Below are 50,225 nucleotides of genomic sequence, written 5' to 3'. Positions count from 1 at the left end.
GCGTTGACTTTTGGCACGCTGTTGAGTTCTCAAGGAACGGACGCTTCCTTCGTACTCACCCCGACCATCCGGTCCAGGCTTTCCTCCGGGCTTTTCCCTTCGGTCTTGCGTTTCCGACTCTATCAGACTCTTTCGCGTCCGATTCCCGGTCGAAACGGGCCCCCTGCGAAGCAGAAGAATTTTCACTCGACTTCCAGATCCACGCTTTCGCGTTTCCCTTTCCGTCGAGCCCAACCGTACCAGATTCTTTTTCCGTTCCGTTTCCGGTTCGAATTCCAATTCCGGTGGCCGTTGGAATGCCTTCGCCTTTCGGCAGCCCGACTTTATCAGAGGCTCTGAGTCGGAATTCCGCCCCGCTGCGGGACCGCGGGCACAAGTGCTCGCGGCGGCGCTGCGCGGTCGGGCGGAGCCGTAAACGTACTGGAGCGGGGTGCCCCGATGCAAATCGGGGCACCCCGCTCCGGACCGACGCGTGCGCCGGGGTCAGACCTCGACGACGACGGGGAGGATCATCGGGCGCCGACGGTAGGTGTCCGAGACCCACTTGCCCACCGAGCGGCGGATGAGCTGCTGGAGCTGATGCGGCTCCACCACCCCGTCCTGCGCGGACTTGTTGAGCGCGTCCTCGACCTTCGGGATGACGGCGTCGAAGGCGGAGTCGTCGATGCCGGATCCGCGGGCCTGGATGTGGGGGCCGCCCGTGATCTTGCCGGTGGTGCTGTCGACGACGACGAAGACCGAGATGATGCCCTCCTCGCCGAGGATGCGGCGGTCCTTGAGGGAGGTCTCGGTGACATCACCGACGGAGAGGCCGTCGACGTACACGTAACCTGCCTGGACCTTGCCGGCGATCTTGGCCCTGCCGTCGACGAGGTCGACGACGACACCGTCCTCCGCGATGACGATGTGGTCCTTGGGTACACCGGTGAGGGCGCCGAGTTCGGCGTTGGCCCGCAGATGGCGCCACTCGCCGTGCACCGGCATCAGGTTCTTCGGCCGGCAGATGTTGTAGAAGTACAGCAGCTCGCCGGCCGAGGCGTGCCCGGAGACGTGGACCTTGGCATTGCCCTTGTGGACCACATTGGCACCCCAGCGGCTCAGGCCGTTGATCACGCGGTAGACCGCGTTCTCGTTGCCCGGGATCAGCGACGACGCCAGGATCACGGTGTCGCCCTGGACGATCCGGATCTGGTGGTCACGGTTGGCCATGCGGGACAGCGCGGCCATCGGCTCGCCCTGGGAACCCGTGCAGACCAGCACCACCTCGTCGTCGGGGAGGTCGTCGAGCGTCTTGACATCGACCACCAGGCCCGCGGGGACCTTCAGATAGCCGAGATCGCGGGCGATGCCCATGTTGCGCACCATCGAGCGCCCGACGAAGGCGACCCTGCGGCCGTACTCGTGGGCCGCGTCCAGGATCTGCTGGATGCGGTGGACGTGGCTGGCGAAGCTCGCCACGATGATGCGCTTGTGGGCGTTGGCGAAGACCGTGCGCAGGACGTTGGAGATGTCCCGCTCCGGCGGTACGAAACCGGGCACCTCCGCGTTGGTCGAGTCCGAGAGCAGAAGGTCGATGCCCTCCTCGCTCAGCCGGGCGAACGCGTGCAGGTCGGTGAGCCGGCCGTCCAGCGGGAGCTGGTCCATCTTGAAGTCGCCGGTCGCGACGACCATGCCCGCGGGAGTGCGGATGGCGACCGCGAGGGCGTCCGGGATGGAGTGGTTGACCGCGATGAACTCGCAGTCGAAGACACCGACGCGCTCGCGCTTGCCCTCCTCAACCTCAAGGGTGTACGGGCGGATGCGGTGCTCCTGGAGCTTCGCCTCGATCAGCGCGAGGGTCAGCTTGGAACCGATGAGCGGGATGTCCGGCTTCAGACGCAGCAGATACGGGACACCACCGATGTGGTCCTCGTGCCCGTGCGTGAGGATGATGCCTTCGACGTCGTCGAGGCGGTCCCGGATCGTGGTGAAGTCGGGCAGGATCAGATCGACTCCGGGCTGCTCCTCCTCGGGGAAGAGAACACCGCAGTCGACGATGAGCAGACGGCCGTCGTACTCGAAGACCGTCATGTTCCGGCCGATCTCGCCCAGGCCACCGAGCGGGGTGACGCGGAGGCCGCCCTTGGGCAGCTTCGGCGGAGCGCCGAGTTCAGGGTGCGGATGACTCAAAAGACTCTCCTTACCACGCGCGCCACGTGCCGCTTGGGCACGTGGCGCACATGTCATTCGTGCACTTGCTGTTGTCCGTCGTGTCGCTGTCGAAGATTTTTCTTCTTTTATTCAGTTGTGAAGTCCGTGGTCACAGCTCTACCCCGCCGGCGGCGAGGTCGATCTCGAGCTGTGCCGTCTCCTGGGCGGTGAGTTCGACCAGGGGGAGGCGCAGCGGGCCCGCGGGAAGACCCTGGAGCGCCAGGGCGGCCTTGGTAGTGATCACACCCTGGGTGCGGAACATTCCGGTGAAGACCGGCAGGAGCTTCTGGTGGATCTCCGTGGCCTTCTGGACGTCGCCGCCGAGGTACGCCTCGATGAGGGCGCGCAGCTCGGGGGTGACGATGTGGCCGACGACGGAGACGAAGCCGACGGCGCCGACGGAGAGGAGCGGCAGGTTGAGCATGTCGTCGCCGGAGTACCAGGCGAGACCGGACCGGGAGATGGCCCAACTCGCGCGGCCGAGGTCGCCCTTGGCGTCCTTGTTGGCGACGATGCGCGGATGCTCGGAGAGCCGGACCAGCGTCTCCGTCTCGATGGGCACACCGCTGCGGCCGGGGATGTCGTAGAGCATCACCGGCAGTTCGGTGGCGTCCGCGATGGCCGAGAAGTGGCGGAAGAGGCCCTCCTGCGGGGGCTTGTTGTAGTACGGCGTGACCGCGAGCAAGCCATGCGCACCGGAGCGCTCCGCTGTGCGGGCGAGTTCGACGCTGTGCCGGGTGTCGTTGGTGCCGATGCCGGCGACGACGTGGGCCCGGTCCCCCACCGCTTCCAGTACCGCCCTGACGAGCTGGTCTTTCTCCGCGTCGCTGGTGGTCGGGGACTCGCCGGTGGTGCCGTTGATGATCAGGCCGTCGTTGCCTGCGTCCACCAGATGGGTGGCGAGCCGCTGGGCGCCGTCGAGGTCGAGTGCGCCGTCCGCCGTGAAGGGCGTGACCATGGCGGTGAGGACCCGCCCGAAGGGGGTCTGCGGAGTGGAGATCGGAGCCATGGGTAACACGCTACTCGCTGCTTAGGGCCTGCGGACCCCTCGGGGGCACACACCATAGGAGCCCGACACTGCCTGCTCGGGGGTTCAAGCAGTGCCGGGTCCGTTTGATCAGCCTAGATGAACTTCACGAAACGCCGCAATATGGACACCGCTTACGGGGCAACGCGTCCGTTTTTGTTGAAGGCTGCATGGGTGAGCGGCATGAGCCGGGCCCAGTGCTCCTCCATCCGCTGGCCCACCATCTCGATCTCCCGCTGGGGGAAGGACGGCACCTTCGCCAGTTCGTGCTGGGTGCGCAGGCCGAGGAAGTGCATCAGCGAACGGGCGTTGCACGTGGCGTACATCGAGGAGTACAGGCCGACGGGGAGCACCGAGCGGGCGACCTCGCGGGCCACCCCGGCGGCGAGCATCTCCTGGTACGCCTCGTACGCATGGCGGTAGGAGTCCTCCATGACCCGGCCGGTGAGCTCGTGCTGGGCCTGCGTGCCCTCGACGAACTCGTACTTGCCGGGACGACCCTGCTGGACGAGCTTGCGGGACTCGTCCGGGACGTAGAAGACCGGCTCCAGCTCGCGGTAGCGACCCGATTCCTCGTTGTACGACCAGCCCACGCGGTGACGCATGAACTCGCGGAACACGAAGATCGGGGCGCTGATGAAGAAGGTCATCGAGTTGTGCTCGAACGGGCTGCCGTGGCGGTCGCGCATCAGGAAGTTGATGAGCCCCTTGGAGCGCTCGGGGTCCTTCGTGACCTCCTCCAGAGACTGCTCACCGGCCGTGGAGACGCGCGCCGCGAACAGGACGTCGGCGTCGCCCGCGCTGTGTTTCACCAGCTCGACCGTGACATCGCTGCGGAAACTGGGCTTTGCGGGCTCGGGGGTGTCGGTCACCGGCGGGGTCCTTCCAATCGCGTCGCTCGGGCGGCGCCCACTCTACGGGCCGCCACCGACAACGCGGCCGGGAAGGCCCGCCGGAGGACTTCTTCGACGTATTCGGCGATTCGGGGCACCAAACGGGCCGTTCGTGCGTCTGTCTCAATAACAGCAGTAACCAGAGAGTTCAAGGAGATCTTCGCCATGTTCCGCCGGCGTGAGTCCGTCCCGTTCGCGTTCGTGGCCGAGGCCGACCAGTTCCGCAGCAACGTCACGCCGCCCCCGCGGGAACGTGCCAGCGCCTCCCAGCTGGCCGCCCGCTCGCTCGTCGGGCTCACGGTCGTCGCAGGGCTCGTGGGGTCCCTGGTGCTCGGCATCCCGGCGCTGAGTCCGCAGAGCGCATCACACCCCCAGCAGACCGAGGCCGCGGACGGCCACTGAGCGCCGCCTCCCCGGACCGCCCCCTGGGGTGGTCGCGCCGGTGATCTCCTCGGTAGCCTCACCGGGCACAGCAATCGAGCGTGCTTGTGAGTGAGGATCAGTCGTGCCCCTGCCCTTCCTGACGGCCGACCGCGCGTTTGACGCGGACGCCGAGGACGTAGCGCTGCCGTTCGACGACCACGACGGCTGGCGACGCCCGTACCGCCCCGGACCCTGGCGGGTCGGGGCCGCGGCCGGGCTGCTGCTGCTCGCGTCGTTCGTCCTTCTCGCGGGGATGATCACCGCGTTCGCCGGGGCCTTGCCCGGTGCGGCCGTGTGCCTGGGGCTGGCCGCCGCGATCATCGCCAGCGCCCTGCGGATGCTTCGGATGGGCGCCTGGGTGAGCCGCCACGGGGTGCGCCGGGTGGGCTTCCTCTCGACGACGACCCTGCCCTGGGGCCAGGTATCGGCGGTCCGCACGGTGCAGCAGCCGGTGCGGTGGCTCGGGTTCCCGCGCACGGTGCAGGGCCAGGCGCTGGTCGTCGTCGGCCGGAGCGGCGAGAACATGGAGCTGCTGCTCACCGACAACAACGCGGACTTCCTCTCGCGGCCCGAGGCGTTCGACCGTGCCGCCGACACGGTCGAGGTGTGGGCGGACGAGTACCGGCGGGGCTGAGGCGGCCGATCGCCGCAGGGGCCCGGAAGCCGTGGACGGCGGCTGCCGGGCCCCTGCCCGTTCGAGAAGCCCGCTCAGAGGCCGGAGGAGCGGGAACCGGCGCGCTCCGCCCCCTTGCCGGACCCGGAGGACGCCACCGACGCGTGCAGGGCGATGGCACGCTGCATGGCCTTCCGGGCCCTGGGGGTGTCCCTCGCGTCCTGATAGGCGACGGCCAGCCGGAACCAGCAGCGCCAGTCGTCCGGAGAATCCTCGGTCTCCGCGCGGCGCCGGGCGAACACCTCGTCGGCCGAGTCGCGGTCGATACGGCCGGAGGGGGTGCGGACCAGCTCGTCGACGGGCAGGCCGCCCTCAGCGTCGAGTTCCGCCGCCAGCGCGTTGGCTCGCGCCACGAACTGGGTGTTCTTCCAGAGGAACCAGGCCCCGATCACCGGCAGGATCAGCACCGCGACCCCGAAGACCACCGTCAGCGGGGTCCCGTGCTTGATGAGCAGGACGCCACGGCTGCCGACCAGGACGAAGTAGAAGACCAGGACGGCGGCGGTGACGAAATACGTGATCTTTGCGCGCATGGCGGGCCCGGTCAGTCCAGGTCGAGGAAGTGTTCCAGGCCGAACGTGAGCCCGGGAGCGGCCACCACGCGGCGCACGCCGAGCAGGATGCCCGGCATGAAGCTGCTGTGGTGCAGGGAGTCGTGCCGGATCGTGAGCGTCTCGCCCTCGCCGCCGAGCAGCACCTCCTGATGGGCGAGGAGGCCGCGGAGCCGGACCGCGTGCACCGGTACCCCGTCGACGTCCGCGCCGCGCGCGCCGTCCAGGGCCGTGACGGTGGCGTCCGGCTGCGGGGCCAGGCCGGCCTTGCGCCGGGCCTCGGCGATCAGCTGGGCGGTGCGGGTCGCCGTCCCCGAGGGCGCGTCGGCCTTGCCCGGGTGGTGCAGCTCCACCACCTCGACGGACTCGAAGTAGCGGGCGGCCTGCTGCGCGAACCGCATCGTGAGGACGGCGCCGATGGAGAAGTTCGGCGCGATGAGCACCCCGGTCTCCGGGGAGGCGGCCAGCCCGGTCTCCAGCCGCGCGAGCCGTTCGTCGGTCCAGCCCGTCGTGCCGACGACGGCGTGGATGCCGTGCCGTACGCAGAAGTCGAGGTTGCCCATCACCGACGCGGGGGTGGTGAGTTCGACGGCGACCTGGGCGCCGGAGTCCACGAGGGTCTCCAGCCTGTCGCCGCGGCCCAGGGCCGCCACCAGCTCCATGTCGTCGGCGGCCTCGACGGCTCGTACCGCCTCGGACCCGATGCGGCCCTTGGCGCCGAGAACGGCCACGCGCAGCTTGCTCATGTGCTCTGCTTCCTTACAGGTGGTTAGGAGACCGCTTCTTCGAGGCGGTCGGCCTGCTTGTCCTTGAGCGGGCCGATGACGGAGAGCGAGGGGCGGTGTCCGAGGACCTCGCCCGCGACCGCGCGGACGTCATCGGGGGTGACCCGGGCCATCCGGGCCAGCATGTCGTCGACCGACATCTGGTGGCCCCAGCACAGTTCGCTCTTGCCTATGCGGTTCATCAGCGCTCCGGTGTCCTCCAGGCCGAGGACCGTGGAGCCGGAGAGCTGCCCGATCGCCCGACCGACCTCCTCGTCGCTCAGCCCCTCGGACGCTACCCGGTCCAACTCGTCGCGGCAGATCTTGAGGACGTCGTGGACCTGGCCGGGCCGGCAGCCCGCGTAGACGCCGAACAGCCCGCAGTCGGCAAAGCCGGAGGTGTACGAGTAGACGCTGTAGGCGAGGCCGCGCTTCTCCCGCACCTCCTGGAAGAGACGCGAGCTCATGCCGCCGCCGAGCGCGGCGCTGAGGACTCCCAGGGCCCAGCGGCGTTCGTCGGCGCGGGACAGACCGGGCATGCCGAGGACGACGTGGGCCTGCTCCGTCCTGCGGTCGAGCAGCTCGACCCGGCCCGCGGTGCGCAGGGCGCGGGAACCGGCGCGCGGGCCCACGGGCACGGCATCGGTGCGGGACAGGGCACCGGCGCGTTCGAACGCCTTGCGGACGTGGCGTACGACCGTGGCGTGGTCGACGTTGCCCGCGGCGGCGACGACCAGCCGGGTGGGGTCGTAGTGCCTCTTGTAGAAGCGGACGATCCGGTCGCGGTCGAGCGCGTTGACGGTGTCGACGGTACCGAGGACCGGGCGGCCGAGCGGGGTGTCGCCGAGCAGCGTGTGCGCGAACAGGTCGTGCACGCAGTCGCCCGGGTCGTCCTCCGTCATGGCGATCTCCTCAAGGATGACGCCGCGCTCGGCATCGACGTCCTCGGGGGTGATCAGCGAGCCGGTCAGCATGTCGCAGACGACGTCGATGGCCAGCGGCAGGTCGGTGTCGAGGACCCGCGCGTAGTAGCAGGTGTACTCCTTCGCCGTGAAGGCGTTCATCTCGCCGCCGACCGCCTCGATCGCGGCGGAGATGTCGAGGGCGCTGCGCCGGGCCGTGCCCTTGAACAGGAGATGTTCGAGGTAGTGCGTCGCGCCGTTCAGGGTGGGGGTCTCGTCGCGGGAACCGACGCCGGCCCAGATCCCGAAAGTGGCGGAGCGGACGGTGGGCAGGGTCTCGGTGACGACGCGCAGACCACCGGGGAGGACGGTGCGCCGGACCGTGCCGGTGCCGTCGGTCCCCTTGAGAAGCGTTTGGGTACGGGCGACGGCCCGCGCCTTCGAGGAGGCACGGGCCGTCGTCGCTGAGCTACGGGCCGTCACTTGTCGGCGTCGTCCTTCTTGTCGTCGTCCTCGCCCTCGATCACGGGGACGAGGGACAGCTTGCCGCGCGAGTCGATCTCGGCGATCTCGACCTGGACCTTGCTCCCGACGCCGAGCACGTCCTCGACGTTCTCCACACGCTTGCCGCCGGCGAGCTTGCGGATCTGCGAGATGTGCAGCAGACCGTCCTTGCCGGGCATGAGGGAGACGAACGCTCCGAAGGTGGTGGTCTTCACGACCGTGCCCAGGTAGCGCTCACCGACCTCCGGCATGGTCGGGTTGGCGATCGAGTTGATCGTGGCGCGGGCGGCCTCGGCGGCCGGTCCGTCGGCGGCACCGATGTAGATCGTGCCGTCGTCCTCGATCGTGATGTCGGCGCCGGTGTCCTCCTGGATCTGGTTGATCATCTTGCCCTTGGGGCCGATGACCTCGCCGATCTTGTCCACCGGGATCTTGACGGTGATGATCCGCGGGGCGTTCGGGGACATCTCGTCCGGGACGTCGATGGCCTCGTTCATCACGTCGAGGATGTGGAGGCGGGCGTCGCGGGCCTGCTTCAGCGCGGCGGCCAGGACCGAGGCGGGAATGCCGTCGAGCTTGGTGTCGAGCTGGAGCGCGGTGACGAACTGCCTCGTCCCGGCGACCTTGAAGTCCATGTCGCCGAAGGCGTCCTCCGCACCGAGGATGTCGGTGAGGGCGACGTAGTGGGTCTTGCCGTCGATCTCCTGGGAGATCAGGCCCATGGCGATACCGGCGACGGCGGCCTTGAGGGGCACACCGGCGTTCAGCAGCGACATGGTGGAGGCGCAGACCGAGCCCATGGACGTCGAGCCGTTGGAGCCCAGCGCCTCGGAGACCTGGCGGATCGCGTACGGGAACTCCTCGCGCGACGGCAGCACCGGCACGATGGCGCGCTCGGCGAGGGCGCCGTGGCCGATCTCGCGGCGCTTGGGCGAGCCCACGCGGCCGGTCTCGCCGACCGAGTACGGCGGGAAGTTGTAGTTGTGCATGTAGCGCTTGCGGGTCACCGGGGAGAGGGTGTCCAGCTGCTGCTCCATGCGCAGCATGTTGAGGGTGGTGACGCCCAGGATCTGGGTCTCGCCGCGCTCGAACAGGGCCGAACCGTGCACCCGCGGGATGGCCTCGACCTCGGCGGCGAGCGTACGGATGTCCGTGACGCCGCGGCCGTCGATGCGGACCTTGTCCTTGATGATGCGCTCGCGGACCAGCTTCTTGGTCAGCGCGCGGTACGCGGCGGAGACCTCCTTCTCGCGGCCCTCGAAGGCCGGGAGGAGCTTCTCGGCGGCGAGCTCCTTGACGCGGTCCAGCTCGGCCTCGCGGTCCTGCTTGCCCGCGACGGTGAGCGCCTGGGCCAGCTCGGCGGTCACGGAGTCGGCGAGGGCCGCGTAGACGTCGTCCTCGTAGTCCAGGAAGACCGGGAATTCGCCGGTGGGCTTGGCGGCCTTGGCGGCGAGGTCCGACTGGGCCTTGCACAGGACCTTGATGAACGGCTTCGCGGCCTCGAGACCGGCGGCGACGACCTCCTCGGTCGGGGCCTCGGCGCCGTCCTTGACGAGCTGGATGGTCTTCTCGGTGGCCTCGGCCTCGACCATCATGATCGCGACGTCGCCGTCCTCAAGGACGCGGCCGGCGACGACCATGTCGAAGACGGCCTCCTCCAGCTCGGTGTGCGTCGGGAAGGCGACCCACTGGCCCCGGATCAGGGCGACGCGGGTGCCGCCGACCGGGCCGGAGAAGGGCAGGCCGGCCAGCTGCGTGGAGCAGGAGGCGGCGTTGATCGCGACCACGTCGTACAGGTGGTCGGGGTTGAGGGCCATGATCGTCTCGACGATCTGGACCTCGTTGCGCAGGCCCTTCTTGAAGGAGGGGCGCAGCGGGCGGTCGATCAGACGGCAGGTGAGGATGGCGTCCTCGGAGGGACGGCCCTCGCGGCGGAAGAAGGAGCCGGGGATCTTGCCGGCGGCGTACTGCCGCTCCTCGACGTCCACCGTCAGGGGGAAGAAGTCGAGCTGGTCCTTGGGCTTCTTGGAGGCGGTGGTGGCCGACAGCACCATGGTGTCGTCGTCCAGGTACGCCACGGCGGAGCCGGCGGCCTGCTTGGCCAGGCGGCCCGTCTCGAAGCGGATGGTACGGGTGCCGAAGGTGCCGTTGTCGATGACGGCCTCGGCGTAGTGGGTCTCGTTCTCCACTAGCGTTCTCTCCGATACATATCGTCTTTTCGCCCACGCGCCCGTGTGGCGGTGGGCGGTTGCGGAGAAGCGCTCCTTCGACGGGCCGGTCTTCGATCGAAGCACCCGGTCGTTGGGCCGGGGGCCACTACCGAGGACCGGCGGCGGGGAGTCCGCTTCTCGCTCGTCCACGGGATGTTTCTGCGACCAGGTTACTGAGATCCGGGTCGGCTTGGCATTCCGGTCGCACGGATCGGCCCGCTGCGACCCGCACGGATACTGTGCGTACAGATGTGCGTACGGCGAAGGGAGCGGCCCCCTCGGTGGCGGGAACCGCTCCCTTCACGGCGTCTTACTTGGCGCCGGCCGCGCCGCGGCGGATGCCGAGGCGGTCGACCAGCGCACGGAAGCGCTGGATGTCCTTCTTGGCCAGGTACTGCAGCAGGCGGCGGCGCTGGCCGACGAGGATCAGCAGACCACGGCGGGAGTGGTGGTCGTGCTTGTGGGTCTTGAGGTGCTCCGTCAGGTCCGAGATGCGGCGGGAGAGCATCGCGACCTGGACCTCGGGGGAACCGGTGTCACCCTCCTTGGTGGCGAACTCGGCCATGATCTGCTTCTTCGTGGCGGCGTCGAGCGACACGCGGTACTCCTCATTGGGTGTTCGATGCGCCCGCGAGTGCCCCTGGTCTGGTCTCAGGGGGGCTTCCGTTACTCGGGGGCGAGGGTCCGATGGGCGCTGCCCCCAGGATGATCCGGGAGCGCGTACACAAACGGCCGTCACACAGCGTACCAGTCCCCCGTGCGGGGGACGCACGCCGGTGACGGCCGCGGGTCCGGCGGGGGTCAGCCGGTGAGCGAGCGGATCGAGTGGTAGAGGTCGAAGACGGCGAGGCACAGGGGCATCAGCGTCAGCAGCACACACGCTTCGGCGATCTCCAGAAAGCGCCCCCAGAAGGGGGTGACGCCCTTGCGCGGCACGATCAGCCCGATGGCGATGACCAGGGCGGCGGCACCCGCGACGGCGGCGGCGAGCCAGATCGTGCGGATGTCGAGCGCGGTGCCGTCGCCGGCAAGGGCCTCGCGCAGCACGGCGGTCGGCGGATTGAGGGCCAGACCGACCCCCAGGAGCACCAGTGAGCCGAGTCCCGCCGCCAGGACGCAACCGACCTGGGCGGTGTAGCGGAACAGATGGGACCGCATCAGCATGGCGATCCCGGTGGCGAGCGCCAGCAACTGGCCCCAGCCGTTGTCCGAGAATCCCAGGAGGGTCGAGGCGCCCACGGCCACCAGCGCGCATCCGCCGACCAGACCGACGAGCAGTTCGTGGCCGCGTCGCGCCTGGACGGCGATGCGGTCGGCGTCGACCGGGCCCTGCGGTTCCGGTTCGGACGCCCCGTAGTCACCGACGGTGGTGCGGGGCGGTTCAAAGCCGATCGGGAGGCGCGCGAAACGGGTGGAGAGCCCCGGCAGGAAGGCGAGCACCCCCACGGAGAGCGGGGCGCACACCGCGGCCGCCTCGACCGATTCCATCCCTGTCAGGATCTCGACGAAGGTCACCAGCAGGCCGATGGCGGCGGCGAACACGAACGCGACGAAGGGGCCGTCCCCGCTCGGGGCGGCGATCATGAGAATGACCGACACCACCAGGACGGCGGCGCAGGCGAGCAGGAACTGGAGCCTGCCGACGCCCTGTCCCCCGCCGGGCGGCAGCAGCCCGGCACCGGCGACTGCGGCGTTCGCCAGCGCGCCGATGCCCAGGGCCATGGCCGATCCCCGGTCGTCGTACACCCGCGCGCGTACGCAGGCGAGCGCGAGGGAGAGCACGCCGACGACGGCGGCCAGGATGCCCGGCAGGCCGTGCGTGTCGTGGCGGGGAGCGGAGGCCCACAGCACGAAACCGAGCAGGACCAGCAGGAGCGACCCGCCGAAGAGTCCGGCCCCGCGCATGAGGCCGTCCCCCCAGAGCGCGCGGTCCCGGACCACGGCGGTGGCGACGGCGTCCGAGACATCGTCGAAGACCGCAGGGGGGAGCGACTCGGAGAAGGGCCGCAGGGACAGCAGTTCGCCGTCGAGGACGCGCTGGCCGATCAGGGTGCGCCCGCCGTCGAGGACGGTGCCGTCGCGGCGCACCAGGTGATAGCCGACCGGGGCGCCCGGAGCGGGGCTCTGTCCCGACAGCCGGAGGATCTCCGGGTAGAGATCGGCTACGGGCATGTCCTCGGGCAGCGCCACGTCGACGCGGCTGTCGGGCGCGACGACCGTGACCCGGCAGAATCCGGTTCCTTTGCCGGCCGGAACTCCGGGGCCCGTCCGGCCCTGTCCGGTGGCCGCCGTCTGGGCCGTCATGGTCACCTGCTGCTCCCCCTCGTCATCGAACTGATCCGCCCCGGGGCCGCGGGCCTCGCTCGCGCCCCGAATGACCGTTTCCTTGCGGTAGTCGGCGGATGCTCACGCGCATCGCGACACCTTATCGCTCCTGGGTGATCGGTACGCCAGTAGGATCCTGCCGCGGATGGAGTCCGTCGCCACGGGGGCGCCGATACGAACAGCTCTGTCCGTCAAGGGAATTGGTGATCCGTGAGTCAGATCGTCGTCAAGCGCCCACCGCGGGTACTGCCTTCGGAAGTGCCGGACGAGCAGGTGCAGTTGCAACCTCCGCCCGAGCTTCCTCGCGGTCAGCAGGAGGGGGTGATGATGCAACTGCTGCCGATGCTCGGCATGGGCGGTTCCGTCGTCTTCTTCTTCATGACGCCGAACCCGGTCATGCGGATCATGGGCGTCATCATGATCGCATCGACGGTCGCCATGACCATCGCGATGGTCGTCCGCTTCCGGCGGGGCGCCCAGGGGCAGCTCGCCGACATGCGGCGGGACTATCTCAAATACCTCACGCAGACCAGACGCGCCGTTCTCCGGACGGCCCACGAGCAGCGCGACGCGCAGTTCTATCTCCACCCGTCCCCCGAGCAGTTGTGGGCGCTCGTCGCCGAGGGCAGCCGGGTCTGGGAGCGCCGCGTCGGCGACGCCGACTTCGCGCAGGTACGCGTCGGTCTGGGCACCCAGGAACTCGCCACGCCCCTCGTCGCGCCCGAGACCGCACCGGTCGACGAGTTGGAGCCGTTGACCGCCGGGGCGATGCAGCAGTTCCTGAACGCCCACGGCTCGGTGGACGGCCTTCCGATGGCGATCTCGCTGCGGGCCTTCTACCACCTGACCGTCAGCGGCGAGGCGGAGTCCGTCCGCTCCACGGCCCGGGCGATGCTCTGTTCGCTGGCCTCACTGCACTCCCCCGAGGACCTGGTCATCGCGCTCGCGACGACCGAGGACGCCGCTCCGCACTGGGAATGGGCGAAGTGGCTTCCGCACGTCCAGGCGCCAAGCCTCGTCGACGGTGCCGGAAGCCGCCGCCTGATCACCACCGATGTCGCGGAGCTGGAGGAGATGCTCGCGGGCCGGCTCGACGGGCGGCCGCGCTTCCAGCCCGATGGCCAGCCGCTCATGGACCAGCCCCATATCGTCGTCCTGCTGGACGGCCCGTCCGTATCGCCGGTGTCGGCTCTCGCCGCGGCGGAGGGCCTCCAGGGCGTGACGGTCGTCGAGGTGGTACCGGGTGAGGTGAACGGAGCGCGCGGCGGCCTGTCGATCGTGGTCCGCCCCCATGCACTGCGGCTGGAGTCCGGGCACGGTCTGGTCTACGACGGCCTTCCCGACCTGCTCGGCCAGGAGGCCGCCGAAGCACTGGCGCGCCAACTGGCGCCGCTCCGGGTGGCGTCGGGCGGGGACGACGACGAACCGCTGCTCGCCAACCTTGAGTTCACCGATCTGCTGAACCTCGGTGACGCGGCCTCGATCGATGTCGGCAGGACCTGGCGGTCCCGCTCCCAGGCGGAGCGGCTGCGGGTCCCGATCGGCGTCGGCGAGAACGGCGGCCCCGTGATGCTGGACCTCAAGGAAGCGGCCCAGGAGGGCATGGGGCCGCACGGACTGTGCGTCGGTGCCACCGGTTCCGGGAAGTCCGAGCTGTTGCGCACGCTGGTCCTCGGCCTCGCCGTCACCCACACCTCGGAGACGCTGAACTTCGTTCTCGCGGACTTCAAGGGCGGTGCCACCTTCGCCGGCATGGCGCAGATGCCCCATGTCGCCGCGGTGATCACCAACCTCGCGGACGATCTGACGCTGGTGGACCGCATGGGTGACTCCATCAGCGGTGAACTCAACCGCCGGCAGGAGATGCTGCGCGACGCGGGCAACTACGCCAACATCCACGACTACGAGAAGGCGCGCGCGGCAGGCGCCCCGCTGCAGCCGATTCCGTCCCTCGTCCTGGTCATCGACGAGTTCAGTGAACTGCTCACCGCCAAGCCCGACTTCATCGAGATGTTCGTGCAGATCGGGCGCATCGGCCGTTCCCTGGGCGTCCACTTGCTGCTGGCCTCGCAGCGCCTGGAGGAGGGCCGGCTGCGCGGTCTGGAGACCTACCTGTCCTACCGGGTCGGTCTGCGCACGTTCTCGGAGAGCGAGTCCCGCGCGGCACTGGGCGTGCCCGACGCCTACCACCTGCCCAACGTCCCCGGATCCGGCTATCTGAAGTACGGCACGGACGAGATGGTGCGGTTCAAGGCCGCGTACGTCTCCGGGGTGTACCGATCCGGTCCCCAGGCGGCCGCGTCCCCCGGTCCTCTGCCGGTCGACCGCGCACCGGTGGTGTTCTCGGCGGCCCCGGTGCCGGTGCGGTACGTGCGGCCGGCCGCGCGGACCGCGGCGCCCTCACCGGAGGCGGCCGCGTCCGAGGACGACGCGCTGGCGGACACGGTGCTCGACGTGATCGTGCGCCGGCTGGAGGGCCGGGGTGCCGCCGCGCATCAGGTGTGGCTCCCTCCGCTGGACAACCCGCCGACGCTGGACGAACTCCTGCCGGGGCTCTCCGCGGTCGAGGGCCGGGGTCTGACCCAGCCCGGATTCGAGGGTTCGGGCCGCCTCGTCGTACCGCTCGGCGTGGTCGACAAGCCGTACGAGCAGCGGCGTGACACGCTCTACCGGGACTTCTCCGGCGCGGCGGGCCACATGCAGATCACCGGCGGTCCGCAGTCCGGCAAGTCCACGCTGCTGCGCACCCTCATCGCGGGCTTCGCGCTGACGCACACGCCGCAGGAGGTCCAGTTCTACGGGCTCGACTTCGGTGGTGGCGGCATGGCGTCGGTCTCCGGTCTGCCGCACGTCGGCGGAATCGCCTCCCGGCTCGACCCGGAGCGGGTGCGGCGCACGGTTTCCGAGGTGTACGGGATCCTGACGCGGCGCGAGGAGTACTTCCGCAGCGCGGGCATCGACTCCATCGCCACCTTCCGCAGGCTGCGGGCGCGCGGCGAGATCTCGGTGGCGGACCAGCCGTGGGGCGACGTGTTCCTGGTCATCGACGGCTGGGGCAACTTCCGTTCGGACTACGAGGGTCTGGAGCCGGCGGTGCTGGACATCGCTGCTCGCGGCCTCGGGTACGGCATCCACCTGGTCGTCACGGCGTCGCGTTCCATGGAGGTGCGGGCCAACCTCAAGGACCACCTGATGAACCGGCTCGAACTGCGGCTCGGTGACGTCATGGACTCCGAGCTGGACCGCAAGGCCGCGGTCAACGTGCCCGCCGGTGTGCCCGGTCGTGGCCTCACTCCGGAAAAGCTGCACTTCATGGCGGCGGTACCGCGGATCGACGGCATCAACTCCGACAGCGACCTCTCCGAGGCGACGGCGGCCATGAACCAGGAGGTCGCCCGGCACTGGACTGCGGCTCCCGCCCCGGCCGTCCGGCTCCTGCCCCGCCAGCTCCCGGTGCACGAACTGCCCGCGGGCCACGCGCATCCGGAGCGGGGCATCGCGTTCGGTATCGACGAGAACAACCTGGAGCCGGTCTTCCTCGACTTCGAGCGCGACCCGTTCTTCCTGGTGTTCGGCGAGAGCGAGTCCGGCAAGTCCAACCTGCTGCGACTGCTCATCAAGCAGCTGAGCGAGCGGTACGACGGGAGCACCTGCAAGTTCTTCGTCATCGACAACCGGCGAGCGCTCCTGGACGTCACCCCGCCGACGCACCTGGCGGAGTACGTTCCCATGTCCAACAACATGGAGCACCACGTGGACGCGCTGTACAACCTCATGAAGCGCCGTACGCCGTCGCCCGACGTCACGGCGCGGGAGTTGCGCGAGCGCAGTTGGTGGAGCGGCCCGACGGTGTACGTGGTCGTCGACGACTACGACCTGGTCTCCACGTCCAGTGGGAACCCGCTGGCCGGCCTCACGGAGCTGCTGCCGTTCTCCCGTGACGTCGGCGTCCGCTTCATCATCGCCCGGAGCACGGCGGGGGTCGGACGTGCCGTGTACGAGTCGTTCATGCAGCGCATCCTGGAGCTGGGCGCGCAGGGCCTGATGCTCTCGGGCGACCCCAACGAGGGGGACGTCCTCGGCAACGTGCGACCGCGCCCGATGCCTCCGGGGCGGGGGATCTTCGTCACACGGCGGCGGGGGAACCCGCTGGTGCAGTCCGGGCTCATGGCCCAGGAGCGGTAGCGGGGCAGAGGGCCCGGCACGGCGCCGTGTCGGGCCCGGCGTCCGGAAAACAGGTCGGGGTGGGCACCTCCCGTGTGTGCCCACCCCGACCTGATTTCCGCCGGCCTACTCGAAGTTGGCCCGCGCCCGCTTGTCCCCCGCCTGGTAGGCGGTGCCGGCATCGCGCACCTTGCGAGAGATCTCGCTCAGAGCGGCCTGGATCGCGCGGGCGTCCTCGTCCCATCCGCGCTGAGCGTCGTCGTAGGCGCTCTTAGCCTCGCCCACCCAGAGCTCGGACACGTTGGCGATCATCCGCTTGATGGACTCGAGGTCCTCCTGGAGCTGCTTGCTCTGTCGGTCAATGGCACCGGCCGCGAGATCGAGGCTGGCGTAAGTGACAACCATCGTGCCGTCGTTGTTCGACATGCGGTCCTCCCGTTATCTGGGCTTGGTTCGAAGGGCTCGTGCGCGGTGCGGCCGCGCGACTGGGTCAGAAGTCGTTGAGGTTCGAGGTCTTGGCCGTCGCGGCCGTGTCGCCCGAGTAGCCGCTGACCACGTCGACGCCCAGGAGAGCCTGCCGGATCTCGTCCTCGGTGTTGCCCGAAATGGTGCGGGCCGCCTTGATGGCCTCCTGGTACCTGAGGAGCCGACGGGCGATGCTGACCATCCTCCGGTTGATCTGTTCCTGCTTCGTGTTGAAGGCGCCGGCACCGATTCCCCTCCAGGCGCCTTCCAGGCTGTCGATCGTCCCCTGCAACGTCTTCAACTGGCCCTTCACGGAGTCGAAGCGCGTGGAGAGCTCGCCCTCCAGCTTGAGGAGAGCGGCATCCGAGAGTTTCTGATCGGCCATGTTCTCGGCCTTCCTTTCTGGTGCTCTTGTCGGATCCGGCATCACTCGCCGGAGATCTCGCCGGTGGGTTCGGGTGAAGCGTGCGGCCGGCCGGACAGGGCGGGGCTCTACGGGCCAAGGCGAAGGCCCCGCCGCCGAGTGCGGTGACCGCTGCCGCTCCGCCGAGGATCAGGCCCGGTCGACCGCCGTCGTCCTTCTCCTGGCAGGAGCCTGCCACGACGGTGCCGTCGGCCTCCTCGTTCTCGGCGGGCTGTGACGAAGCTGATGCGGACGAGGTGGGAGAGGTCGATGAGCTGGGCGCCTTCCCTCGGTGAGGAGGCCGGCGCCCGGGTCGCCGGGGCCGCCCTTGCCCTTGAGGAGGTCCATCGCGGGACGGATGAGACCGTGACCGGGTCGCACGCGGAGCCGGTCGATCCGGCCGATGGTCTTCCGACGGTCCTTCTCAACCTTCACGGCCGCAACGCACCCCAGGTCATCGCCGCTCCGCTTCGGGGGCGCGGCGGCCGAACCCCCGGGCGTCGCCGACACCATGTCGACGCGCCCCCGGACTTCTCCAACGCGCCGACACGACGCCGGAGACCGCCCGCATCTCTCCCGTCACCCGGATCGGCCACGGCCGCCCTCCCCCGTTTCCCCGTTCGCCCAGACCGCTGTTCGTTGCTATCGCACCGCGTGAACGGGTCCGGCCCCACCGCATCACTCTATCCACCGGCTACGGGTGGACCAACTCACTTGTGCCGCATGTGACTTCCTCGCCGCCTTCACTCGCGCGACGGCTGTCAGGCGCGCCCCGGCCCTGCCGCACTCCCGGATCGCCGCCGGGAGTCGCGCAACGCGACGGCGGCTCCGGCTATCGCGGCGACCAGTACCGCCCCGCCCGCCACCACATACGTCGCCAGGCGCGCGTTGCGTTCGTCCGCCGTCTCGCCGAGGGCGAGTTCGGCCGGTTCCGGCGCCCGGCCCTTGCTCACCCCCTCAGCCGCCACCGGGCGTTCGATGGGTTTGTCGTCCTCCGTCAGGGCTCGCACGGGGTCGACGACACCCCAGCCCACCAGCCGGTCGTGGCCCGCGACCGAGCGTTCCGCGGTCTGCTGTATCTGGGCGACGATCTGTTGCCGCGTCCATCCCGGGTGCTTGGCCTTGATGAGGGCGGCGACCCCCGAGACGTACGGAGCCGAGAAGCTGGTGCCGTTGTCGGCGCAGTGACCGCCGCCCGGCACCGTTGTGATCATGTCCACCCCGGGAGCGGCCACGCCCACGAACTCGCCGGACTGGGAGAAGGCCGCCCGCTCGTTGTTGCGGTCCGACGAGGCCACGGCCAGGACGCCGTCGTACGAGGCCGGGTAGGTCTCCTTGACGTTGCCGTCCAGCCCGTCGTTGCCGGCGGAGGCGACGATCACGATCTCCTTGGCCAGGGCGGCGTCCACCGCCTGCTTCAGCACCTCCGCGGGCTTCACCGCGTTGGCCGTGTCCTGGGAGATGTTGATCACGTTCGCCTGGGCGACATCGGCCGCGTAGCGGATGGAGGCGGCCAGCGTCTCGGCCGTTCCGTTGCCCTCGGCGTCGTTCTGCTGGATCGGAATGATCGTCGCCTCCGGGGCCAGGCCCGTGAAACCGGTGCCCTCGGCCTCGCGCGCGGCGATGATCCCGGCGACCTTGGTGCCGTGGCCGACCGTGTCCGTGGTGCCGTTCTCCTTACCGCGCGCGATCTTGTTCCCGTGCTCGTCCTTGAGGTCCTTCGGCAGGAAGTTGCGGCCGCCGCCGACGTCCACGGCCCCCTTGAGCTGAGGATGTCCGACGTCCACACCGGTATCGATGACGGCCACCCGGACCCCCTTGCCCCTGGACTGCTTCCACAACTCGTCCATCAGAACGCGCTGCAGGGACCAGGGGCGGCCCGCGTACTTCTTCGAGGGATAGGTGCACTGGGTGGAGTCGTCCGCGGCCGCGGACGGTACCGGCAGCGCGGCGAGGAGGACGGCGGTGGCGGCCGCGGCCGTCAGCGGGCGCCGGCGGGCGGCGTGGTGGTTCGGCATACGGGCGCGCTCCTTCAGGAACCCTGCGGCTGACGGGCCGCGGCGGTCGACAGGCGCGGTCCGGTGGGCAGGAACGAGGACCAGGCCGCCGGAACGGGCGCGGGCTCGACGTCCTTGTACCCGAGCCGGTTCTGCGCCTGCTGCGCCTCCTGCAGGCGCTGGGCCTTCTCCTCCTTCGAGCCCGATTCACCGATGCCGGAGTCGTCCCGCACGCTGTCGCCGTTGGACTGCATGGCGTAGCGCAGCCCGGTGTCGGTGACCAGGAAGAGCGGGCCGGAGTCGACCCCGGCCCCCTTGAACTGCCGGAAGAGCTGGCCGGAACCGGGGGTCACATAGGCGCTGCTGGAGCCGGTGGGCAGCGTCGCGGGGAACTCTCCGCCCGCCCATGTGCTGAGCGTGCTGGCCCCGTCCTTCTTGGAGACGCCGCGCAGGACGTTGCACACGGTGTTGCGGCTTCCGGCCGCGGCGCTCGCGGAGTTGACCGGCACCGGCTCGCTCGTGGGCCAGTCCTTCTCCTGCCAGAACGCCTCACCGGGCTCGAACGCCCCGGCGCTGACGGACCTCTCCTTGCCGTCCTGGCCGAGCCCCACCAGGGCCCGGCTGCTGAGCAGCAGCTTCGCGACGAAGTCCGATACCGGAGCGACCCGGTCGGGCAGGACCACGTAGCGCTGGGTCCTGGTGCCGGCTGTCGCCGCGAGGACCATGCCCACCTTGTTCACCCCGGGCTCCAGCTTCCCCGCGACGCCCGCGTCGCTGCCGGGCACTCCGGGAACGGTCGGGAAGTCGACCGCGTCCCCGATGTGCAGGGTGTCCAGCCACGCGGCGGAGACCCGCTGGGGTGCGCGGCCGTCGCCGATCAGGGTGCGCAGCAGCAGTTCGTCCTTCTTCACCTGGTACGCCGTGCCGCCCGCGTCCACGATGTAGCGGGTGCGGTCCGGCCCCGGCCCCTCGACGTACATCAGCTCGCCGCCGTGCAGCCGTCCCTCGCCGTCGGTCTTCTCCCACTCGCGCTCCGCGAGGACGAATGCCGCCCTCTGGATGGCTCTGCCGCCCTCACCGGGCCGCTCGCAGACGGCCCATCGCTTCTTCGAGCCGGCTTCCGCCCCTTCGGGCAGCCGGTCCGGCGCGTACGGGATGCCGAGGGTGGCGCCGTGCGGGATCTTGCCGCTGTCGAGGACCGATTCGTCGACGTTGATGACCTTGCCCTTGTCCGGGGCGAGGAGGAGCTTGGCGCTGGACATGTTCAGCACCGGGTGCAGCTGTACCTTTCCGTCGGTCTTCAACACCACGTAGCGCGTGGTGGACTTGCTGGCGATGATGACGTTCTCGTAGGGGGTGTCCCACTTCTGGGGGGCCACCGGTTTGAACATCCCCCAGGCTCCGAACGCCGCGAGGATCACAACGCCGACGATCGTCCCGGGCACCACCGCGCGCAGGGGGCGGGGCGCACCCTCTTCCGAACCACTCGGGCTGGGTTGCAGGAACTGTGCGATCAGCCTCCGCTTCGCGAAGGTGTAGGCGTTGAGTTCGTCCCGCCTCGATGCCATCTGTCCGCTGCCTCTTTCCCCAGTGGGCGACCAGGCTCCCACACACGCCCTTGCCACCGTCGTCGATCGGGCTCCCTACTATGCCTGTTGGCATTCGACCGTCGCTGCTCAGGTAGGGTGATCGACCGGTCAACACCCGTGAAGAGAAACGGCAAACAGGGATACGAGGGGGCAAAAAAAGCGATGGGGGCGATGACGCGCGAGCGGCCGGGACGGTCCACCCATCGAGCGTCCAGCTCTTCCCGTCGGCAACGTGGTGGTGAGCCGGAGGGGCCGGCAGCCGCCTCATCGGTGAACGCTCCCGCGGCGACGACCCTGCGGTCGATGTCGCGGACCGGGCGCACCGGTCCCGTGCTGCGGCGCCTGGTACTCATCGAAGCGGCCTTGGTGATCGTCGCGGTGGGCGCCGTGCTCGGTGGTTTCTGGTTGGTGCCCGCGATCGCGGGCGCCTGCCCGCTCGTGCTTCTCGCCCTGGTGCGCCGTCGCGGCCACGCCGTGCAGGACTGGCTCTCGACGGCGCTCTTCCTGCGTGGTCGCCGGCGCGGGGCCAGGGCCGTCGCCGCGGACGCGGAGCCGCAGCTCGCGCCGGTGGCGGAGAACGTGCCGGGCTTCGCTCCGTACATCCACGTCGACCGGAACCGCCGCACGGTGGGCATGGTCGGGGACGGCACGTTCCTGACCGCGGTCGTACGGGTCGAGACCAGTGGTGAATCGCTCCGGCCGGCGCAGGGGGCGCGAGCGCTCCCGCTGTCCCTGCTGGGCGATGCCCTTTCGATGGACGACATCGTGCTGGAGTCCGCGCAGCTCGTGCAGCAGGTGCGTCCCGCTCCCGCGCAGCATCTGCCGCAGCAGGCGGCGGCACGGCTCTCCTACACGCCGCTCCAGGAGCAGACCGGGGCGCCCGCGCTGCGTCTGACCTGGGTGGCTCTGAAGCTGAACCCCGAACTGTGCCGGGACGCCATCGAGGCGCGCGGAGGCGGAGTGGGCGGCGCTCAGCGCTGTCTGGTCCGGGCCGCGGACCATGTGGCGAGCAGGATCACGGGCGCCGGATTCCGCGCCACGGTGCTGGACCAGGAGGAGTTGCACTCCGCCATGGCGACATCCGCGTGTGCCGACCCCATCCTCTCGGCCCGCGCCGGACGCCCGGATGCCGCGCCGCGGCGGAGGACGTCGGAGACGGCGCGGGTCTGGCGGTGCGACGACCGCTGGCACACCGTCTATGCGGTGGACCACTGGCCCGAGTTGGGCCGGGGGGCGACTCCGCTGCCCCGTCTCGTCTCGTTGTTGACCTCGGTCCCCGCGTACGCGACGACCTTCAGCCTGACGGTGCGCCGGGGCGACTACCGGGGCGATGTGTCCGTGTCCGGCCACATTCGCGTCACCGGTGGCTCGGATACCGAACTGGTCAGGGTGCGCAGGACGTTGGAGCAGGCCGCACGGCACGCCAAGGTGCGTCTGCTGCGGTTGGACCGCGAGCAGTTGCCGGGCGTGCTGGCGACGCTCCCGTTGGGAGGCGCACGGTGAGGCATCGCACCGAGCCGAGGCGGGGACTGCGTGGTCCGCGCCATGCGGGGCACACCCTGGCCGCCGAGCACCTGGGCGCGCTCTCGCTGCCGGTCGGTGACGACGGCGTGATCATCGGCACCGACTCCGAGGGGCGTGCGCAAGTCATCGGGTTCCACCGCCCGGTGCCGTACGACGTCCTGTTGATCGGCGGTCTGTGGACCGCGCAGGTGCTGGCGCTGCGTGCGGCGGCCACGGGGGCGCGGGTGGCGGTCGAGACCGGACGCCCCCAGGCATGGACCACCTTGGCGCAGGCCGCGGGTGCCGGCCTGGAGTGCGTCTCGCTCCACGACGTGGGCCGGGTTCCGCCGACCGGCGCGACCGTGGGCAGCCCGGTGGTGGTGGTGCGGGACTGCGGTATGCGACCGCCCCGTGGCCGGGTGGTGTCCTCGCCGTGGCAGTCGGTGTTGACGTTGCTGCCCTACCTCAGCCCCGTGGCACCTCGGTTGATGCGGTCGTCGACGCTCGTCGGCATCCAGCAGGTCTCGCCCGCGGAGGCGGAGCAGATCGGGCGGATCCTGGGCCTCACCCAGGCCGAGAGCGAGGCCCTGCCCACCCTGGCGAACGGTGTGACGCTCTGGGTCGGCGGCCGTGAACGCCACTGGGTGATGACCAGTGCGACGGAGGTCGAGAGCGGACTGCTGGGCACGGCTCGCCGGATGGACTGAATACGTCGGGTTCGCGCCCCCGGGTCCGCCGCTTGCGGACAGTATGGCCGGGGAACAACACGGTTCGATCGAAGGGACGCCGACATGGGCACCCAGCAGGAGAAGGAAGAACTCTACGCGCTCGACATCTCGGGGGTCGAGTGGCTGTGCGCGCCGGGAACCGAGACCGCCGAGGAGCGGGTCGAGATCGCGCATCTGCCGGGCGGCGCGGTGGCCATGCGCTCCTCGCTGGACCCGGGGACCGTTCTGCGGTACACGGAGGCCGAGTGGCGTGCCTTCGTACTGGGCGCACGGGACGGTGAATTCGACCTCAAGTAGGCGATGACCAGGTGAGAGGGTGGCTGTCCGGACACGGCGGCCACCCTTTCGCCGCATCCGGGCGGCTACCCGGCCCGTCGGCTCCGGTTTCCGTCCGCCGTGCACGGGACGGCGAACGCGTCGGCCGGTGCGCATACGCGCTGTTCGGCATTCCGTCAGCAGTTGTATGGCTTTGGCTGTTTCAGCCTTCACACTGAGTTGTTTCCGGCCCGCTTGTGGGCCCATTCGTTACGTACGGGACAGCTCTTGCGGTGCCGTACGGCCTGACGGAGCGGGCCCCTCGACGATTAGGGTGGGTCCGGGCACGGCAGAGGAGCCTGCGGGCAGGCGATGCGTGTCCCAGGGGGAGAGCCGGGCGCTCGGCAGAACGGAAACGGTCGCCCCCACCCATCAATGCACAAGGGTGCTCGACCACACCAGGAGGCAAAGTGAACGGCGATCGGGACGGGATCCGCGAGGGCTGGAACAAGCCCGTCGACGAGTCGTCCGACGCGGAGCCCGCCGAGATGACGGGTGAGTTCACCATCGACTACACCCCGCCCGCCTGGTACACGCAGAACTCGGGGGATTCGTCGGGCGACGCCGGTACGCATCTGGCGCCGCCTCCGCCGCCCAGCGGGGCACCGCTCGCCGTGCCCCCGCCACCGCCCGGGAGCGATTTCGACCACGGCTGGGCTCCGGGGTCGCCGACGCCGCCCCCGCCGGGCCCGGCCCAGGAAGCCGAATCCGCCCGCCCCGCGGCGGATGACGCCGCGGCAGCCGCCGCGCAGGGACCGCAGGCGGGTTCGGCGGCGGGGGACGCGGGCTCGACGGCGGACCCGTCCGGCCGCGGGGACGTGGAGAGCGGCGCGACGATGCGGTTCTCCCCCGCCTCGTTGAAGCGGGAGATCTCCGAACGCGAAGCGGCGTCGAAGCGTGCGGAGGAGGACGGTCCGGGCTCGGGTTCCGGTTCCTCCGTGGGCGCCGACACGGATGCCGGCGGGACGGGCCCGAGCGAGGGCACCGCCGCGGGAGCCTACTCCGCGCCGGAGGCGGAGGCGGCCGGTGGCGCCGGTGCCGACACGGGCGCGGGAACCGGTGCGAGCAAGCCCGTCGCCGCTGCCGCGGCGTCACCCGACGACGCGGGCGGCACCGGGGGCCCTGCCACCGGCGTCGTCCCCGAGACACCGCAGGGCTCCGCGCCCTCGGACGCCGCCCCGGACGCGGCAGCCCAGGGCTCGCCGCCCGCCGCCGTTCCCCAGGACACGCCGCCCGGCCCCTGGGCGCCCGCGCAGCCGCAGGGCGGCCTGCCGCCGCTGCCGCCCGCCTTCCAGCCCGCCGCGCCGCAGCCCGGCATGCCTCCGCCGGCGCCGCAGTGGCCCGCCCAGGGCCCCGGTGGTTACGGCTTCCCGCAGGCCGGCGGCCCGCAGACACCGCAGCCGCAGCAGGGCAGTTACGGGTTCCCGCAGCAGCCCGGCCCCGTCGCGCCCGGGGCACCGGCGCAGCCGTTGCCCGCGCAGGGGGGTTATGGATTCCCGCAGCAGCCGCAGGCACCTCACGCACCCCAGGCACCGCTGCCTGCCCCGGCGCCGCTGCCGCCCCAGGCACCGCTGCCGCATCAGACGGCTCCCCACGCATCCCCGGCGCCCCAGTGGCCCGCGCAGCAGGGCGCCCCCCTGCCCGCACAGGCCGCTCCGCAGCAGCCTGCCCAGCCCCAGTCGGCCCAGCAGCCGCCGCAGCAGGAACAGCCGGCCCAACTGCCCCAGGACCGGCATGGCCAGGAGCAGCCGGGGCAGGCCCAGGGACAGCAGCCGCAGCCCGTCGACCCGCGCACCGGGGCCGCTTGGCCGTCCCCGATCACCCACGACCAGCGCGAGCGTTCCGTGCCCGGCGCCCCGCTCGGGTACACGGCGGCGGTGGAGCTCTCCTCCGACCGGCTGGTCCGGGGCAAGCAGAAGGCGAAGAGCAGCCGCGCCCCGTCCGCCGCGTCCCGCTTCAAGCTGGGCGGAAAGAAGGAGGAGGCCGAGCGGCAGCGCAAGCTCGAACTGATCCGCACGCCGGTGCTGTCCTGCTACCGGATCGCGGTCATCAGCCTCAAGGGCGGCGTCGGCAAGACCACGACGACCACGGCCCTCGGCGCGACCCTGGCGACCGAACGGCAGGACAAGATCCTCGCCATCGACGCCAACCCGGACGCGGGCACGCTCGGCCGCCGGGTGCGCAGGGAGACCGGGGCCACCATCCGCGACCTGGTCCAGGCGATCCCGTACCTCAACTCGTACATGGACATCCGCCGCTTCACCTCGCAAGCGCCCTCCGGTCTGGAGATCATTGCCAACGACGTGGACCCGGCGGTCTCCACGACGTTCAACGACGAGGACTACCGGCGCGTGCTCGACGTGCTGGGCAGGCAGTACCCGATCATCCTCACCGACTCGGGCACCGGTCTGCTCTACAGCGCGATGCGCGGAGTGCTGGACCTCGCCGATCAGTTGATCATCATCTCGACCCCGTCGGTCGACGGCGCGTCCAGCGCGTCCACCACCCTGGACTGGCTTTCGGCGCACGGGTACGCGGAGCTCGTCCAGCGCTCCATCACCGTCATCTCGGGGGTCCGTGAGACCGGAAAGATGATCAAGGTCGAGGACATCGTGCAGCACTTCGAGACCCGCTGCCGCGGCGTCGTCGTCGTGCCGTTCGACGAGCATCTCGCGACCGGGGCCGAGGTCGACCTCGACATGATGCGTCCCAGGACCCGCGACGCGTACTTCACGCTCTCCGCGATGGTCGCCGAGGACTTCGCGCGCGCCCAGCAGCAGCAGGGGCTCTGGACGGGGAACGGCTCCGCGCCCCCGCCGCAGTACGCGCCGCCGATGCCGGGCGCGCAGCAGTACGCACCGCAGCAGCCGCAACAGCCGTACGGCCAGCCGCAGCAGCAACAGCAACAGCCGTATGGTGCTCAGCCGTCCGGCGGTCAGCCGTACCCTCCGCACCCCGGCCCCGGCATGCAGCAGCACGGCTGGCAGCAGTCGCCCCCGTCCCAGGCGCAGTCCCCGGCGAGCCCCGTCGGTCAGCCCCCGCCGGGCCACCAGCCGCCCGCCGCGCCGAACCCGCCCGCCGTGCCCGATCAGCCTGGTCAGAACGGTCCGGCGCAGGCGGCCGTGCCGCCGCCCGGCTGGCCGCAGCAACCGCCGTCAGCGCCTCAGCAGTAAGGCGACAGAGGTCGAGACCAATGAGGGCCCGCACCGTCCCCACGGTGCGGGCCCTTCGCGTATCACCGCAGCCCACACGCCATTTCGGGGACCGTTGACGCGGCTCGACCACCGCTGATAAACCTTCGCTTCACCAGCTGGCGAACCGTAGATCAACCCGCCTACTCCGTGCGAGTCATGACGCGAGGTCCCTGACCATGGTTGAAAGAGTTCCACCACGCTCCACCCGCCCGCGCAGATGTCGGCGCGTCCTCCTGGCGTCCGGTGCCGCCGCGCTGGCGCTGACCGCTGGTTCCGTCGTCCCCGGCGCACCGCTCGGCGGCGCGGTACAGGAGGCACGGGCCGCCGACGGCACGTCGACGCTGACCGTCGCGGTCGCGCAGAGCGTCGACTCCCTGAGCCCGTTCCTGGCACAGAAGTTGCTCAGCACCAGCGTCAGCCGGCTCATGTACGACTTCCTGACCAACTACGACGCCAAGGACAACCACGCGATCCCCGGCCTCGCCACCGCCTGGGAGCCCTCCGCGGACAAGCTGACCTGGACGTACACCATCCGCTCGGGCACCACGTGGTCGGACGGCAAGCCGGTCACCGCCGAGGACGCGGCCTGGACCTTCAACAAAATCATGACCGACGAGGGCGCCGCACAGGCCAACGGCAGCTTCGTCACCAACTTCAGGAAGGTGACGGCTCCCAGCGCGACGAAGCTGGTGATCGAGCTGAAGGAGCCGCAGGCCACCATGGCCGCGCTCGACGTGCCGATCGTCCCGAAGCACGTCTGGGAGAAGGTCGGCGACTTCTCCAAGTTCAACAACGACACGACGTTCCCCATCGTCGGCAACGGGCCCTTCTTCCTGACCGACTACAAGGTCGACCAGTATGTGAAGCTCAAGGCAAACAAGGACTTCTGGCGCGGGAAGCCGAAGTTCGACGAGCTGGTCTTCAAGACGTACAAGGACCAGGACGCCGCGGTCGCCGCCCTGCGCAAGGGCGAGGTCTCCTTCGTCGCCGGATCCCCCGCGCTGACGCCCGCTCAGGCGACTTCCCTCAAGGGCGACAAGAACATCGAGGTCAATGAGGGCCCCGGCCGCCGCTTCTTCGCCCTGGCCGTCAATCCCGGCGCGCAGACCAAGGACCGCAAGAAGTTCGGCGACGGGAACAAGGCCCTCCTCGACCAGCGGGTGCGCCAGGCCCTCTTCCTGGCCGTCGACCGCAAGACGATCGTGGACAAGGTCTTCCAGGGCCACGCCGTCGAGGGCGAAGGGTACATCCCGCCGCGCTTCTCCGAGTACTTCTGGAAGCCCACCGCCGAGCAGAGTCTGGCGCACGACCCGGCCAGGGCGGCCGAGTTGCTGGACGAGGCGGGCTACCCGCTCAAGGGCGGCAAGCGCGTCGGCCCGGACGGCAAGCCGCTCGACCTGCGCATCCTCTGCCACGCCACGGACCCGAACGACAAGGCCATAGGCAAGTACCTCCAGGAGTGGTGGGGCAAGCTCGGCATCGGTCTCAAGGTCGACTGCCGCGACGACGTCTCCGTGCCCTGGTACGCCGGTGAGTACGACCTCGCCTTCGACGGCTGGTCCGTCAACCCCGACCCGGACTTCGTCCTCGGCATCCACACCTGCGCGGCACTGCCCGTCAAGGCCAAGGAGAGTGCCGCCACCGACAACTTCATCTGCGACAAGACGTTCGACGGGCTCTACCGCAAGCAGTTGGCCGAGTACGACCCGGCCAAGCGCGCGGACCTCGTCAAGCAGATGCAGTCGTGGCTGTACGACTCCGGGTACATGAACGTCATCGCCTACCCGAACGCCATCGAGGCGTACCGCACCGACCAGATCAAGTCCATCACCACCATGCCCGAGGCCGCCGGCAACATCTACGGCCAGGACGGGTACTGGAGTTGGTGGTCGGCCGATCCGGCCGGCGGCGAGGGCGCGCACGGGGCGAGCGGCTCCGGCTCCGGTTCGAGCGCCACCGGCGCCGTGATCGGTGCCGCCGCGCTGATCGTCGTCCTCGCGGGCGGCGGGCTGTTCCTCGCGAAGCGCCGTCGCGCCACGGCGGACGACCGCGAGTAAGTGGGCCCGGCGGTGGGCGGCGCGGTGGCAGGAGCGCGGCCGGGGTGTGTGCGTCGCGGGCGGAGGACCGAGTCGATGCGGAGCACGGTGCTCGACGACGCCGCCGCGAGGTGCGCACCCCGGGCCCGGGACGCCGCGAAGCCTGCTGCCGGACCCTTGGAGCGCACCCCGGACCGGCCGGTCCTCGCCACCGGCCGGTCCCGTGCGGGACGAGAACCGGCACGAGTAACGAGAGTTCCCCATGACAGCTGACAGCACTCCGGCGCTCGTGCGGACAGCGGACGCGGACACCGAAGGCCCGGCCCCGGCCGGTCCGTCGGCCGCTCGCGGTCCACGGGCGCGCGACACCCGGGCCTATCTCCAGTACGTCGCGGCCAAAATCGGCGGCGCGATCGTCTCCCTCTTCGCCGTCCTGGTCACCAGCTTCTTCCTCTTCCGGCTGCTGCCCAGCGACCCGGTCAAGCAGATGACCGGGGGCCGCCGGGTATCCGCCGAACAACTCCAGTCCCTACGCCACCAGTTCGGGCTCGACCAGCCGCTCTGGAAGCAGTTCACCGACTATGTGGGCGACGCTCTGACGGGGGACTTCGGCACCTCGTTCCAGTTCCACACCCCCGTCGTCGACAAGATCACCGAGGCGCTTCCGGCGACGCTGCTGCTCACCGGCACCGCGTACCTCCTCTACACCGCGCTCGGCATCTGGCTGGGCACCCGTACCGCCTGGCGCAACGGTTCCCTCGGCGACCGCTTCAACACCGCGTTCGCACTCACCCTCTACTCGGTCCCGTCGTTCTGGCTGGGCCTGCTCCTGATCATCGTCTTCTCGGTGGGCGTCGGCCCGATCCCCGGCATGTTCCCGACCGGTGGCATGGAGTCGGGCGGCGAGAGCGGGTTCGGGTACGTCCTCGACGTGGCGCACCATCTGGTCCTGCCGGTGATCACCCTGGTCGCGGTCGGCTATGCGCAGACGCTCCTGGTGATGCGCTCCTCGCTGCTCGACGAGATGGGCAGCGACTACCTGACCACGGCCCGTGCGAAGGGGCTGCGCGACGACACCGTGCGCCGCAGGCACGCCGTGCCCAACGCCATGCTGCCGACGTTCACGCTGATGTTCGTGAACCTCGGACACGTGGTCGCCGGGCAGATCCTGGTCGAGACGGTGTTCTCCTGGCCGGGCCTCGGCGGACTCTTCTACCAGGCGCTCAGCGTGCCCGATCTCCCTCTCGTACAAGGGCTGTTCTTCGTCTTCGCCACCGCGGTGATCCTGGCGAACACCCTTGCCGACGTGCTGTATCCGCTGCTCGATCCCCGGGTGGGCCGATGACGACCGAATCCATGCCCACGCCCGCCGGGGCCGGGGCGGCCGAGAACCCGCGGGCCCTGGCATGGGCCCGCAGGCGGCGGTCCGCCGCCCGATTCTGGCGCGAGTACCGGCGCCACCGCGGCGGCCTGTGGGGGCTGGGCGCGCTCGTCCTGATCGCGCTGGTCGCCGTGTTCGCGCCGCAGCTCGTCGGCGCCGGTTCGCAGAGCGTCACCGACGCGCCCGGTGGCGCACTGGAGTCGCCCAGCGGCGCATTCCCGCTCGGCACCGACCAGTTCGGGCGCAGCGTGCTCGCCCTGCTGGTGTGGGGCGCCCGGGTCTCCCTGACGGTCGGCCTGCTCGCCGCGTTCCTCTGCGTCGCCATCGGAACGCTCGTCGGCATCGTCGCGGGGCACTTCCGCGGCTGGTACACCACGGTCCTGATGCGGATCACCGACTGGTTCCTGGTGATGCCGACCCTGGTCCTGGCGATCGCGCTCGCCACCGTGATGGACCGCTCGATGTGGACGGTCATCATCGCGATCGGCGTCACGACCTGGCCGACCACGGCCCGCCTGGTGCGCGCCCAGACCCTGGCCGTGGAGTCCCGCCCGTACATCGAGCGGGCCCGGGCACTGGGCGGCGGCCACGGGCACATCATGCTCCGGCACGTGCTGCCGAACGTCATGCCGCTGGTGCTCGCGCAGACCACTCTGGTGATCTCCAGCGCGATCCTCACCGAGGCCACGCTGGCCTTCCTCGGCCTGAGCGACCCGACGATCACGTCCTGGGGCGGCATGCTCCAGGACGCCCGTGAGGCGGGCGCGGTGAGCGCCGGCCACTGGTGGTACCTGGCCCCGCCCGGCCTCGCCGTCGCCGTCGTCGCCCTGGCGTTCACCCTGTGCGGACGCGCCATCGAGTCCGTGCTCAATCCCAAGCTGGGGGTGTCCCGTTGAGTACGCCGAGTGCCACGAGCAACCGCGGGGCCCCGCTCCTCGACGTCCGGGACCTCACGGTGACGTACCCGGGCGGGGCGCACGCCGTCCGCGGGGTGAACCTCACCGTCGCGGCCGGGCAGAAGCTCGGCATCGCCGGTGAGTCTGGCTGCGGGAAGTCGACGCTGGCGCTCGCGCTGCTGCGTCTGCTGCCCGCCGGGACGAAGGTCACCGGGAAGATCCTGCTGAACGGCGAGGACGTCCTCACCATGAAATGGGGCCGGGTCCGGGCGGTGCGCTGGGCGGGGGCGTCGATCGTCTTCCAGGGCGCCATGCACTCGCTGAACGCGGTGCACCGCATCGGGGACCAGATCGCCGAGCCGATCCTGCTGCACGGCGGGGCGCCCCCGGAAGAAGCGGCCCGGAGAGCCGGCGAACTCCTGGAGCAGGTGGGGCTGCCGGCCGCCCGTGCGAACGCCTACCCCCACGAACTGTCCGGCGGTCAGCGCCAGCGCGTCATGATCGCGATGGCGCTCGCCTGCGACCCGGACCTCGTCGTCGCGGACGAGCCGACGACCGCTCTCGACGTGATGGTCCAGGCCCAGATCCTGCGGCTGATCGAGCGGCTGGTGTCCGAGCAGGACCTCGGCCTGATCATGATCAGCCATGACCTCGCGGTGCTCTCGGACACCTGCGACCGGCTCGCGGTGATGTACGCGGGCCGGGTCGTGGAGGAGGGCCCGGCCTCCGAGGTCCACGGCGACGCGCACCACCCCTACGGCAGGGCCCTGTCCGGCGCCTTTCCGCGGATCGGCGACCCGGCTTCCCGGTTCGCTCCTCGCGGGCTGCCCGGCGATCCGCCGGATCCCTCGGCGCTGCCGGACGGCTGCGCGTTCCGTCCCCGCTGCCCGGTGGCGCGGGACTCCTGCGCGACGCGGGATCCGGAGCTGCGGGAGTCGGGACCGGGGCGGCGGGCCGCCTGCGTGCTCGTGGGGGCCGGGGCGGACGCGGCCCGGCCGGCCGCCGAGGAAGCGAGGAACACACCATGACCAGCACCCTTCCCCTGCTCAGCGCCCAGGCGCTGAAGGTCGTCTTCCCCGGCCGGCGCGGGGCCGACCCGGCGCGCGCCGTGGACGGCGTCGATCTGGACATCCGGCCCGGCGAGATCGTCGCGCTGGTCGGTGAGTCCGGCTGCGGCAAGACCACGCTGGCGCGTTCGCTGCTGGGCCTGGTGCCGCCGACGTCCGGGCAGGTGACCTTCGGCGGGCAGCCGCTCGACTACACGAGCCGGGCGCTGAAGGCGTACCGCAAGCGGGTCCAGCTGGTGCTCCAGGACCCCAGCGGTTCGCTCAACCCGCGGCACACGGTGTACGACGCCGTCGCCGAGGGCCTGCGCATCCACGGGTACGCGGGCGACGAGCGGACGGCGGTCGCGGGCGCGCTGTCGCGGGCCGGGCTGCGGCCGCCGGAGCGGTTCTTCCTGCGCTATCCGCACGAGCTGTCCGGCGGTCAGCGTCAGCGCGTGGTGATCGCGGGCGCCCTGGTGCTGGAGCCGGAACTCCTCGTCGCCGATGAACCGGTGGCCTCGCTGGACGCCTCGGTGCGCGGCGAGATCCTGGCTCTGCTGCTGCGCCTGCGGGACGAGCTGGGCCTGTCGGCCCTGGTGGTCACGCACGACCTCGGGCTGGCGTGGAACATCGCGGACCGGGTCGCGGTGATGTACCTGGGGCGGATCGTGGAGACCGGCGGCGTGGAGCAGATCCTCACGGCCCCCCGGCACCCGTACACCCGGGCGCTGCTCTCGGTGCTGCCGGAGGCCGGGACCGAGCCCGTGGTGCTGACCGGTGAGCCGCCGGACCCGTCCCGGGTGCCGTCCGGCTGCCGGTTCCACGCCCGCTGCCAGGTGCTGGAGTCCGGCGAGGCCGAGCGGGCAGGCGTCGCGGAGGCGTGCCGTACGGAGGAGCTGCCGGTGCTCGCGGGCGGCGGGCGGACGCAGGTGGCGTGCCACTGGGCGAACGCGACCACGACCGCGGGGCCGGGGAAGCGGACCCGGGGGTGACGAGACGGCCCGGGGCCGGGACCGTTCCGGCGGACTCGGCCCCGGGCCCGATCGCGTACGGACGGAGAGGCCCCGGAACGTGTGCGGGCGCACGGGAGGAGGGGCCCCGGGCACGCGTCAAAGGCGCGGAGGAGGGACCGGGGACGCGTAGGGACGGACGGGACGGAAGTCCGGGCGGGGTACGGAACGGGGGGCGGGATCAGCCGCGCTCGTACGCGGACACCAGCTCGCCGCAGCGCTTCACGTCGGCGGCCATCGCGACGAGCAGATCGTCGACCGAGTCGAACTTCCGCATCCCGCGCACATATGCGAGGAAGTCCACCGAGACGTGGAGCCCGTACAGGTCGAGGCCGACGCGGTCGATCGCGTACGCCTCCACCGTGCGCTCCGTGCCGTCGAACTGCGGGTTGGTGCCGACCGAGATCGCGGCGGGCATCGTCTCACCGTCCGCGTTGAGCCAGCCCGCGTAGACGCCGTCGGCGGGGACCGCGGTGTGCGGCAGCGTCTCCACGTTGGCCGTGGGGTAGCCGAGCTCGCGGCCGCGCTGCGCGCCGCGGACCACGATGCCCTCGACCCGGTGCGGCCGGCCCAGGATCTCGGCTGCGCCCGTGACATCGCCGGAGGCGACCAGGCGCCGGGTGAGGGTGGAGGAGAACGGTTCGCCGCCGCCCGCCTCGCCGCTCACGTACAGGTCGACGACCTCGACGCCGAAGTCGTACGTCGCACCGGACTCGGCGAGCAGCTCGACGTTGCCGGCCGCCCGGTGGCCGAAGCGGAAGTTCGGCCCCTCGATGACCAGGCGCGCGTGCAGCTTGTCGACGAGCACCTTCACGATGAAGTCGGCCGGCGCCAGCTTCGAGAACTCGGTGGTGAAGGGCAGGACCAGCACCGCGTCCACACCGAGTTCGGCCATCAGCTCGGCACGCCGGTGGTGCGGGGACAGCAGCGGGGGGTGGCTGCCGGGGCGCACGACCTCGCTGGGGTGCGGGTCGAAGGTGACCACGACCGACGGCACGCCCAGCTCGCGCGCCCGTTCCACGGCACGCCCGATGATGAGCTGGTGTCCACGGTGCACCCCGTCGTAGGAGCCGATGGTGACGACGCTGCGTCCCCAGCCCTCGGGGATGTCCTCCAAGCCTCGCCAGCGTTGCACTGTGACCGCTCCTCGCCCGAACCCGTGTACATGAGATTGCTTTTGCGCAGGTCTAAGACTGCCATGCTCACGCCCCTGGGCCCGCATCGGCATCGGCTTCGGACCCCCTTACCCGGTCATCGCCCGCCGTGCGTCCGGGCCGAGAAGCCCCGCCCACTCCCTCGGGGCGTCCGCCGCCCACCCGGCGACCAGGGCGGCGAAACCGGGCGTCTCGCGCACCAGTGCGGCCAGCAGCCGGTCGCAGCGGGCCGCGCCCTCGGTAGTGCGGTGCAGCAGCGTGCCGGCGCGGTGGACCAGGGCGCGGGTGCGGAGAGCGGGACGCTCGCCGCAGCCGGCCGCGGCGGCCCTCAACAGGGCTTCGGGCACGCACGGGTCGCGCGGGGCGCCCTCCTCGGCATCCAGCAGGATCCCCAGCAGGTCGTCCCTGGTCCGGACGGAATCCGGAGCGCCCGGTGCGGCGAGCACCCCGGCGAGCGCGCCGCGCACGGCCGGAGGCACGGGACGGTCCCGCAGCAGCCCGGTCAGCAGGGGCGGCAGCAGGGCGCGGGCGGCCGGGCCGTGTTCCAGCCTGCGGTCCAGGTACGCGGCGGGGCGCACCGTGTCGGCGGGATGGCTGTCGATGTACGCGCGGACGAGTCCGGCGGCGTGCAGGGCCAGCGCGGGGGCGTCGGTCCCGGCGAGCGCGATCAGGGTCTCGCCCGCCCCCTCCCCGGACCGGGTGAGCCGTTCCCGCAGCGCCGCGAGCACCTGTTCCGGGTGGGTGGGCAGCGCGGCGGCGAGGGCCTCGACGGTCAGCGGGGGCGTGCCCGCGACGAAGGCCCGCAGCGCCTGCGGGAGGCGGTGGTCCCGGCTCTCCGCGTCCCGGACGAGGAGGGTGAGCGCGGCCCCGTGCCAGGCGGCGTCGCCCGCGCGGGCCAGCAGGGCCTCAGCGGCTTTGCGCAGCAGCGCGCGGTCGCGGTCGAGGGTGACGTGCGCGGCGGTGAGCAGGGCGTACGAGGCGGCGGCGGCCCGGCGGTCGGGGCGGTCCTCGTCACGGGCCCAGCGGTCCACGGCCCGGCACAGCGCCGACGGTTCGTCCTCGGCCAGCGCCGCGAGCAGTTCCCCGGCCCTGGAGTGGGGGGTCGCCACCAGGGCATCGGTCAGATGGTCGACGGCCGGGTCCCGGCGGGCGTGGAGCAGCGCCTGGGCGGCGGCGGCCACGGTCGGGCGCGGGGCGCCGCCGTCCCTGGCCGACAGCGGGCGCTCGTCGGCGAACCAGGCGCAGAGCAGCGGTTGCACGGTCCTCGGCTGGGCGGCGAGGCGGCGCGCGACGGCGTCGAGGTACCGTTCGCCGCCCGCACCCTCGGCCGGCGGGCCCCCGGTGGCGCCGTCGTCGCCGGGGCCGCCCCGGCGCGGTCCGTCGGCGGGGACCAGGCGCCGCAGCAGATCGATCCGGTCCGGTTCCGGCAGCCTCAGCCGCTCCCAGAAATCCGGGCCGAACGCGGCGTACGCCCCCGGGACGCCCGGCTCGACCGTGACGGCGTGCCGGACCACGAGATCGGCGAGCAGCCGCAGCACCCCGAGGTGGGGCCGGGCATCGGGCACCCTGCTCAGGGTCGCGGAAAGCAGGTGGGCGGCCCACCAGTGGGCATCGTGGCGGGCCCGGTCCCCCTCCCCCGGCGCGGGTGCGCACGCCGACCGGTCCAGGGCCGCGACGAGACCGGCCAGGCGGTGCCCCAGCGCGTCGGGGTCCTGCCTGCGTCCCAGGAGCAGCAGCGCCTGGATCACCGGGCCGGTCCGGTGGCGCGGTACGGGCAGGGCGCGGGGGCGCCGCGACGGTCCGGTCGCCACCGCGTCCGTCGCCTCCGGTCCGGTCGCCACCGGTCCGGTCACCAACGCGTCCACCGCCTGTACGGCCGGGTCGCCCGGCACCGTCTTCGGTGCGGCGGGGCCGCCCCGCGCGCGCTCCCGTCCGGTGCGCGTTCCGGCCCTCGGCACGGCCCCCGCCATGGGCGCCCCGGGAGCAGCCGCCGGCGCAGAGGCGGCGTCGCGCCGGTCCCACGCGCTCCGCGGTCGCGGAAGCCGGGGCTGTGGCCGCTCGCCCCCGGGCGCCGCGCCCGGCCCGTCGGGGCGGGCGTCCGGCCCGTGCTCGGCGTGGCAGCGGTGGACCAGGGTGTGCAGCGCGGTGTCCAGGTCCAGGTGGGCGCCCTGCACCCAGTCCCCCAGCTCCTCGTGGGCGAAGCGGTAGCCCGCGCCCGCCGGGGCGATCAGGCCCTCGGCGAGGACCGCCGAGGCCCAGCCGGTGCGCCAGGGGAAGACCTCCTCGAACGACGCGCGGTCCAGTTCCCCCTGACCGGGGCCCAGACAGCGCCGCGCCGCCTCGTGGACCTGTCCGGCCACCCGGGCGGCCAGACGGCGGACGGCGGCGACGCCGGGCGCCGGACGTGACAGGGCCGCGAGGCGGACCGCGACGCGCAGGCACATCAGGTCCAGATGGGCTCCGAAGACATCGTCCGTGTCCGGTTGTCCCCCGGGGTCGGGCGGCAGCGCCTCGCGCACCTCCGCGAGGAGACGCAAGGTGAGCGGGTGCCGGTCGTGCCCGGGGGCCAGCGCGCCCGGCGGGATGGCGTACCGTTCCCTGGCCCGTGCGGCCTGGCTCGCGGTGAGGTCGCCGAGGCGGACGGCGTACGGGAACCGTCCGGCCCGCCGTGCCGGCCGGTGCACCGCCCCGGACGGCAGGAGCGCGCCGGCCGTCTCCCAGTGCCCGGGGGTGCAGGCGATGACGAGCCGTACGTCATGGGCGCGCAGCCAGTCCACGGTTCCGCCGGCCCACCGGGCCAGGCCGTGGGCGAGCGCGGGCGGCATCTCCTCGGGCCCGTCCAGCAGGACGAGCAGCGGGTTCCCGTTCCCCGAGGCCAGCCGGGCCACCGCTTCGGGGACGGCTGTCGTCATGTCGCCCCGGGCACCCGCGGCGGACGCGATGCGCCCGGCCCTTCGGAGCACACGGCCGACGGCGTCGGCGACCGACGCGTCGTCGGCCAGCAGATCGGCGCCGCGCAGCCAGAGGGTGGGGGCGGGCACCGGCCCGCGGGCCCGCCGGGCGGCGAGCGCGGCCAGTTCGGTGGTGCGGCCGGTGCCCGGCGTCCCGACCAGACCGAGGACCACGGCGGGTCCGTCCGCCGTCGCGGACGGCGGCCCCGCGGGGAACGTGAAGTGGGCGAACTCCGCCGTGACGTGGGGGCGTTCCACCGGATCGGGGCAGTGGGACGGCCCGCTCGCCGCGTCCAGCGAGGTGGCCGTCAGATGGAGGACTCCCGCGAGGTTCAGATCACGCCCGTACCCCGGGACGCCCGTCGCGTTGCGGCGCAGCAGCTCGCCCAGCGGGCCGTCGGCACCGGTGCCGCCGAGCGGCACGGCGAGGCCCGCTGCGGGGTGCCCGGCCTCCAGGGCGGTACCCAGCACGGCGATGACCGCCCCGCTGTCCGGGTCGACGACGGGCCCGCCTGCCGTACCGCCGAGCCGCAGCGCGTCCGCGCCGCCCGTGCCGAGCGCCAGCTCCAGCGCGCCCTCGATCCGGTGGCGGTGCCCGTCCGAGGCGTACGTCACCGGGCAGGTGCCCAGCACCCTGGCCTCGCGCCAGCCGTGGGCGGCGATCGTCACGTACGTCCCGGCGCCGATCCGGCTCCGGGACGCGATGGGAACCGGTTCCACGCCGAGGGCGGAGGGGCCTCCCGTGCGGAGCAGGGCGAGGCCCAGACCGGGCAGTGCGATGACGTCCCCGGCCCCGGCGCGGTGGCGACGGCCGTCCGGCCCGTGCAGGACGAGCCGGTCGAGGCCGCTGACCGCTTCATGGGCGGTCACCACCGTGCCCCGGTCGTCGGCGACGAAACCGGTCCCCCGCGGCCGCCCGGCCGGATCGCAGATTCGTACCAGCGCTGTCCGGTCCCCGCTTCGCATGGTCCGACGTTAGGTCGGCGACGATCGGCGCGCGGGCCACTCGGGTCGAATGCACCCCCGGAACACCCCTGCTTCACCCCTCGCGCCCGCTCGTCCGGGTGAATTCCATGCGTCTCGGATGGGCTGAGACCGCCGACGACCCCGTGGGGCGGGTGCGATGTTCGCGCCCGCCCCACGGGGTCGTCGGCCCGGACCTGCAGGGCCGGGTCAGGCGAAGACGGCGAGGCTCTTGGCCTTCCCCCTCTGCTCCTCGACGAGGAGCAGAAAGCGCCCGTCGGGCCCGAAGACCCCGACCGGTCCCGGCGGGAAGGCGGGCATGTCCAGCCGCACCCCGTTCAGCAGCAGCCGGGCCCGCTTCTCGTCGACGTCCCAGCGGGGGAACGCGGAAGCGGCGGCCTCGGCCACCGGCATCACGGTCAGTTCCTCCTGGTGCTGGTCGAGCGTCCGCGCCACGTCGAGTCCGTACGGCCCGACCCGGGTGCGGCGCAGCGCGGTCAGATGGCCGCCGACGCCGAGCCCGGCGCCGAGGTCGCGGGCGATCGCGCGGACGTACGTACCGGAGGAGCAGACGACGGAGACGACCAGGTCGATCATCGGTGTGCCGTCCTCGGCGGTCTCCTCGCGCACGTCGTAGACGCGGAAGGACGAGATCGTCACCGGGCGGGCCGGGATCTCGAATTCCTCGCCGCCCCGCACCCGGGCATAGGACCGCTTGCCGTCGATCTTGATGGCACTGACCTTGGACGGCACCTGCATGATCGGTCCGGTCAGGGCCGCGACCCCGGCGTCGATGGCCTCCCGGGCCACCCCGGAGGCGTCGGTGGACGAGGTGATCTCGCCCTCCGCGTCGTCCGTGACGGTGGTCTGGCCGAGCCGGATCGTGCCGAGGTACTCCTTCTCGGTCAGCGCCAGGTGGCCGAGGAGCTTGGTGGCCCGTTCCACGCCGAGCACCAGGACACCCGTCGCCATCGGGTCCAGGGTGCCGGCATGGCCGACGCGCCGGGTCCGGGCGATGCCGCGCATCTTGGCGACGACGTCGTGCGAGGTGAAGCCGGCCGGCTTGTCGACGATGACCAGGCCGTCCTCGGGCCCCGTGCCGCCCCGGCCCGGGGCCGTCTTCCCGCCGCCCCGGCCGGCCGTCCTGTTCTGCGATGTCATTCGGAGGCGGTGTCCTCGTCGTTCGCGCCGTCCTGCTTGCGGTACGGGTCGGCGCCACCGGCGTACGTGGCGCCCGAGGAGGCCTCGCGCACGCGCTCGTCCGAGGCCCGGGCCCGGTCGAGGAGGTCCTCGATCGTCCTGGCGTTCTCGGGGAGGGCGTCGGCCACGAACGTCAGTGTGGGGGTGAACTTGGTCCCCGCGGCCGCTCCGACCGCCGAGCGCAGCACGCCCTTGGCGCTCTCCAGCCCGGCCGCCGCGCTCGCCCGCTCCTCGTCGCCCCCGTAGACCGTGTAGAAGACCGTGGCCTCCCGCAGGTCGCCGGTGACCCGGGTGTCCGTGATGGTCACGTGCGTGCCCAGACGGGGGTCCTTGATACCGCGCTGCAGTTTCTGGGCGACCACCTCCTGGATCAGGTCCGCCAGCTTCTTCGCCCGCGCGTTGTCGGCCACTGGTCCGTCTCCTTCTCAGCTTCGGGACAGGCCACCGAGAGGTGGCTCCCACCACCCCTCGCCGTCCCTTCCTTCTTACGTGCTCAGTCTTCGTCGCTGTGCAGCCGCCGTCGTACGGACAGCAGCTCCACCTCCGGGCGGGCGGCCACCAACCGCTCGCACCGGTCCAGGACATCTGTGAGGTGCCGGGTGTCCCCGGAGACCACGGCGAGGCCGATCTCCGCCCTGCGGTGGAGATCCTGGCCGCCCACCTCCGCCGCGCTCACCGCGTACTTGCGCTGGAGCTCGGCCACGATGGGACGGACGACGGAGCGCTTCTCCTTCAACGACCGTACGTCGCCGAGCAGCAGATCGAAGGACAGTGTCCCCACATACATGAATGTCCGGATGTCCCGCCGGTTCGGGTTCACGCCCTGCCAGCGCTTGGCAGGGACACCCAGAACCGTACACGGAACGGCCGGGGCCGATCGACGGAAATACGATCCGTCGACCGGCCCCGACTGTTGCGGAGAGCTTTGGGAGGTGTCCCCCGCAGCCCCTGCGGATCAGCCTCGCGGCTTCTCGCGCATCTCGTACGTCGCGATGATGTCGTCGACCTTGATGTCGTTGAAGTTTCCGAGGTTGATACCACCCTCGAAGCCTTCGCGGATCTCGGTGACGTCGTCCTTGAAGCGGCGCAGACCGGTGATGGTGAGGTTCTCCGCGATGACCTTGCCGTCGCGGAGCAGGCGCGCCTTGGTGTTGCGCTTGACCTCGCCGGACCGGACGAGCACACCGGCGATGTTGCCCAGCTTGGACGAGCGGAAGATCTCGCGGATCTCCGCCGTGCCGAGCTCGACCTCTTCGTACTCCGGCTTGAGCATGCCCTTGAGGGCCGCCTCGATCTCCTCGATCGCCTGGTAGATGACCGAGTAGTAGCGGACGTCCACACCCTCGCGCTCGGCCATCTGCTGCGCACGCCCGGCGGCGCGCACGTTGAAGCCGATCACGATGGCGTCGGAGCCGGTCGCCAGGTCGATGTCCGACTCGGTGACCGCACCCACGCCGCGGTGCAGGACCCGGATGTCGACCTCGTCGCCGACGTCGAGCTGGAGCAGCGAGGACTCCAGGGCCTCCACCGAACCGGACGCGTCGCCCTTGATGATGAGGTTGAGTTCCTGGACCAGACCGGCCTTGAGCGCCTCGTCGAGGTTCTCCAGGGAGAACCGGACGCCCTTGCGGGCGAAGTTGGCGTTGCGCTCGCGGGCGGCACGCTTCTCGGCGATCTGCCGGGCCGTGCGGTCCTCGTCGACCACGAGGAAGTTGTCGCCGGCACCCGGGACGTTGGTGAGACCGAGCACGAGGACCGGGGTCGACGGACCCGCTTCCTCGACGTTCCCGCCCTTGTCGTCGAGCATGGCGCGCACACGGCCGTAGGCGTCACCGACGACCATCGTGTCGCCGACGCGGAGCGTACCGCGCTGGACGAGGACGGTCGCGACGGCGCCGCGCCCGCGGTCGAGGTGGGCCTCGATCGCGATGCCCTGCGCGTCCTGCTCCGGGTTGGCCCGCAGGTCGAGCGAGGCGTCCGCGGTCAGGACCACGGCCTCCAGCAGCTCGTCGATGTGCAGCCCCTGCTTGGCGGAGATGTCGACGAACATGGTGTCGCCGCCGTACTCCTCGGCCACCAGGCCGTACTCGGTGAGCTGACCGCGCACCTTCGTCGGGTCGGCGCCCTCGACGTCGATCTTGTTGACCGCGACCACGATCGGCACCTCGGCCGCCTTGGCGTGGTTCAGCGCCTCGATCGTCTGGGGCATCACACCGTCGTTCGCCGCCACCACGAGGATCGCGATGTCGGTGGACTTCGCACCGCGGGCACGCATGGCGGTGAACGCCTCGTGACCCGGGGTGTCGATGAAGGTGATCTTGCGGTCCTCGCCGTTGACCGCGGCGGAGACCTGGTACGCACCGATGTGCTGCGTAATACCGCCGGCCTCGCCCGCGACGACGTTCGTCTTGCGGATCGCGTCCAGCAGCCGGGTCTTTCCGTGGTCGACGTGACCCATGACGGTCACGACCGGCGGGCGCGCGGTGAGCGCTTCCTCGCCGCCCTCGTCCTCGCCGAACTCGATGTCGAAGGACTCGAGCAGCTCGCGGTCCTCCTCCTCCGGGCTGACGATCTCCAGGACGTAGTTCATCTCGTCGGCGAGCAGCTGAAGCGTGTCGTCGGAGACGGACTGCGTGGCCGTGACCATCTCACCGAGGTTCATCATCACGGCGACGAGCGACGCCGGGTTGGCGTTGATCTTCTCCGCGAAGTCGGTGAGGGAGGCACCGCGCGACAGACGGACGGACTGCCCGTTGCCGCGGGGCAGCATGACGCCGCCCACCGACGGGGCCTGCATGGCCTCGTACTCCTGGCGCCTCTGCCGCTTCGACTTGCGGCCACGACGCGCCGGACCGCCGGGACGGCCGAAGGCGCCCTGCGTGGCACCGCGGCCACCGGGGCCGCCGGGACGACCGCCGAAGCCGGGACGACCGCCGAAGCCGCCGCCACCGCCGCCGGGACGACCGGCACCGCCGCCGCCACCGCCGGGACGACCGCCGAAGCCGCCGCCACCGCCGCCGGGACCGGCCGGACGACCCGCGAAGCCGGGACGACCGCCGCCGCCACCACCGGGACGACCGCCGCCGCCACCGCCGGGACCACGGCCACCGGGACCGGGACGCGGACCGGCTGCGGGACGCTGCGGCATCATGCCCGGGTTCGGGCGGTTACCACCGGGGCCACCGCCCGGACGCGGCGCCTGCGGGCGCGGCATGTTGCCCGGGGTGGGACGGGGAGCGCCCGGGGCCTGGGGACGCGGGCCACCGGGACCGGCCTGGGGGCGCGGCCCGCCGGGACCGGCCTGCGGGCGCGGGCCCGGACGGTCCTGGCCGCCGGGGCGCGGGGCGCCGCCGGGGCGGGGTGCCTGCGGACGGGCCATGCCCGTCGAGCCACCGGACGTGAAGGGGTTGTTGCCCGGACGGGGACCGGCCGGACGTCCGCCGGGGCGTGCGCCTCCCTGGCCACCGGGGCGTGCCGGACGCTCACCGCGCTGGCCGCCGGACGGGCCCGGACGGGTGCCGGGGCGCGGGCCGGGGGTGCCGCCGGTGGGACGCGGGGTCTGCGGCTGCGGGGCGGCCGGCTGGGCCGGGGCCGGAGCCGGAGCCGAGAACTCGGCGGCCGGGACCGGGGTCGCCGGACCGGGCTTCGGCGCCGGACGCGGGCCGGGGCGCGGCCCGGGGGCACTGCCCGACGGGGCGGCGGGGCTCGGCTTGGGGGCCGAGGCGCCGGGCTTCGGGGCAGCAGGACGTGCCGCGGCGGCCGGGGAGGGCGCCGAGGGCTTTGCGGGCGACGCCTTGCGGGGCGCGCCAGGCTTGGCAGCGGGCTTGCCGGCGCTGCCGCCGGGCCCCTGCAGTGCGTCAGTCAACTTGCGTACAACCGGCGCCTCGATCGTCGAGGACGCCGAACGGACGAATTCACCGAGTTCCTGGAGCTTGGCCATGACGACCTTGCTCTCCACACCGAACTCCTTGGCGAGTTCGTATACCCGGACCTTAGCCACTTCGCTCCTTTTAGGTCCGGTTACCGCCGGACCGTCGCTACTTCATGGGCGTACTCATCGCGTACTCATCGAGTGCTCATCGCAATCTCGACCTACTTCCGACTCGCGAGGTACCTGACCGCACGGGGTTCCGTGCCGTTCACTTCTTACGGTGTCACCCGCTCGACGAACCCCCGCAGCGCGGTGGTGTCGAACGGCCCCTTGGCCTTGAAGGCCCGGGGGAATGCGCGGCGGCGAACCGCCAGGTCCAGACAGACAGAGACGGGGTGTACGTAAGCACCCCGGCCGGGCAGCGTACCGCGAGGATCGGGGACGCAGGCGTCCCTTTCCGCCACGATGCGCAGCAGCTCGTGCTTGGCCGCCCGCTCCCGGCACCCCACACAGGTTCGCTCAGGGCACGCGCGGGCCTGCGTCCGGCCAGACGCGTCCAAGTCTACCTCCCCACACCGACCTCACCCCTTTGGGGCAAAAATCGAACGCATGTTGTTGTCACAGCGCTACGCCGCCCGGGGATTATTCCCGCGACCTGCGCGAAATCGCCCAGCGCCGACGCTCCGCGGCCCGCTGTCACCGGCCGCCGGGACGCCGCCCGATCGTGTGCATCAGCCGCGCCCCGACCGCTGGGCCCGCTCCCGGTCGGCGGCGTCGCGCTCGGCGTCCGTCTCCGTGTCCGGACGGATGTCGATGCGCCAGCCGGTGAGGCGTGCGGCAAGGCGGGCGTTCTGCCCCTCCTTGCCGATCGCGAGCGACAGCTGGTAGTCCGGAACGGTGACCCGGGCGGACCGTGCGCCGAGGTCCACGACCTCGACCTTGCTCACCCGTGCGGGCGACAGGGCGTTGGCGACCATCTCGGCCGGGTCGTCCGACCAGTCGACGATGTCGATCTTCTCGTCGTGCAGTTCGGCCATCACGTTGCGCACCCGGCCGCCCATCGGACCGATGCAGGCACCCTTGGCGTTGAGCCCGGAGCGGGTCGAGCGGACCGCGATCTTGGTGCGGTGGCCGGCCTCGCGGGCGATGGCGCAGATCTCGACGGAGCCGTCGGCGATCTCCGGCACCTCCAGAGCGAACAGCTTCTTGACCAGATTGGGGTGGGTGCGCGACAGCGTCACGGAAGGACCGCGCACACCCTTGGCGACCCGGACGACATAGCTGCGCAGGCGCAGACCGTGCGGGTACTCCTCGCCCGGCACCTGCTCCTGCACCGGCAGGATGGCCTCCAGCTTGCCGATGTCGACCAGGACGTTCTTCGGGTCCTTGCCCTGCTGGACGACGCCGCTGACGATGTCGCCCTCGTGGCCCGCGTACTCCCCGAACGTCCGGTCGTCCTCCGCGTCGCGCAGGCGCTGCAGGATGACCTGCTTGGCGGTGGACGCCGCGATCCGGCCGAATCCGGTCGGGGTGTCGTCGAACTCCTTGGGTTCCTGACCCGGCTCCAGGTCCGCCGGGTCCTCCGTCGCCCACACCGTCACATGGCCGCGCTCGTCGATCTCCACGCGTGCGCGGCGGTGGCTTCCCTCGGTCCGGTGGTAGGCGATGAGGAGGGCCGACTCGATCGCCTCGACGAGCACGTCGAAGGGGATCCCCTTGTCCTGCGCCAAGCCCTTCAAGAGCTTCACATCGATGTCCACGGCTACGCCTCCTCTTCCTTCTTGTCCTTGCGGTTGAATTCGATCTCCACGCGGGCCTTGGCGATCTCGTCGAAGGCGATCCGGCGGGCGGTGGGCCTGCGGCCCTTGACGCCCGGCACCTCCAGGTCCAGCCCGTCCTCGTCCACGGCGAGGATGCGGGCGACCAGTTCGCCGCCCTCGTGCAGGCGCAGCCTGGCGAGGCGGCCCGTGGCACGTACGTAGTGGCGGTGTTCCGTCAGCGGGCGGTCGGCACCGGGGGAGCTGACTTCGAGGACGTACTCGCCCTCGCCCATCGCGTCGGTCTCGTCGAGCTTCTGGGAGATCGCGCGGCTCAGCTCGGCACAGGTGTCCAGCTCGACGCCCTCTTCGGAGTCCACGACGATCCGCAGCACCCTGCGGCGGCCCGCCCGGGTCACCTCGATCTGCTCAAGGTCCAGTCGCTCGGCGCTGACGAGCGGTTCGAGCAGCCCGCGCAGCCTTTCGCTCTGGGTGGTGCTCATCCGGGTGACTCCTCGGCCGCGTGTGCTGTTGTGGGATCTCGCGTGTCAGGTCAAAGGGTATCCGGTCCCGGGGGGTGTTGCCGTCCTCTCGACCCATGACCGCGGGTACGCTCGCCTGCGGTGATCACTTCAGGACAGATCCAGTCACAACAGGGCCAACCCCGAAGGAGAAGCAAGTGCGGCGCACGGGGACGACGCGCAGAGGCGCGTTGACCGCCACAGGAGCGATCGCCATGGGCGCGATCCTGAGCGGCTGCGGCGGTTCCGGCGACGGGGAGGGCTCCGCGCGGGCCGGCGCACCGACCGCCGCCGAGATCGCCCGGGCCGTACGGACGGAACGGAGGCTCCGGGCGAGCGCCGCGCGCACCAGCATGGAACTGCTGGCCCGCTACGAGCACGTGATCAGCGCCCATCCGGCCACCGCCGCCGGGCTCGCCCCGCTGCGGAACGCCGTACGGGACCACGTCAGAACGCTGGCACCCGACGGCGAACCGGCGCCCGAGGTCTCGCGGCCGGGTGCGACCGGCGCGCGGGCCGCCGTCGAGGACCTGGCCGGCGCCGAGCGCCGCACGGCCGACACGCACCTGGCGGCCCTCATGGAGGCACCTCCGGAACTGGCCCGCCTGCTCGCGTCGATCGCGGCCGCCGCCGCGGCCCATGCCTATCTGCTGACCGACCTGGCCAAGGAGACCTCGTCATGAGCGACGGGACACGGAAGGCCGCCCAGGCGGCCCTGGCCGCCGAGCACGCGGCGGTGTACGGGTACGGCGTGGTCGGCGGGCGGATCGCGGCCGGCCGCCGGGCCGAGGCCACCGCGGCGTACGACGCCCACCGGGCCCGCCGGGACGCACTGGTGCGCACGGTCCGCGACCTGGGGGCCGAGCCGGTGGCGGCGCGGGCCGCGTACGCGCTTCCCTTCGCGGTGCCGGACGCGGCGGCGGCGGTCCGGCTGGCCGCGCTGCTGGAGGACCGGGTCGCCGACGTGTACTCCGACCTCGTACGGGCGGCCGAGGGGCCGCTCAGGCGCCAGGCCGCGGACGCGCTGCGCGAGTCGGCCGTCCGCGCGGTCCGCTGGCGGGGCAGCAGCGTGCCGTTCCCCGGCCTCGTCGAGCACACCGCCGACGGGTCCGGCCCGGCGGCCGAGGCGGCGGGGACGGCCGCGAAGACCGGGGGCGGCACGGGGAAGGGGTCCGGTCCGGGGAACGCGACCGGCTCCGCGCACTGAAGAGGCTTCGAGAGGGAACAAGGCACGTATGGATGTCGAACCGCCGCAGCGGCTGGTACGAGCGCTCGGCGAGTCGTACGGGGACGCCGCCGCCGACTGGCTGGCGCGGCTTCCGGCACTGACCGAGCAGGCGCTGTCCTCGACCGGGCGGGAGCCGACCGTCGACCGGGTCGTCGCCCCCGGCGGGCGCAGCGCTCTGGTCCTGCTGGTGACCTGCTCCGACGGCACCCCGGCGGCGCTGAAGATCGCCCCGTCCGGGGCCGCGCCCGAGCTGGAGCGGGCGGCGCTGGCGCACTGGAACGGCTGGGGCGCGGTGCGGCTGCTCGCCGACGGCCCCGACGCGCTGCTGCTGGAGCGGCTGCACCCCGAGGTGTCGCTGCGCTCGCTGCCGGAGGCGCGGGCGCTGTTGGAGGCCGCGGGGACGGTGCGCCGTCTCTGGGTCGCACCGCCGGACGGCCACGGGTTCGAGACGGTCGCCGAGCGGACCGCGCGCCAGGCCGAGCCGATGCGCGCCCGCGCCGCGGCCGAGCCGAGCCTGGAGCCCCTGGTCTCCGCGGCGCTCGCGGCGCGCGGGGAACTGATCGACCCCTCCCCCGAACTCCTGCTGCTGCACGGGAACTTCCGGCAGAGCAAGGTACTCGCGGGCGAACGGGCGCCCTGGCTGGCGGTCGGTCCCGAACCGCTGGTCGGGGAACGGGCCTACGATCTCGCGCGTCTGGTGCGCGACCGCGTCGAGGACCTGATCGCCTCCCCCGGGGGTGCGGCGACGGCACGGCGCCGGATCGGGAAGCTGGCCGACGCCCTGGACCTGGAGCACGAGCGGCTGCGCGGCTGGACGCTGTTCCGCGCGGTGGAGTCGGGCACCCGGGCCCTGGCGGCCGGCCGCCGCCGCGAGGGCGAGCTGTCGCTGGAGTTCGCCGACTGGCTCTGAGGGCCGGCTCCGAGGGCCGTCCCGTCATCCGTGGTGGAACGGCGCACGGCGTCGGATGCGGTGCGTCACGAGGCGTCGGGGCACACCCGCGCACCGGACGCACACAGGCGCTCCGGCGGCGCGACGGGGCGAGGCGCCGCAGCCGTCGCCGTCACGCGCCCGCCGGGGGTCGCGGAACGGCCCCGAGCCCGCGGTACGGGCGACCCGTGCGTCCGTCCGGCTCACCCGGCTCCGGAGCGCCCGCCCGCGCCCCTGGTGGTACGGACGCCCCCGGCGGCAACAGGGCGGGTCCCCGCACGATGCGCGGGGGCCCGCCCTGTTGCCCGTTGCCGTGCGACGGGGTCAGTCCTGGGCGGTGAGGCGGGCGATCGCCTCGTCGACCGTGAGCTCCTCGCGTTCGCCGGTCCGGCGGTCCTTGAGCTCCAGGACGCCCTCGGCCGAGCGGCGGCCGGCGACCAGGATGTTCGGCACGCCGATCAGCTCGGCGTCGGTGAACTTCACCCCGGGCGAGACACCCGCGCGGTCGTCGACCATGACCCGCAGCCCCGCGGCGGCGAGCCGGTCCGAGACGTCGAGGGCCAGCTCCGTCTGGAGCGCCTTGCCCGCCGCGACGACGTGGACGTCGGCCGGGGCGACCTCGCGGGGCCAGCACAGCCCGTGCTCGTCCGCGGTCTGCTCGGCCAGCGCGGCGACGGCGCGCGAGACGCCGATGCCGTAGGAGCCCATGGTGACCCGGACCGGCTTGCCGTTCTGGCCGAGCACGTCGAGCTGGAAGGTGTCGGCGTACTTCCGGCCGAGCTGGAAGATGTGGCCGATCTCGATGGCGCGGTCCAGCTTGAGGCCGGTGCCGCACCGGGGGCAGGGGTCGCCCTCCTCGACGACGACGACGTCGAGGTACTCGTCGACCTCGAAGTCGCGGCCGGCGACGACGTTCTTCGCGTGGGCGCCGGCCTTGTTCGCGCCGGTGATCCAGGCGGTGCCGGGGGCCACGCGCGGGTCGGCGATGTAGCGGACCTTTTCGAGCCCCTGCGGGCCGACGTATCCGCGCACCAGGTCGGGGCGGCCCTCGAAGTCCTCCGCGGTGACCAGCTCGACCACGGCGGGCGCCAGGTGCTCGCCGAGCTTGCCGAGGTCGACCTCGCGGTCGCCTGGCACGCCCACGGCGACGATCTCGCCGTCGACCTTGACCAGCAGGTTCTTCAGGGTCTGGGAGGCGGGCACGCCCAGGTGCGCGGCGAGCGTCTCGATGGTGGGGGTGTCGGGGGTGTCCAGTTCCTCGACGGGGCCGTGCCCGGCGCCGTCCACCGGGGCGGCCTCGAAGGTCACGGCCTCGGTGTTGGCGGCGTAGTCGCAGGCGGGGCAGTCGACGAAGGTGTCCTCACCGGCCGGGGCGGGGGCCAGGAACTCCTCGGAGGCCGAGCCGCCCATGGCACCGGAGATGGCGGAGACGATGCGGTAGTCGAGGCCGAGCCGCTCGAAGATCCGGATGTAGGCGCTGCGGTGCTGCCCGTACGCCTCGGCCAGCCCCTCGTCCGTGGTGTCGAAGGAGTACGAGTCCTTCATCTGGAACTCGCGTCCGCGCAGCACCCCGGCGCGCGGGCGGGCCTCGTCGCGGTACTTGGTCTGGATCTGGTAGAGGATCACGGGCAGGTCCTTGTAGGACGTGATCTGATCCTTGACGACCTGGGTGAAGATCTCCTCGTGGGTGGGGCCGAGGCAGTATTCGGCGCCCTTGCGGTCCTTCAGCCGGAACAGCAGGGCGCCGTACTCGTCGTAGCGGCCGCTGGCCTCGTACGACTCCTTCGGGAGCAGCGCGGGCAGCAGGACCTCCTGGCCGCCGATGGCGTCCATCTCCTCGCGCACGACGCGGGTGATGTTCTCCAGGACCTTCTTGCCGAGCGGCAACCAGGTCCAGATCCCGGCGGCGGTGCGACGAACGTATCCGGCCCGGACGAGCAGCTTGTGGTTGAGCGTCTCGGCGTCCGCCGGGTCGTCGCGCAGTGTCTTGATCATCAATCGGGACATGCGCTGGACCTGGGCCATGATGAACTCCTGCTCGGAAAGGGTGATGAGCAGGAGGTTAGCCGGGCGGCCCGGCCGGGCGGAAATCGATTGGCCGCGCGACCCGTTTCCCGGCGCGCTTCCCGGTCCGTCCCCCCGTGCGGTCTGCGGCGCTCCCCGGCGCGGCTTCGGCCCTATCCCTCGCGGCGCAGCGGCAGCGGCGCTCCCATCACCGCGTACGGCTTGGGGGCACTGGGGAAGAGCACCTGCCGGGCCAGGTCCCGGTAGCCGAGGCTGCGGTACAGGCCGCGTGCCGGACTGTCCGTGTCGATCGCGGAGAGGATGGAGCGCGGCTGGTCCGCGGCGTCCGTGAGGGTGGTGATCAGCGCGCGGCCGATGCCGCGGTTCTGGAACGCGGGCAGGACGTGCAGTTCGGTGATGACGAAGGAGTCGTCCAGCCAGTGCGCGGAGCCGGTGGCG

General features: G+C 71.8%; 39 protein-coding genes (1 of these 39 cut by a window edge). 15 read left to right on the top strand and 24 right to left on the bottom strand.

The window, feature by feature from the left end:
* Nucleotides 1-483: 483 nt before the first annotated feature.
* From ACIHCL_RS09510 to thyX, 3 genes are all read right to left on the bottom strand, one after another.
* Entirely contained in the window at nt 484-2,169 is a 1,686-nt protein-coding gene (locus ACIHCL_RS09510) for a ribonuclease J (RefSeq protein WP_399858932.1), read from the bottom strand.
* 130 nt (nt 2,170-2,299) lie between these two features.
* The gene (gene dapA, locus ACIHCL_RS09505; RefSeq protein WP_399858929.1) at nt 2,300-3,199 is read right to left on the bottom strand and encodes a 4-hydroxy-tetrahydrodipicolinate synthase; all 900 of its coding nucleotides are present in this window, start codon (nt 3,197-3,199) and stop codon (nt 2,300-2,302) included.
* Nucleotides 3,200-3,351: 152 nt separating this feature from the next.
* Nucleotides 3,352-4,089, bottom strand: a complete 738-nt coding sequence (gene thyX / locus ACIHCL_RS09500; RefSeq protein WP_399858927.1) for an FAD-dependent thymidylate synthase — start codon at nt 4,087-4,089, stop codon at nt 3,352-3,354.
* Nucleotides 4,090-4,275: 186 nt separating this feature from the next.
* Between thyX and ACIHCL_RS09495 the strand changes: the two genes are divergently transcribed.
* Both ACIHCL_RS09495 and ACIHCL_RS09490 read left to right on the top strand, forming a co-directional pair.
* Complete coding sequence (locus ACIHCL_RS09495) at nt 4,276-4,512, top strand: hypothetical protein (RefSeq protein ID WP_399858924.1); 237 nt, start codon at nt 4,276-4,278, stop codon at nt 4,510-4,512.
* A gap of 103 nt (nt 4,513-4,615) precedes the next feature.
* Entirely contained in the window at nt 4,616-5,167 is a 552-nt protein-coding gene (locus ACIHCL_RS09490; protein ID WP_399858921.1) for a hypothetical protein, read from the top strand.
* A gap of 74 nt (nt 5,168-5,241) precedes the next feature.
* On the opposite strand, the gene ACIHCL_RS09485 is transcribed toward ACIHCL_RS09490, so the two are convergent.
* The 6 genes from ACIHCL_RS09485 to eccD all read right to left on the bottom strand — a co-directional run bounded on the left by ACIHCL_RS09485 (nt 5,242) and on the right by eccD (nt 12,441).
* Nucleotides 5,242-5,739, bottom strand: coding sequence for a hypothetical protein (locus ACIHCL_RS09485; RefSeq protein ID WP_399858919.1), 498 nt, complete (start codon nt 5,737-5,739; stop codon nt 5,242-5,244).
* Between the two features lie 11 nt (nt 5,740-5,750).
* Nucleotides 5,751-6,503, bottom strand: a complete 753-nt coding sequence (gene dapB, locus ACIHCL_RS09480; protein ID WP_399858916.1) for a 4-hydroxy-tetrahydrodipicolinate reductase — start codon at nt 6,501-6,503, stop codon at nt 5,751-5,753.
* A 23-nt stretch (nt 6,504-6,526) separates the two neighbouring features.
* The gene (locus ACIHCL_RS09475; RefSeq protein WP_399858914.1) at nt 6,527-7,906 is read right to left on the bottom strand and encodes a M16 family metallopeptidase; all 1,380 of its coding nucleotides are present in this window, start codon (nt 7,904-7,906) and stop codon (nt 6,527-6,529) included.
* A complete protein-coding gene (locus tag ACIHCL_RS09470; protein WP_399858912.1) occupies nt 7,903-10,116 on the bottom strand; it encodes a polyribonucleotide nucleotidyltransferase in 2,214 nt (737 codons plus the stop codon). Before ACIHCL_RS09470 ends, ACIHCL_RS09475 begins: the two co-directional genes overlap by 4 nt.
* Before the next feature lie 331 nt (nt 10,117-10,447).
* Nucleotides 10,448-10,735, bottom strand: coding sequence for a 30S ribosomal protein S15 (gene rpsO, locus ACIHCL_RS09465; RefSeq protein WP_073791486.1), 288 nt, complete (start codon nt 10,733-10,735; stop codon nt 10,448-10,450).
* Between the two features lie 203 nt (nt 10,736-10,938).
* A complete protein-coding gene (gene eccD, locus ACIHCL_RS09460) occupies nt 10,939-12,441 on the bottom strand; it encodes a type VII secretion integral membrane protein EccD (protein WP_399858997.1) in 1,503 nt (500 codons plus the stop codon).
* Between the two features lie 231 nt (nt 12,442-12,672).
* On the opposite strand from eccD, the gene eccCa reads away from it, so the two are divergent.
* A complete protein-coding gene (gene eccCa, locus ACIHCL_RS09455) occupies nt 12,673-16,647 on the top strand; it encodes a type VII secretion protein EccCa (RefSeq protein WP_399858908.1) in 3,975 nt (1,324 codons plus the stop codon).
* A 105-nt stretch (nt 16,648-16,752) separates the two neighbouring features.
* On the opposite strand, the gene ACIHCL_RS09450 is transcribed toward eccCa, so the two are convergent.
* The 4 genes from ACIHCL_RS09450 to eccB form a co-directional block, all read right to left on the bottom strand.
* Nucleotides 16,753-17,052, bottom strand: a complete 300-nt coding sequence (locus ACIHCL_RS09450; protein WP_399858905.1) for a WXG100 family type VII secretion target — start codon at nt 17,050-17,052, stop codon at nt 16,753-16,755.
* A gap of 64 nt (nt 17,053-17,116) precedes the next feature.
* Nucleotides 17,117-17,476, bottom strand: coding sequence for a WXG100 family type VII secretion target (locus tag ACIHCL_RS09445; protein ID WP_399858902.1), 360 nt, complete (start codon nt 17,474-17,476; stop codon nt 17,117-17,119).
* A 779-nt stretch (nt 17,477-18,255) separates the two neighbouring features.
* The gene (mycP, locus tag ACIHCL_RS09440) at nt 18,256-19,512 is read right to left on the bottom strand and encodes a type VII secretion-associated serine protease mycosin (RefSeq protein ID WP_399858900.1); all 1,257 of its coding nucleotides are present in this window, start codon (nt 19,510-19,512) and stop codon (nt 18,256-18,258) included.
* Nucleotides 19,513-19,526: 14 nt separating this feature from the next.
* Nucleotides 19,527-21,059 (bottom strand): type VII secretion protein EccB, encoded by a 1,533-nt coding sequence (eccB, locus tag ACIHCL_RS09435; protein ID WP_399858898.1) that lies wholly within the window; start codon nt 21,057-21,059, stop codon nt 19,527-19,529.
* A gap of 183 nt (nt 21,060-21,242) precedes the next feature.
* Here eccB and eccE point away from each other — a divergent pair, with 183 nt between their 5' ends.
* The 9 genes from eccE to ACIHCL_RS09390 all read left to right on the top strand — a co-directional run bounded on the left by eccE (nt 21,243) and on the right by ACIHCL_RS09390 (nt 33,171).
* Complete coding sequence (eccE, locus tag ACIHCL_RS09430; protein WP_399858896.1) at nt 21,243-22,583, top strand: type VII secretion protein EccE; 1,341 nt, start codon at nt 21,243-21,245, stop codon at nt 22,581-22,583.
* Nucleotides 22,580-23,290 (top strand): hypothetical protein, encoded by a 711-nt coding sequence (locus ACIHCL_RS09425; protein WP_399858894.1) that lies wholly within the window; start codon nt 22,580-22,582, stop codon nt 23,288-23,290. Before eccE ends, ACIHCL_RS09425 begins: the two co-directional genes overlap by 4 nt.
* Before the next feature lie 84 nt (nt 23,291-23,374).
* The gene (locus ACIHCL_RS09420) at nt 23,375-23,608 is read left to right on the top strand and encodes a DUF397 domain-containing protein (RefSeq protein WP_399858893.1); all 234 of its coding nucleotides are present in this window, start codon (nt 23,375-23,377) and stop codon (nt 23,606-23,608) included.
* A 428-nt stretch (nt 23,609-24,036) separates the two neighbouring features.
* Entirely contained in the window at nt 24,037-26,799 is a 2,763-nt protein-coding gene (locus ACIHCL_RS09415; RefSeq protein WP_399858891.1) for an SCO5717 family growth-regulating ATPase, read from the top strand.
* 197 nt (nt 26,800-26,996) lie between these two features.
* Nucleotides 26,997-28,877, top strand: coding sequence for an ABC transporter substrate-binding protein (locus ACIHCL_RS09410; protein WP_399858889.1), 1,881 nt, complete (start codon nt 26,997-26,999; stop codon nt 28,875-28,877).
* 241 nt (nt 28,878-29,118) lie between these two features.
* On the top strand, nt 29,119-30,201 hold the full coding sequence (locus ACIHCL_RS09405) for an ABC transporter permease (protein ID WP_399858887.1): 1,083 nt from the start codon (nt 29,119-29,121) through the stop codon (nt 30,199-30,201).
* Complete coding sequence (locus tag ACIHCL_RS09400) at nt 30,198-31,133, top strand: ABC transporter permease (RefSeq protein ID WP_399858885.1); 936 nt, start codon at nt 30,198-30,200, stop codon at nt 31,131-31,133. Before ACIHCL_RS09405 ends, ACIHCL_RS09400 begins: the two co-directional genes overlap by 4 nt.
* Nucleotides 31,130-32,161: an ABC transporter ATP-binding protein gene (locus ACIHCL_RS09395; RefSeq protein WP_399858883.1), complete on the top strand. Its 1,032-nt coding sequence runs from the start codon at nt 31,130-31,132 to the stop codon at nt 32,159-32,161. The genes ACIHCL_RS09400 and ACIHCL_RS09395 overlap by 4 nt, the downstream gene beginning before the upstream one ends.
* Nucleotides 32,158-33,171 (top strand): ABC transporter ATP-binding protein, encoded by a 1,014-nt coding sequence (locus ACIHCL_RS09390; protein WP_399858879.1) that lies wholly within the window; start codon nt 32,158-32,160, stop codon nt 33,169-33,171. Before ACIHCL_RS09395 ends, ACIHCL_RS09390 begins: the two co-directional genes overlap by 4 nt.
* A gap of 199 nt (nt 33,172-33,370) precedes the next feature.
* Here the strand turns inward: ACIHCL_RS09390 and ACIHCL_RS09385 are convergent, their stop codons facing one another.
* The 9 genes from ACIHCL_RS09385 to rimP form a co-directional block, all read right to left on the bottom strand.
* Nucleotides 33,371-34,324 (bottom strand): bifunctional riboflavin kinase/FAD synthetase, encoded by a 954-nt coding sequence (locus tag ACIHCL_RS09385; protein ID WP_399858876.1) that lies wholly within the window; start codon nt 34,322-34,324, stop codon nt 33,371-33,373.
* A gap of 108 nt (nt 34,325-34,432) precedes the next feature.
* Nucleotides 34,433-38,260, bottom strand: coding sequence for a trypsin-like peptidase domain-containing protein (locus ACIHCL_RS09380; protein ID WP_399858874.1), 3,828 nt, complete (start codon nt 38,258-38,260; stop codon nt 34,433-34,435).
* A gap of 207 nt (nt 38,261-38,467) precedes the next feature.
* Nucleotides 38,468-39,418, bottom strand: a complete 951-nt coding sequence (gene truB / locus ACIHCL_RS09375) for a tRNA pseudouridine(55) synthase TruB (RefSeq protein WP_399858871.1) — start codon at nt 39,416-39,418, stop codon at nt 38,468-38,470.
* Nucleotides 39,415-39,867: a 30S ribosome-binding factor RbfA gene (gene rbfA, locus ACIHCL_RS09370; RefSeq protein WP_399858868.1), complete on the bottom strand. Its 453-nt coding sequence runs from the start codon at nt 39,865-39,867 to the stop codon at nt 39,415-39,417. The genes truB and rbfA overlap by 4 nt, the downstream gene beginning before the upstream one ends.
* An 83-nt stretch (nt 39,868-39,950) precedes the next feature.
* Nucleotides 39,951-40,244: a DUF503 domain-containing protein gene (locus ACIHCL_RS09365; protein ID WP_399858865.1), complete on the bottom strand. Its 294-nt coding sequence runs from the start codon at nt 40,242-40,244 to the stop codon at nt 39,951-39,953.
* A 168-nt stretch (nt 40,245-40,412) separates the two neighbouring features.
* On the bottom strand, nt 40,413-43,457 hold the full coding sequence (gene infB, locus ACIHCL_RS09360) for a translation initiation factor IF-2 (RefSeq protein WP_399858862.1): 3,045 nt from the start codon (nt 43,455-43,457) through the stop codon (nt 40,413-40,415).
* Nucleotides 43,458-43,603: 146 nt separating this feature from the next.
* A complete protein-coding gene (locus ACIHCL_RS09355; RefSeq protein ID WP_399858859.1) occupies nt 43,604-43,888 on the bottom strand; it encodes a YlxR family protein in 285 nt (94 codons plus the stop codon).
* 171 nt (nt 43,889-44,059) lie between these two features.
* A complete protein-coding gene (nusA, locus tag ACIHCL_RS09350; RefSeq protein ID WP_399858858.1) occupies nt 44,060-45,088 on the bottom strand; it encodes a transcription termination factor NusA in 1,029 nt (342 codons plus the stop codon).
* 2 nt (nt 45,089-45,090) lie between these two features.
* Complete coding sequence (rimP, locus tag ACIHCL_RS09345; RefSeq protein ID WP_399858855.1) at nt 45,091-45,588, bottom strand: ribosome maturation factor RimP; 498 nt, start codon at nt 45,586-45,588, stop codon at nt 45,091-45,093.
* Between the two features lie 176 nt (nt 45,589-45,764).
* On the opposite strand from rimP, the gene ACIHCL_RS09340 reads away from it, so the two are divergent.
* From ACIHCL_RS09340 to ACIHCL_RS09330, 3 genes are read left to right on the top strand one after another with little or no spacing between them, the layout of a single operon-like run.
* Nucleotides 45,765-46,289, top strand: a complete 525-nt coding sequence (locus ACIHCL_RS09340) for a hypothetical protein (protein ID WP_399858854.1) — start codon at nt 45,765-45,767, stop codon at nt 46,287-46,289.
* The gene (locus ACIHCL_RS09335; protein WP_399858852.1) at nt 46,286-46,813 is read left to right on the top strand and encodes a ferritin-like domain-containing protein; all 528 of its coding nucleotides are present in this window, start codon (nt 46,286-46,288) and stop codon (nt 46,811-46,813) included. The genes ACIHCL_RS09340 and ACIHCL_RS09335 overlap by 4 nt, the downstream gene beginning before the upstream one ends.
* 28 nt (nt 46,814-46,841) lie before the next feature.
* Nucleotides 46,842-47,744 carry an aminoglycoside phosphotransferase family protein gene (locus ACIHCL_RS09330; protein WP_399858851.1) on the top strand — a complete coding sequence of 301 codons (903 nt, stop codon included), beginning with the start codon at nt 46,842-46,844 and terminating at the stop codon, nt 47,742-47,744.
* A 342-nt stretch (nt 47,745-48,086) separates the two neighbouring features.
* On the opposite strand, the gene ACIHCL_RS09325 is transcribed toward ACIHCL_RS09330, so the two are convergent.
* Nucleotides 48,087-49,787, bottom strand: a complete 1,701-nt coding sequence (locus ACIHCL_RS09325; RefSeq protein WP_399858848.1) for a proline--tRNA ligase — start codon at nt 49,785-49,787, stop codon at nt 48,087-48,089.
* A 152-nt stretch (nt 49,788-49,939) separates the two neighbouring features.
* Nucleotides 49,940-50,225, bottom strand: the 3' portion of a protein-coding gene (locus tag ACIHCL_RS09320; RefSeq protein WP_399858845.1) for a GNAT family N-acetyltransferase. The gene runs 284 nt beyond the window's last position; the window shows 286 of its 570 coding nt (coding positions 285-570); the start codon falls outside the window, past its right edge; its stop codon occupies nt 49,940-49,942.

Origin of the sequence: Streptomyces sp. NPDC052042, assembly GCF_044548345.1 — a bacterium.
Lineage (GTDB): Bacteria > Actinomycetota > Actinomycetes > Streptomycetales > Streptomycetaceae > Streptomyces.
This window is presented reverse-complemented; position numbering and strand designations above follow the sequence as displayed.

Coding starts and splice junctions, on each gene's coding strand:
- ACIHCL_RS09325 (WP_399858848.1), bottom strand. CDS start 49,787: ATGGCCCAGGTCCAGCGCATGTCCCGATTGATGATCAAGACACTGCGC.
- ACIHCL_RS09380 (WP_399858874.1), bottom strand. CDS start 38,260: ATGCGAAGCGGGGACCGGACAGCGCTGGTACGAATCTGCGATCCGGCC.
- ACIHCL_RS09400 (WP_399858885.1), top strand. CDS start 30,198: ATGACGACCGAATCCATGCCCACGCCCGCCGGGGCCGGGGCGGCCGAG.
- ACIHCL_RS09445 (WP_399858902.1), bottom strand. CDS start 17,476: ATGGCCGATCAGAAACTCTCGGATGCCGCTCTCCTCAAGCTGGAGGGC.
- dapA (WP_399858929.1), bottom strand. CDS start 3,199: ATGGCTCCGATCTCCACTCCGCAGACCCCCTTCGGGCGGGTCCTCACC.
- ACIHCL_RS09330 (WP_399858851.1), top strand. CDS start 46,842: ATGGATGTCGAACCGCCGCAGCGGCTGGTACGAGCGCTCGGCGAGTCG.
- ACIHCL_RS09495 (WP_399858924.1), top strand. CDS start 4,276: ATGTTCCGCCGGCGTGAGTCCGTCCCGTTCGCGTTCGTGGCCGAGGCC.
- rimP (WP_399858855.1), bottom strand. CDS start 45,588: ATGAGCACCACCCAGAGCGAAAGGCTGCGCGGGCTGCTCGAACCGCTC.
- eccD (WP_399858997.1), bottom strand. CDS start 12,441: ATGACGGCCCAGACGGCGGCCACCGGACAGGGCCGGACGGGCCCCGGA.
- ACIHCL_RS09390 (WP_399858879.1), top strand. CDS start 32,158: ATGACCAGCACCCTTCCCCTGCTCAGCGCCCAGGCGCTGAAGGTCGTC.
- ACIHCL_RS09410 (WP_399858889.1), top strand. CDS start 26,997: ATGGTTGAAAGAGTTCCACCACGCTCCACCCGCCCGCGCAGATGTCGG.
- eccB (WP_399858898.1), bottom strand. CDS start 21,059: ATGGCATCGAGGCGGGACGAACTCAACGCCTACACCTTCGCGAAGCGG.
- dapB (WP_399858916.1), bottom strand. CDS start 6,503: ATGAGCAAGCTGCGCGTGGCCGTTCTCGGCGCCAAGGGCCGCATCGGG.
- ACIHCL_RS09450 (WP_399858905.1), bottom strand. CDS start 17,052: ATGTCGAACAACGACGGCACGATGGTTGTCACTTACGCCAGCCTCGAT.
- ACIHCL_RS09335 (WP_399858852.1), top strand. CDS start 46,286: ATGAGCGACGGGACACGGAAGGCCGCCCAGGCGGCCCTGGCCGCCGAG.
- eccE (WP_399858896.1), top strand. CDS start 21,243: ATGGGGGCGATGACGCGCGAGCGGCCGGGACGGTCCACCCATCGAGCG.
- ACIHCL_RS09365 (WP_399858865.1), bottom strand. CDS start 40,244: ATGTATGTGGGGACACTGTCCTTCGATCTGCTGCTCGGCGACGTACGG.
- truB (WP_399858871.1), bottom strand. CDS start 39,418: ATGACATCGCAGAACAGGACGGCCGGCCGGGGCGGCGGGAAGACGGCC.
- mycP (WP_399858900.1), bottom strand. CDS start 19,512: ATGCCGAACCACCACGCCGCCCGCCGGCGCCCGCTGACGGCCGCGGCC.
- ACIHCL_RS09485 (WP_399858919.1), bottom strand. CDS start 5,739: ATGCGCGCAAAGATCACGTATTTCGTCACCGCCGCCGTCCTGGTCTTC.
- ACIHCL_RS09420 (WP_399858893.1), top strand. CDS start 23,375: ATGGGCACCCAGCAGGAGAAGGAAGAACTCTACGCGCTCGACATCTCG.
- ACIHCL_RS09405 (WP_399858887.1), top strand. CDS start 29,119: ATGACAGCTGACAGCACTCCGGCGCTCGTGCGGACAGCGGACGCGGAC.